This is a genomic window from Pseudomonas sp. S3(2024), from assembly GCF_036861315.1.
Taxonomy (GTDB): Bacteria; Pseudomonadota; Gammaproteobacteria; order Pseudomonadales; family Pseudomonadaceae; genus Aquipseudomonas; species Aquipseudomonas putida_A.
Window position 1 is genome coordinate 224719 of the sequence record NZ_JAZAQQ010000008.1, and the last position, 57010, is coordinate 281728.

General features: G+C 60.4%; 51 protein-coding genes, 4 tRNA genes and 1 pseudogene (2 of these 56 running past the window's edge). 26 read left to right on the forward strand and 30 right to left on the reverse strand.

The window, feature by feature from the left end; all coding sequences use genetic code 11:
• From murJ to ispH, 6 genes are all read left to right on the forward strand, one after another.
• On the forward strand, positions 1 to 839 hold the 3' portion of the coding sequence (gene murJ / locus VLA07_RS20900; protein ID WP_027612825.1) for a murein biosynthesis integral membrane protein MurJ. 700 nt of this gene lie to the left of the window's left edge; only the last 839 of its 1539 coding nucleotides appear in the window; its start codon lies off the left edge, out of view; the stop codon is at positions 837 to 839.
• A 129-nt stretch (positions 840 to 968) separates the two neighbouring features.
• Positions 969 to 1907, forward strand: a complete 939-nt coding sequence (ribF, locus tag VLA07_RS20905; protein WP_003228347.1) for a bifunctional riboflavin kinase/FAD synthetase — start codon at positions 969 to 971, stop codon at positions 1905 to 1907.
• A gap of 13 nt (positions 1908 to 1920) precedes the next feature.
• The gene (ileS, locus tag VLA07_RS20910; protein ID WP_027612823.1) at positions 1921 to 4752 is read left to right on the forward strand and encodes an isoleucine--tRNA ligase; all 2832 of its coding nucleotides are present in this window, start codon (positions 1921 to 1923) and stop codon (positions 4750 to 4752) included.
• A complete protein-coding gene (lspA, locus tag VLA07_RS20915) occupies positions 4745 to 5257 on the forward strand; it encodes a signal peptidase II (RefSeq protein WP_007963824.1) in 513 nt (170 codons plus the stop codon). Before ileS ends, lspA begins: the two co-directional genes overlap by 8 nt.
• A gap of 7 nt (positions 5258 to 5264) precedes the next feature.
• Positions 5265 to 5702: an FKBP-type peptidyl-prolyl cis-trans isomerase gene (gene fkpB, locus VLA07_RS20920; protein WP_210558657.1), complete on the forward strand. Its 438-nt coding sequence runs from the start codon at positions 5265 to 5267 to the stop codon at positions 5700 to 5702.
• A 188-nt stretch (positions 5703 to 5890) separates the two neighbouring features.
• A complete protein-coding gene (gene ispH / locus VLA07_RS20925) occupies positions 5891 to 6835 on the forward strand; it encodes a 4-hydroxy-3-methylbut-2-enyl diphosphate reductase (RefSeq protein ID WP_027612821.1) in 945 nt (314 codons plus the stop codon).
• On the opposite strand, the gene VLA07_RS20930 is transcribed toward ispH, so the two are convergent.
• Entirely contained in the window at positions 6792 to 7361 is a 570-nt protein-coding gene (locus VLA07_RS20930) for a GspH/FimT family pseudopilin (protein WP_333991119.1), read from the reverse strand. The two genes, ispH and VLA07_RS20930, sit on opposite strands and share 44 nt — an antisense overlap.
• A gap of 131 nt (positions 7362 to 7492) precedes the next feature.
• On the opposite strand from VLA07_RS20930, the gene VLA07_RS20935 reads away from it, so the two are divergent.
• Genes VLA07_RS20935 through thiO form a run of 7 tightly spaced genes read left to right on the forward strand, consistent with a single transcriptional unit; the run spans position 7493 to position 14258 of the window.
• Positions 7493 to 7966, forward strand: a complete 474-nt coding sequence (locus VLA07_RS20935) for a GspH/FimT family pseudopilin (protein ID WP_097089250.1) — start codon at positions 7493 to 7495, stop codon at positions 7964 to 7966.
• Entirely contained in the window at positions 7963 to 8412 is a 450-nt protein-coding gene (pilV, locus tag VLA07_RS20940) for a type IV pilus modification protein PilV (RefSeq protein ID WP_097089249.1), read from the forward strand. The genes VLA07_RS20935 and pilV overlap by 4 nt, the downstream gene beginning before the upstream one ends.
• Entirely contained in the window at positions 8409 to 9122 is a 714-nt protein-coding gene (locus tag VLA07_RS20945) for a PilW family protein (protein ID WP_333991121.1), read from the forward strand. Before pilV ends, VLA07_RS20945 begins: the two co-directional genes overlap by 4 nt.
• Positions 9123 to 9132: 10 nt before the next feature.
• Entirely contained in the window at positions 9133 to 9612 is a 480-nt protein-coding gene (locus VLA07_RS20950) for a pilus assembly PilX family protein (RefSeq protein ID WP_333991203.1), read from the forward strand.
• On the forward strand, positions 9599 to 12682 hold the full coding sequence (locus VLA07_RS20955; protein ID WP_333991123.1) for a pilus assembly protein: 3084 nt from the start codon (positions 9599 to 9601) through the stop codon (positions 12680 to 12682). The genes VLA07_RS20950 and VLA07_RS20955 overlap by 14 nt, the downstream gene beginning before the upstream one ends.
• 15 nt (positions 12683 to 12697) lie before the next feature.
• On the forward strand, positions 12698 to 13099 hold the full coding sequence (locus VLA07_RS20960; protein ID WP_103367293.1) for a type IV pilin protein: 402 nt from the start codon (positions 12698 to 12700) through the stop codon (positions 13097 to 13099).
• Between the two features lie 58 nt (positions 13100 to 13157).
• Positions 13158 to 14258 carry a glycine oxidase ThiO gene (thiO, locus tag VLA07_RS20965; RefSeq protein ID WP_333991127.1) on the forward strand — a complete coding sequence of 367 codons (1101 nt, stop codon included), beginning with the start codon at positions 13158 to 13160 and terminating at the stop codon, positions 14256 to 14258.
• Positions 14259 to 14390: 132 nt separating this feature from the next.
• Here thiO and VLA07_RS20970 read toward each other — a convergent pair whose 3' ends face one another.
• The 4 genes from VLA07_RS20970 to VLA07_RS20985 all read right to left on the reverse strand — a co-directional run bounded on the left by VLA07_RS20970 (position 14391) and on the right by VLA07_RS20985 (position 18696).
• Positions 14391 to 15737, reverse strand: coding sequence for a sigma-54-dependent transcriptional regulator (locus VLA07_RS20970; RefSeq protein ID WP_096795227.1), 1347 nt, complete (start codon positions 15735 to 15737; stop codon positions 14391 to 14393).
• Positions 15734 to 17323, reverse strand: a complete 1590-nt coding sequence (locus VLA07_RS20975) for a sensor histidine kinase (RefSeq protein ID WP_333991205.1) — start codon at positions 17321 to 17323, stop codon at positions 15734 to 15736. Before VLA07_RS20975 ends, VLA07_RS20970 begins: the two co-directional genes overlap by 4 nt.
• Entirely contained in the window at positions 17313 to 17546 is a 234-nt protein-coding gene (locus VLA07_RS20980; RefSeq protein WP_027612810.1) for a PP0621 family protein, read from the reverse strand. The genes VLA07_RS20975 and VLA07_RS20980 overlap by 11 nt, the downstream gene beginning before the upstream one ends.
• Positions 17547 to 17673: 127 nt before the next feature.
• A complete protein-coding gene (locus tag VLA07_RS20985; protein WP_333991132.1) occupies positions 17674 to 18696 on the reverse strand; it encodes an outer membrane protein assembly factor BamD in 1023 nt (340 codons plus the stop codon).
• A 150-nt stretch (positions 18697 to 18846) separates the two neighbouring features.
• On the opposite strand from VLA07_RS20985, the gene rluD reads away from it, so the two are divergent.
• The 9 genes and pseudogenes from rluD to VLA07_RS27270 all read left to right on the forward strand — a co-directional run bounded on the left by rluD (position 18847) and on the right by VLA07_RS27270 (position 25724).
• The gene (rluD, locus tag VLA07_RS20990; RefSeq protein WP_333991133.1) at positions 18847 to 19809 is read left to right on the forward strand and encodes a 23S rRNA pseudouridine(1911/1915/1917) synthase RluD; all 963 of its coding nucleotides are present in this window, start codon (positions 18847 to 18849) and stop codon (positions 19807 to 19809) included.
• Entirely contained in the window at positions 19806 to 20528 is a 723-nt protein-coding gene (gene pgeF, locus VLA07_RS20995; protein WP_333991135.1) for a peptidoglycan editing factor PgeF, read from the forward strand. Before rluD ends, pgeF begins: the two co-directional genes overlap by 4 nt.
• A 130-nt stretch (positions 20529 to 20658) precedes the next feature.
• Entirely contained in the window at positions 20659 to 23223 is a 2565-nt protein-coding gene (gene clpB, locus VLA07_RS21000; protein ID WP_007963856.1) for an ATP-dependent chaperone ClpB, read from the forward strand.
• 296 nt (positions 23224 to 23519) lie between these two features.
• Positions 23520 to 23595: transfer RNA gene (locus tag VLA07_RS21005), tRNA-Asn, on the forward strand.
• Positions 23596 to 23604: 9 nt separating this feature from the next.
• Positions 23605 to 23681, forward strand: a tRNA-Pro gene (locus VLA07_RS21010).
• A 5-nt stretch (positions 23682 to 23686) separates the two neighbouring features.
• Positions 23687 to 23762 (forward strand) — tRNA-Lys (locus VLA07_RS21015).
• Positions 23763 to 23859: 97 nt separating this feature from the next.
• Positions 23860 to 23936, forward strand: a tRNA-Pro gene (locus tag VLA07_RS21020).
• Positions 23937 to 24098: 162 nt separating this feature from the next.
• Positions 24099 to 24869, forward strand: a pseudogene (locus VLA07_RS27265) (MCP four helix bundle domain-containing protein); the annotation flags it as partial.
• Positions 24861 to 25724, forward strand: a complete 864-nt coding sequence (locus VLA07_RS27270) for a methyl-accepting chemotaxis protein (protein WP_373558108.1) — start codon at positions 24861 to 24863, stop codon at positions 25722 to 25724. The pseudogene VLA07_RS27265 and the gene VLA07_RS27270, both read left to right, overlap by 9 nt.
• A gap of 141 nt (positions 25725 to 25865) precedes the next feature.
• Here VLA07_RS27270 and VLA07_RS21030 read toward each other — a convergent pair whose 3' ends face one another.
• The 4 genes from VLA07_RS21030 to VLA07_RS21045 form a co-directional block, all read right to left on the reverse strand.
• Positions 25866 to 27164 (reverse strand): NAD(P)/FAD-dependent oxidoreductase, encoded by a 1299-nt coding sequence (locus VLA07_RS21030; protein WP_333991140.1) that lies wholly within the window; start codon positions 27162 to 27164, stop codon positions 25866 to 25868.
• A gap of 63 nt (positions 27165 to 27227) precedes the next feature.
• Entirely contained in the window at positions 27228 to 27401 is a 174-nt protein-coding gene (locus VLA07_RS21035; RefSeq protein ID WP_003228304.1) for a DUF3094 family protein, read from the reverse strand.
• 51 nt (positions 27402 to 27452) lie between these two features.
• Positions 27453 to 27980 (reverse strand): MOSC domain-containing protein, encoded by a 528-nt coding sequence (locus tag VLA07_RS21040; RefSeq protein ID WP_096795222.1) that lies wholly within the window; start codon positions 27978 to 27980, stop codon positions 27453 to 27455.
• A complete protein-coding gene (locus VLA07_RS21045) occupies positions 27977 to 28603 on the reverse strand; it encodes a DUF1780 domain-containing protein (RefSeq protein WP_003228301.1) in 627 nt (208 codons plus the stop codon). Before VLA07_RS21045 ends, VLA07_RS21040 begins: the two co-directional genes overlap by 4 nt.
• Before the next feature lie 117 nt (positions 28604 to 28720).
• Between VLA07_RS21045 and VLA07_RS21050 the strand changes: the two genes are divergently transcribed.
• On the forward strand, positions 28721 to 29410 hold the full coding sequence (locus VLA07_RS21050) for an energy-coupling factor ABC transporter permease (protein WP_333991143.1): 690 nt from the start codon (positions 28721 to 28723) through the stop codon (positions 29408 to 29410).
• Positions 29411 to 29475: 65 nt separating this feature from the next.
• The gene (locus VLA07_RS21055; RefSeq protein ID WP_333991144.1) at positions 29476 to 29691 is read left to right on the forward strand and encodes a hypothetical protein; all 216 of its coding nucleotides are present in this window, start codon (positions 29476 to 29478) and stop codon (positions 29689 to 29691) included.
• A gap of 6 nt (positions 29692 to 29697) precedes the next feature.
• Here the strand turns inward: VLA07_RS21055 and yacG are convergent, their stop codons facing one another.
• Genes yacG through pilB form a run of 5 tightly spaced genes read right to left on the reverse strand, consistent with a single transcriptional unit; the run spans position 29698 to position 34306 of the window.
• On the reverse strand, positions 29698 to 29895 hold the full coding sequence (gene yacG / locus VLA07_RS21060; RefSeq protein WP_003228296.1) for a DNA gyrase inhibitor YacG: 198 nt from the start codon (positions 29893 to 29895) through the stop codon (positions 29698 to 29700).
• Positions 29892 to 30515 carry a dephospho-CoA kinase gene (gene coaE, locus VLA07_RS21065; RefSeq protein ID WP_333991145.1) on the reverse strand — a complete coding sequence of 208 codons (624 nt, stop codon included), beginning with the start codon at positions 30513 to 30515 and terminating at the stop codon, positions 29892 to 29894. Before coaE ends, yacG begins: the two co-directional genes overlap by 4 nt.
• On the reverse strand, positions 30512 to 31384 hold the full coding sequence (locus VLA07_RS21070; RefSeq protein WP_333991147.1) for a prepilin peptidase: 873 nt from the start codon (positions 31382 to 31384) through the stop codon (positions 30512 to 30514). Before VLA07_RS21070 ends, coaE begins: the two co-directional genes overlap by 4 nt.
• A gap of 1 nt (position 31385) precedes the next feature.
• Positions 31386 to 32603, reverse strand: a complete 1218-nt coding sequence (locus tag VLA07_RS21075; protein ID WP_333991149.1) for a type II secretion system F family protein — start codon at positions 32601 to 32603, stop codon at positions 31386 to 31388.
• Between the two features lie 2 nt (positions 32604 to 32605).
• Positions 32606 to 34306 (reverse strand): type IV-A pilus assembly ATPase PilB, encoded by a 1701-nt coding sequence (gene pilB / locus VLA07_RS21080; protein WP_333991151.1) that lies wholly within the window; start codon positions 34304 to 34306, stop codon positions 32606 to 32608.
• A gap of 228 nt (positions 34307 to 34534) precedes the next feature.
• Between pilB and VLA07_RS21085 the strand changes: the two genes are divergently transcribed.
• Positions 34535 to 34975 carry a pilin gene (locus tag VLA07_RS21085; RefSeq protein ID WP_247269215.1) on the forward strand — a complete coding sequence of 147 codons (441 nt, stop codon included), beginning with the start codon at positions 34535 to 34537 and terminating at the stop codon, positions 34973 to 34975.
• 295 nt (positions 34976 to 35270) lie between these two features.
• A complete protein-coding gene (locus tag VLA07_RS21090; protein ID WP_007963876.1) occupies positions 35271 to 35627 on the forward strand; it encodes a BON domain-containing protein in 357 nt (118 codons plus the stop codon).
• 270 nt (positions 35628 to 35897) lie between these two features.
• Here the strand turns inward: VLA07_RS21090 and VLA07_RS21095 are convergent, their stop codons facing one another.
• The 16 genes from VLA07_RS21095 to dksA all read right to left on the reverse strand — a co-directional run.
• Positions 35898 to 36194, reverse strand: coding sequence for a DUF2845 domain-containing protein (locus VLA07_RS21095; protein WP_115988878.1), 297 nt, complete (start codon positions 36192 to 36194; stop codon positions 35898 to 35900).
• The gene (locus tag VLA07_RS21100; RefSeq protein WP_333991156.1) at positions 36194 to 39142 is read right to left on the reverse strand and encodes a DUF748 domain-containing protein; all 2949 of its coding nucleotides are present in this window, start codon (positions 39140 to 39142) and stop codon (positions 36194 to 36196) included. The genes VLA07_RS21095 and VLA07_RS21100 overlap by 1 nt, the downstream gene beginning before the upstream one ends.
• A 219-nt stretch (positions 39143 to 39361) precedes the next feature.
• Entirely contained in the window at positions 39362 to 40378 is a 1017-nt protein-coding gene (locus tag VLA07_RS21105; protein ID WP_333991158.1) for a class I SAM-dependent rRNA methyltransferase, read from the reverse strand.
• A gap of 150 nt (positions 40379 to 40528) precedes the next feature.
• Positions 40529 to 41401, reverse strand: a complete 873-nt coding sequence (locus VLA07_RS21110) for an oxygenase MpaB family protein (protein ID WP_333991160.1) — start codon at positions 41399 to 41401, stop codon at positions 40529 to 40531.
• Between the two features lie 51 nt (positions 41402 to 41452).
• On the reverse strand, positions 41453 to 43390 hold the full coding sequence (gene acs, locus VLA07_RS21115) for an acetate--CoA ligase (protein WP_333991161.1): 1938 nt from the start codon (positions 43388 to 43390) through the stop codon (positions 41453 to 41455).
• 265 nt (positions 43391 to 43655) lie between these two features.
• Positions 43656 to 45320 (reverse strand): glucose-6-phosphate isomerase, encoded by a 1665-nt coding sequence (pgi, locus tag VLA07_RS21120; RefSeq protein ID WP_247269210.1) that lies wholly within the window; start codon positions 45318 to 45320, stop codon positions 43656 to 43658.
• Between the two features lie 230 nt (positions 45321 to 45550).
• Positions 45551 to 45931, reverse strand: a complete 381-nt coding sequence (gene panD / locus VLA07_RS21125; protein WP_003228271.1) for an aspartate 1-decarboxylase — start codon at positions 45929 to 45931, stop codon at positions 45551 to 45553.
• Positions 45932 to 46141: 210 nt separating this feature from the next.
• On the reverse strand, positions 46142 to 47002 hold the full coding sequence (gene panC / locus VLA07_RS21130) for a pantoate--beta-alanine ligase (protein WP_333991165.1): 861 nt from the start codon (positions 47000 to 47002) through the stop codon (positions 46142 to 46144).
• The gene (panB, locus tag VLA07_RS21135; RefSeq protein WP_103367307.1) at positions 46999 to 47799 is read right to left on the reverse strand and encodes a 3-methyl-2-oxobutanoate hydroxymethyltransferase; all 801 of its coding nucleotides are present in this window, start codon (positions 47797 to 47799) and stop codon (positions 46999 to 47001) included. Before panB ends, panC begins: the two co-directional genes overlap by 4 nt.
• A 399-nt stretch (positions 47800 to 48198) precedes the next feature.
• A complete protein-coding gene (folK, locus tag VLA07_RS21140; RefSeq protein WP_333991167.1) occupies positions 48199 to 48684 on the reverse strand; it encodes a 2-amino-4-hydroxy-6-hydroxymethyldihydropteridine diphosphokinase in 486 nt (161 codons plus the stop codon).
• A gap of 3 nt (positions 48685 to 48687) precedes the next feature.
• The gene (locus tag VLA07_RS21145; protein WP_007963895.1) at positions 48688 to 50088 is read right to left on the reverse strand and encodes a polynucleotide adenylyltransferase PcnB; all 1401 of its coding nucleotides are present in this window, start codon (positions 50086 to 50088) and stop codon (positions 48688 to 48690) included.
• Between the two features lie 723 nt (positions 50089 to 50811).
• A complete protein-coding gene (locus VLA07_RS21150; RefSeq protein WP_103367311.1) occupies positions 50812 to 52248 on the reverse strand; it encodes a sigma-54-dependent transcriptional regulator in 1437 nt (478 codons plus the stop codon).
• Between the two features lie 22 nt (positions 52249 to 52270).
• The gene (locus VLA07_RS21155) at positions 52271 to 55225 is read right to left on the reverse strand and encodes a sensor histidine kinase (protein WP_027614096.1); all 2955 of its coding nucleotides are present in this window, start codon (positions 55223 to 55225) and stop codon (positions 52271 to 52273) included.
• Positions 55209 to 55385: a hypothetical protein gene (locus tag VLA07_RS21160; protein WP_003176118.1), complete on the reverse strand. Its 177-nt coding sequence runs from the start codon at positions 55383 to 55385 to the stop codon at positions 55209 to 55211. Before VLA07_RS21160 ends, VLA07_RS21155 begins: the two co-directional genes overlap by 17 nt.
• Positions 55386 to 55462: 77 nt before the next feature.
• Positions 55463 to 56359, reverse strand: a complete 897-nt coding sequence (gene gluQRS, locus VLA07_RS21165; protein WP_333991170.1) for a tRNA glutamyl-Q(34) synthetase GluQRS — start codon at positions 56357 to 56359, stop codon at positions 55463 to 55465.
• Positions 56360 to 56699: 340 nt separating this feature from the next.
• Positions 56700 to 57010, reverse strand: partial view of an RNA polymerase-binding protein DksA gene (gene dksA, locus VLA07_RS21170; RefSeq protein WP_027614094.1) — the 3' portion only. It continues 133 nt past the right edge of the window; the window shows 311 of its 444 coding nt (coding positions 134–444); the start codon falls outside the window, past its right edge — the gene reads right to left on this strand; it ends in the stop codon at positions 56700 to 56702.

A 57010-nucleotide genomic window follows, 5' to 3' on the forward strand; every position in this document is an offset into this window, starting at 1 on the left:
TGCCGGCGATCATCGGTGTCTCGGTCAGTCAGATTTCGCTGATCATCAACACCATTTTTGCCTCGTTTCTGGTCGCCGGCTCGGTGTCGTGGATGTATTACGCCGACCGTTTGATGGAATTGCCGTCCGGTGTGCTCGGCGTAGCGTTGGGCACCATTTTGCTGCCGACGCTGGCCAAGACTTATGCGAGCAAGGATCGCCACGAATATTCGCGGATCCTCGATTGGGGCCTGCGCCTGTGCTTCGTGCTGGTGTTGCCGTGTGCGCTGGCGCTGGGGATTCTCGCCGAGCCACTGACCGTCTCATTGTTCCAGTACGGTCAATTCAGCGCGTTTGATGCGTCCATGACCCAGCGTGCGCTGATTGCCTATTCTGTCGGTCTGCTCGGAATTATCGTGATCAAAGTGCTGGCGCCGGGCTTTTACGCGCAACAGAACATCCGCACCCCGGTAAAAATCGCAATCTTCACACTGGTGTGCACACAGCTGTTCAACCTGATGCTGATCGGCCCGCTGGCTCACGCCGGGCTGGCGCTGGCGATCAGTGCCGGTGCCTGCCTCAATGCCGGGCTGCTGTTCTATCAACTGCGCAAGCAAAAGATGTATCAGCCGCAACCGGGCTGGTACATGTTCGGCTTCAAACTGGTAGTGGCGGTAGCGGTGATGTCGGCGGTATTGCTGCTGGGCATGCATTTCATGCCGGCCTGGGATCAGGGGCACATGCTGGAGCGCTTTCTGCGTCTGGGGGCGCTGGTGGTTGCTGGCGTGGTGGCGTATTTCGGTATGTTGCTGCTGCTCGGTTTCCGTCTGCGCGACTTCAATCGCAAGGCTTTGAGCTGAGGCTTCAGCCTTTATAACCGGGCACGGGCCGGCAGTTTTGTCGGCTCGATCACTTTGCGTTACGGTGTTGCCTGTCGTCGACCGTCGGGTGTGGTTATAATCGACCACTTTATGAGCAAGAAGCGCGTTATGCAGCTGGTTCGAGGCCTCCACAACTTGCGCCCCCAGCATCGGGGCTGCGTCGCCACTATTGGCAACTTTGACGGTGTTCACCGTGGTCACCAGGCTATCCTGGCCCGGCTGCGTGAGCGTGCGCTCGAGTTGGGCGTACCCAGCTGCGTGGTGATTTTCGAGCCGCAGCCACGGGAATTCTTTGCCCCGGAGACCGCTCCGGCGCGTCTGGCCCGCTTGCGTGACAAGCTGCAGCTGCTGGCCGCCGAAGGCGTCGACCGGGTGTTGTGCCTGGCTTTCAATCAGCGCCTGAGCAAGCTCAGCGCCAGTGAATTCGTCGATACCATTTTGGTGGACGGTCTCGGCGTGCAGCATCTGGAGGTCGGTGACGATTTCCGCTTCGGCTGCGATCGCCTCGGCGATTTCGATTTTCTGCTGCAGGCCGGCCAGGTCCACGGGTTTACCGTGGAAGCCGCGCAAACCGTCGAGCTGGACGGCATTCGCGTCAGCAGCACTCAGGTGCGCAACGCGTTGGCCGCCGCCGATTTTGCCTTGGCCGAACGCTTGCTCGGCCGCCCGTACCGGATCGCCGGTCGCGTGCTGCACGGTCAGAAACTGGCCCGGCAACTGGGTACGCCCACTGCCAACATTCAACTCAAGCGCCGTCGCGTACCGTTCACCGGGGTTTACCTGGTAGATGTGGACATCGACGGCAAGACCTGGCCCGGCGTCGCCAATATTGGCGTGCGGCCTACGGTCCAAGGTGATGGCAAAGCCCACCTTGAAGTTCATCTACTGGATTTTGCCGGCGATCTGTATGACCGGCGTCTGACGGTGGTTTTCCACCAAAAGCTGCGTGAAGAGCAGCGTTTCGCCTCCCTGGAGGCACTGAAAACGGCGATCAACGCGGATGTCGCCGCCGCCCGTGCACTAGCCGCACCTAGCGCCCATCGCTAATGAAGAGCCTTAAATGACCGACTATAAAGCCACGCTAAACCTTCCGGACACCGCCTTCCCAATGAAGGCCGGCCTGCCACAGCGCGAACCGCAGATCCTGCAGCGCTGGGACAGTATTGGCCTGTACGGAAAGTTGCGCGAGATTGGCAAGGATCGTCCGAAGTTCGTCCTGCACGACGGCCCTCCGTACGCCAACGGCACGATCCACATCGGTCACGCACTGAACAAGATCCTCAAGGACATGATCATCCGCTCGAAGACCCTGTCGGGCTTCGACGCGCCGTATGTTCCGGGCTGGGACTGCCACGGCCTGCCGATCGAGCACAAGGTTGAAGTGACCCACGGCAAGAACCTGGGCGCGGACAAGACCCGCGAGCTGTGCCGTGCCTATGCCACCGAGCAGATCGAAGGGCAGAAGAGCGAGTTCATCCGTCTCGGCGTGCTGGGCGACTTCGCTAACCCGTACAAGACCATGGACTTCAAGAACGAGGCCGGTGAAATCCGCGCCCTCGCCGAAATCGTCAAGGGCGGTTTCGTGTTCAAGGGCCTCAAGCCTGTGAACTGGTGCTTCGATTGCGGTTCGGCGCTGGCCGAAGCCGAAGTCGAGTACGAGAACAAGAAGTCCTCGACCATCGACGTGGCGTTCCCGATCGCTGACGAGGCCAAACTGGCCGCCGCGTTCGGTCTGCCATCGCTGAGCAAACCCGCTTCGATCGTGATCTGGACCACCACCCCGTGGACCATCCCGGCCAACCAGGCATTGAACGTTCACCCTGAGTTCAATTACGCCCTGGTTGATATCGGCGACAAGCTGCTGGTGCTGGCTGAGGAGCTGGTTGAATCCTGCCTGTCGCGTTACGGCGTTGAAGGCTCGGTCATCGCGACCACCACCGGTAAAGAGCTGGAACTGATCAACTTCCGTCACCCGTTCTACGACCGCCTGTCGCCGGTGTACCTGGCCGACTACGTCGAACTGGGCGCCGGCACCGGTGTGGTTCACTCCGCCCCGGCCTACGGTGTGGACGACTTCGTGACCTGCAAGAAGTACGGCATGGTCAACGATGACATCCTCAATCCGGTACAAAGCAACGGCGTGTACGTGCCGTCGCTGGAGTTCTTTGGCGGCCAGTTCATCTGGAAGGCCAACCCGGCCATCGTCGAAAAACTCACCGAAGTCGGTGCGCTGCTGCACACCACCGTCATCGAACACAGCTACATGCACTGCTGGCGCCACAAGACCCCGCTGATCTACCGCGCCACCGCGCAGTGGTTCATCGGCATGGACAAAGAGCCGGTCAGCGGCGACACCCTGCGCGTGCGCTCGCTCAAAGCCATCGAAGACACCAAGTTCGTGCCGGCCTGGGGCCAGGCGCGCCTGCACTCGATGATCGCCAACCGTCCGGACTGGTGCATCTCCCGTCAGCGCAACTGGGGCGTGCCGATCCCGTTCTTCCTGAACAAGGAAAGCGGCGAACTGCACCCACGTACCGTCGAGCTGATGGAAGAAGTCGCCAAGCGCGTTGAAGTCGAAGGCATCGAAGCCTGGTTCAAGCTCGACGCCGCCGAACTGCTGGGCGACGAAGCGCCGCTGTACGACAAGATCAGCGATACCCTCGACGTGTGGTTCGACTCCGGCACCACCCACTGGCACGTGCTGCGCGGTTCGCACCCGATGGGTCACGAAACCGGCCCGCGCGCCGACCTGTACCTGGAAGGTTCCGACCAGCACCGCGGCTGGTTCCACTCGTCGCTGTTGACCGGTTGCGCCATCGACAACCACGCGCCGTACCGCGAGCTGCTGACCCACGGCTTCACCGTCGATGAGTCCGGCCGCAAGATGTCCAAATCCCTGGGCAACGTGATTGCGCCGCAGAAAGTCAACGACACCCTGGGCGCCGACATCATGCGTCTGTGGGTCGCGTCGACCGACTACTCCGGCGAAATGGCCGTGTCCGAGCAGATCCTGCAGCGCAGCGCGGACGCCTATCGTCGTATCCGTAACACCGCGCGTTTCCTGCTTTCGAACCTGACCGGTTTCAACCCGGCCACCGACCTGCTGCCGGCTGAAGACATGCTCGCACTGGATCGCTGGGCGGTGGATCGCACGCTGCTGCTGCAACGCGAATTGCAAGAGCACTACGGCGAATACCGTTTCTGGAACGTCTACTCGAAGATCCACAACTTCTGCGTGCAGGAGCTGGGTGGTTTCTATCTCGACATCATCAAGGATCGCCAGTACACCACCGGCGCCGACAGCAAGGCACGTCGCTCGTGCCAGACCGCGCTGTTCCACATCTCCGAAGCGCTGGTACGCTGGATCGCGCCGATCCTCGCGTTCACCGCCGACGAGCTGTGGCAGTACCTGCCGGGCGAGCGCAACGAATCGGTGATGCTCAACACCTGGTACGAAGGTCTGACCGAGTTGCCGGAAGGCTTCGAGCTGGGTCGCGCGTACTGGGATCGCATCATGGAAGTGAAGGTAGCGGTCAACAAAGAGATGGAAATCCAGCGTGCGGCCAAAGCCGTCGGTGGCAACCTGCAGGCCGAAGTGACGCTGTTCGCCGAAGAGGCGCTGAGTGCCGACCTGGCCAAGCTGAGCAACGAGCTGCGCTTTGTATTGATCACCTCCACTGCCAGCGTGGCACCTTTCGTTCAGGCACCTGCGGACGCGGTAGCCACCGAAGTCAGCGGCCTGAAACTGAAGATCGTAAAATCAGCCTTCCCGAAATGCGCCCGTTGCTGGCACTGCCGCGAAGACGTCGGCGTGAACCCGGAGCATCCGGAAATCTGCGGTCGTTGCGTCGACAACATCAGCGGCGCCGGCGAGGTTCGTCACTATGCCTAACGCCGTTGGCCGTTTCGGACGGTTGAGCTGGCTCTGGTTGAGTTTGCTGGTTCTGGTCATCGACCAGGCCAGCAAGTTCTACTTCGAAGGCAAGCTCGAAATGTTCCAGCAGATCGTGATCATTCCCGATTACTTCAGCTGGACGCTGGCCTACAACACCGGCGCGGCCTTCAGCTTCCTGGCTGACAGCTCCGGCTGGCAGCGCTGGCTGTTCGCCCTGATCGCGATTGTGGTCAGTGCGGTGCTGGTGGTCTGGCTCAAGCGTCTGGGCCGCAACGATACCTGGCTGGCTGTCGCACTGGCACTGGTGCTGGGCGGTGCGCTGGGCAATCTGTATGACCGCATTGCCCTGGGCCATGTGATCGACTTCATTCTGGTGCACTGGCAGAACCGCTGGTACTTCCCGGCGTTCAACTTTGCCGACAGCGCCATCACCGTCGGTGCGGTGATGCTCGCACTGGACATGTTCAAAAGTAAGAAAACCGGAGAAGCCGTTCATGACTGAACAGGTATTGGCTGAGCAACGCATCGGCCAGAACACGGAAGTCACTTTGCACTTTGCATTGCGCCTGGAGAACGGCGACACGGTCGACAGCACGTTCGACAAGGCCCCGGCGACCTTCAAGGTCGGCGACGGCAACCTGCTGCCGGGTTTCGAAGCGGCATTGTTCGGCTTCAAGGCCGGCGACAAGCGTACGCTGACCGTCGAACCGGAGAACGCCTTCGGCCAGCCGAACCCGCAAAACGTACAGATCATCCCGCGTTCGCAGTTCGTCGACATGGAGTTGTCGCCGGGTTTGCTGGTGATCTTCAATGATGCGGCCAATACTGAGCTGCCGGGTGTGGTGAAAGAGTTCGATGACGCGCAAGTGACCATCGACTTCAACCACCCGCTGGCCGGCAAGACGCTGACCTTTGACGTCGAGATCATCAGCGTCAAAGCGATCTGAGTACACCGCAGAACAATGGTGGGAGCGGGCTTGCTCGCGAATGCTGACTGACATTCAACATAGAAGTTGTCTGACACACTGCTTTCGCGAGCAAGCCCGCTCCCACATTGGATTTTTGCTGGATTTGAGCAATTGTGCTCGATCAGCAGGACGTAAATTTATTTCGCGCGCAAGACACGAGGCACAGCATGCAAATCAAACTCGCCAACCCCCGTGGCTTCTGCGCCGGAGTGGACCGGGCGATCGAAATCGTCAACCGCGCCCTGGAAGTCTTCGGGCCGCCGATCTACGTGCGTCATGAAGTGGTGCACAACAAGTTCGTGGTCGAAGACCTGCGCAGCCGTGGCGCGATCTTCGTCGAGGAGCTGGATCAGGTGCCGGACGACGTCATCGTAATCTTCAGTGCTCACGGCGTTTCTCAAGCCGTACGCAGCGAAGCCGCCGGCCGTGGCCTGAAGGTTTTCGACGCCACTTGCCCGCTGGTGACCAAGGTGCACATCGAAGTCGCCAAGTACAGCCGCGACGGCCGTGAGTGCATCCTGATCGGCCACGCCGGTCACCCGGAAGTCGAAGGCACCATGGGCCAGTACGACGCCAGCAATGGCGGCGCGATCTACCTCGTCGAAGACGAGAAAGACGTCGCTGAACTGCAAGTGCGTGACCCGGAAAAACTGGCGTTCGTGACCCAGACCACCCTGTCGATGGACGACACCAGTCGGGTGATCGATGCCCTGCGCACACGTTTCCCGGCCATCGGTGGCCCGCGCAAGGACGACATCTGCTACGCCACGCAAAACCGTCAGGACGCGGTCAAGCAACTGGCCGACGAATGCGATGTGGTGTTGGTGGTGGGCAGTCCGAACAGCTCCAACTCCAACCGTCTGCGTGAACTGGCCGAACGCATGGCCACGCCGGCCTACCTGATCGACGGCGCCGAAGACCTGCAGAAGAGCTGGTTCGAGGGTGTCGAGCGCATTGGCATCACCGCTGGTGCCTCCGCACCGGAAGTGCTGGTGCGCGGCGTGATCCAGCAATTGCAAGCCTGGGGCGCGACCGGTGCCGATGAACTGGCCGGTCGCGAAGAGAACATCACCTTCTCGATGCCGAAAGAGCTGCGCGTCCGTTCGATCTGACGCTCTTCGCCTTCAGGCACAGCGCCTGCTCAGCCTTTGCGCTGGTCAGGCGCACCCGACCGGTTGCCGCCAGCACCACCTGGCGCTGGCTGACCGGCTCGCGTGCCGAACAGATATGTAATGTCCCTGCCTGAAATGCCCGCCCGGGCATCAGCGGTTGTCCCAGACTGCTGAAGCGCACGTAACGACTGACCGCCCAATTACCGACAATCGGTGTCCGCCCGTCACTCGTATGCTCCACCAGCAGGGGATGGCTGCTGTCCAGCGACCCCTTGCCGCTGATATCCAGAATGATCCGCCAGCCCTGACTCCAGTCGCCATTGATGCCATGGATAACCACGCTCTGATTGCGGGTGATGGCCAGGGTGCGGGCGTTGCGAATGCCGTCGAGCAGCGACTGCGCTGCCTGGTCGCGCTGAGTCGACTCGGTGAAGGTGGCGAACGCCGGGCTGACCAGCGACAGAACAATTGCGCCAATCGCCAGTCCCATAAGCAATTCGATCAGGCTGAAACCCTGTTGCGGCATGACAACTCCCTCCGTGGAGCATGAAGCCCGGCGCGATCCTTTTCGCCGGGCAGGGCAAATCAACCGACGCGGGCCGGTTGAATGTTCTAGTTTGTAGAAGCAGGTATAGCCGACGGCAACGGAGGGCATCGATGGATCATCATACAAAAGGTTTCACGCTGCCCGAGTTGTTGGCTGCGGTAGCGGTGATGGTGATCCTCATCACCCTGGCGGTGCCGGGCTTCACCCGCTCGATCCAGAGCAGCAAGGCCGACACCGAAATGGGCGACCTGCAGCGCGCCATCAACTATGCCCGGCTGGAGGCGATTGATCGCGGCGTGACCACGCGCTTGCGCCCGAGCGCCGGCGGCAGCGTGTGGACCGGCGAATTGTCGGTCTACGACAGTACTGGCACACCGGCCAATGTATTGCGGGTTGTTCCAGCGATGAGCAGCGGCGCGACTCTGACGCTACCCTCAGGAGTGACCGCACTGGATTTCAATAATCTGGGTGGCCTGGCGGCGCCGTCGACAGCGGTGGTCATCAGTTACGTACTGGGAACGCAAAGCAGGACGCTGAACGTGTGTCTGAATGGACGAATTCAATTGGGTGGAAGTTGCGGATGAGGGCAGGGAGCACACAGGCACAGGAGGGCATGTCGCTGATCGAGGTGCTGGTCGCGTTGCTGATTCTGACCGTCGGGATATTGGGCGCGGCAGCTGTTCAAGTGAATGCGCTGAAGTACACCGACAGTTCGCGGATGACCAGTCAGGCGAGCTTTATCGCCTACGACATGATGGACCGCATCCGCGCCAACGCCGCCGCCGATTACACGGTGACACCGCCGACCTCGGGCAACCTCAGTGTCGCCCGCGATCAGGATCTCTACGATTTTACCACCAACATCGTCAATTTCGGCGGGCCAACCGCCACCGGCACGATCACCCGCAATCAGCGGGTGTACACCATCACCATCAACTGGAATGACTCACGGGCCGCGAATGCCACCGGTACCACGCGCAGTTTCGTCCTGACCAGCCGTGCAACGGTCGATCCGGTGGCCACGCCATGAAGCACTCCAATCGTGGTTTCGGCCTGATCGAAATGCTTATCGCCCTGGCCCTTGGGCTGATCATCGTGCTGGGGGTGGTGCAGACGTTTCTCGCCGCTAAAAACACTTACGTCAGTCAGAACACCGCTGCAGCGATGCAGGAAGATGCGCGCTTCGTATTGAGCAAGATGATTCAGGAACTGCGCATGGTCGGCATGTTCGGCTGCCTGGGCACGATTACTGACGCGAGTTCGGCAGGGGATTTCAACGCGGCGCAGGTCACCCCGATCAGTTGGGACAACAGCAACCTCAAGCTGACTCTGGTTACCGCCGATGTCGGCGGCAGTGGTGGCACGCCGACCTGGACGGTGGTCTCCGATTGCCGCAACAGTGCCACGGGCTATACCGGATTGCGTGCGGCGGCGAGCGGGCAGATCGCCTTTCCGATCCGCCGCTTGATCTACAGCTTCAGCAACAACCAGATTCTCATGGGCACCGGCAGCGGCACGCCGACCCAACAGGTGTTGGTGAACAACGTCAGCGCGTTCACTGTCATGTTCGGTCTGGCGACGTCCGCCACCGATGTCGCGGCGTCCTCCTACAGTGCCAACCCTAGCGATCCGGCGCGCATCCGCAGTGTGCGCCTGAGCCTGACCCTCACCGACCCGAACAACCGGGTGGCCAATCAAACCTTCAATGTGGTTGCCGCTTTGCGCAACCGCTTGCAGTGAGGCCGGAATGATGAGGATCACGTTCAACCAGCGGCAGAACCAGCGTGGCATGGTGTTGCTGGTCAGTCTGGTGTTTCTGTTGCTGCTGACCTTGATCGGGCTGTCCTCGATGCAGAGCGCCAACCTGCAGGAAAAAATGGCCGGCAGTGTCAGCCTGCGCAATCAGTCGTTCCAGACCGCCGAGGCAGCGTTGCGCATCGGCGAGAGTGCGGTGCAACTCGACAGTTATTCGCTGGCGGTGTGTGCCAGCGCCACGCAATGTGCGCCGCCAGCGGAGTCTTCTGTGGTCAGTGCGGCGGGGCTCAATTCGACTTCCGGCGTAACGTGGGTCGCAGCCGGTAACGGCTTTTATGGTGTGCAGAACATTGGCACCACCCTGACGGCGGTCAACGTGCCGAGCAACACTTCGGCGACGCTGTATCGAGTTACGGCAGTCGGCATCGCCGGTACTTCGCGCAGTGTGGTGGAGAGCGTCTATGCGAAGTATTAAGCGCTGCTGGACGTTATTGACCGGCATGCTGCTGAGCTTGTATCTGGCGGCACCGGCCTACGCGTTCACGCCGTCCGACTCGCCACTGTTGAGCGCTGCAGCGGTGCCGCCCAACGTGATGTTGCTGATCGATGATTCCGGCAGTATGAACAGCATTATTTATGCGCCAGGATTCGACCCCGGCGTTGATCGCACACCCGCCCGGCAGTGCAACGCGTTGCTCGGACTGTGCCTGAGTTCTACTGCCATCACTGGTGATTCGGTGTTTCTCTCGAGCCTGCCGACCTCGGGTTGTTCCGGTGGGGCCTATGCCTTTTACAACAACAGTATCGCGCCGCTATGCCTGAAACTGCCGGATCCGGTGGGTGGCGGCAACACCCGCTACACCGGGGACTACATCGCCTACGTTGTCGGGCTGGCGATCAACAACGGCACCCGCGACTTCACCAACGGGGCAATTCCCAACGACTATCGGATCAACGTCGCGCGTAATGTGTCCACCGCGCTGGTCACCAGCAACCGTACCTTGCGCATGGGCCTGTCGACCTTCAATCCGGCCACCAGTAACAATTCGGGCAATGGCGGATATATCGCGCGATCGATCAGCGACCTGTCCCCGGTCTCCGGCAGCGTGACCCAGGCGCAGGCCGACGCCAACTACAACGCGCTGATTTCTTCGATCAACGGTTTGAGCGCCGTGGCCAACACGCCGCTGGCGGAAACTTATTATGAAATCACTCGCTACATGCGCGGCATGGCGCCGTACTACAACAGCACGCCGACGACCTACACCAGCCCGATTCAGTACCGCTGCCAAAAGAACTACGGCGTGGTGATCACCGACGGTTTGCCGACCTACGACCGCACGTTTCCCACCAATGATCCGTTGGGTGGCAGTCGCCTGCCGAACTGGGACGGTATCAACAATGACGGCAACAACCTCAATGGCGATAACGAGGGTGACACGCTGTATCTGGATGACATTGCCAAATTCGCCTTCGACATCGACATGCGTTCCACGGGGACTGACGCCGCTGGCAAAAGCTGGAATGCCGTGGATTTTCCCAAACAGAACATGAACACCTACACCGTGGGTTTTACCGCCGACAACGACATGCTGTCGGACGCCGCCGCTTACGGGCAGGGCAGGTATTACCAAGCCACCGACAGCGCCGGTCTCAACACCGCGCTGTCCTCGGCGTTGAGCGACATCACTTCCAAGGCCGGTTCCGGCGGCAGCGGGGTCACCAGCGGTACCACGCTGGCCAGTGGCACCAATTATTTCCAGACCAGCTACGATCCCAAGGACTGGCGCGGGACGATCAAGTCTTTCGGCTTCACCTCGGCCGGCGCGGTGAATACTTCGACAGCCCTGTGGACCACCGATACCACGATCGTGCCGGGCGCGACCGCTCCAACCTATCAATCGTGGAACACCTTCAGTAACGCCGCCGTCACCCTGGCCTATGGCAACTTTTCCGCAGCCCAACAGACGACGCTCAGCCAGAGCCTGCCCACCGGTATCAGCGGCAGCGATCTGGTGGAGTGGAGCAAGGGCACCAACAAGACCGGGCTGAAAGTGCGCAGCGTATTGCTCGGCGACATCATCAACTCGCCGCTGGTGCTGGCCTCGCCCAGCGACAAAACCGCCTCCGACCTCTCGGGTGACACCACCTACACCACGTACCTGACCACCAAAGCGGCGAACATGAATTCGAGTCTGGTGGTGAATGCCAACGACGGTTTCGTCAACGTGATCAACTCGGCCAACGGCACCCGGCGTTATGCCTACATGCCGTCCAGCGTGTTGCCGTCGCTGCGGCTGATTGCCGACCCGGCGTACATCAATGGCGTCAGCCACAAGTTTCTGGTGGACGGTCAGGTCGGTGTGTATGACGCGCAAATCAACAGCGCCTGGAAAACCCTGGCCATCGGCGGTACCGGTGCTGGCGGCAAGACTTTCTATGCGCTGCAACTGTTCGACGCGTCCGCAGGCAATGTGCTCAATGCCCTGTGGGAAGTCAGTGCACCCGCCACGGCGAACACTGCCAACGCATTCAATGATCTGGGTTACGCCTATGCCCGGCCGGAAGTGGCACGCTTGGCCGATGGTCGCTGGGCGGCGTTCATTGCCAATGGTTATGGCAGCAGCTCCGGGGTGGCGGCGTTGTATGTGCTGGATGTGCGTGACGGTTCGTTGATCAAGAAGATCGTCATCGACAGCACCGAAACCACCAATGGCCTGTCGTCGGTGAAGCTCAAGGTCAACTCTTCGAACGTGGTGCAGGCCGCTTACGGCGGTGACCTGAAAGGTCGCTTGTGGAAGTTCGATCTGAGCGCGACATCGACCGACAGTTGGGGCGTGGCGTTTTCCGGTAAGCCGCTGTTCACCACGGCGGGCGGGGCGACTCAACCGATCACCGCGCAGCCGCTGCTGGCGGATAATTCGCTGGGGGGCAAACAGATCTTTGTCGGCACCGGCAAGTTCAACGAGACCGCCGACAAGACCAACAAGGATTTGCAGGCGTTCTACTCGGTATGGGACGCCGACGGCGGTTCCGGCCAGTTGACCGTCAGCAGTCTGCAGGCACAGGCAGTGACCGGAGTGTTCTCTGGCAGCACCGGGCAGTTCATCACCACCAGCCAGAATGACACGACCTATCCTGCGGAGAAGGGCTGGTACCTGCCCTTGGTGTACAACAACGTACTGACCGGCGAGCGGGTGATCAATCAGGCCAGTCTGGTGCTCGGACGCATCGTGTTTACCACCGCCAGTGTCGACACCACCGACCCGTGTGCCAGTTTCGGCACCGGCAAACTGGTCGAACTCGATGCGTTCAGCGGTAAGATGCTCAACTACGCAGTGCTCGACACCAACGCCGATGGCGTGGTCGACAGCAACGACACGATTTCCAGCGGCGTGGTGTTCACCGGCGGGATTCCGACCCTGAACGCCATCGTCAATGGCGCGACGCGCAAGATCGTCAACGATTCCAGTGGCACTGTCACCACACTGGTGGAAAAATCCGGCGGCGGCAGCCGGCGTATCATGTGGCGACAAATACAGTAAGTGAGAGTTTGAGGCATGCGCAGATTCAACCGAGGTTTCACCCTGATCGAAATCATGATCGTGATTGCGATCATCGGGATCATCATCACCATCGCCGCACCGAGCTACACCGAATACCTGAAAAAGGGCCGGCGCGCCGAAGTGGTGTCGCTGCTCTCGGAGCAGGCGCAGAGCCTCGAACGCTTCTATACCAAAAACAACGTCTACACCGGAATCACCGGTTTGAGCACGGGCAATGATTTCTACACCATCACCCCGACGATCGCTGATCAGACCTTCCTGCTGACCGCCACCCGCAAGGCTGGCACTGCCATGGCCACCGACAAGTGCGGGGACTTCACCCTGTCCAACACCGGCGTCAGAAGCATGAACAACGCTACCACCGGGCTGACCACCAAGGATTGCTGGGGCCGCTGAGGTACCTTCTTAAGGGCGCCTTTTTGCGCCCACTGTCTTTTTTACGGTTGGATCAAACATGACCAGGCAACAGCAAGTGGTGATTGTCGGTGGCGGGGTGATTGGCCTGCTGACCGCCTACAACCTCGCCTCCGAAGTGCGCAGCGTGGTGCTGCTGGATCGCTCGAACGTCGGCCAGGAATCGTCCTGGGCCGGCGGCGGTATCGTTTCACCGCTGTACCCGTGGCGCTACAGCCCGGCAGTCACCGCGCTGGCGCATTGGTCGCAGGATTTTTATCCACAGCTGGGCGAGCGGCTGTTTGCCGATACCGGGGTTGATCCCGAAGTGCACACCACCGGCCTGTATTGGCTGGATCTGGAGGATGAAGCCGAGGCTCTGGCCTGGGCCGAGCGGGAAAACCGTCCGCTGCGGGCTGTTGATATCTCGGCGGCGCACGACGCAGTGCCGGTGTTGGGCGGCGGGTTCTCCCGGGCAATCTACATGGCCGATGTGGCCAATGTGCGTAACCCGCGTCTGGTCAAATCATTGAAAGCCGCTTTGCTGGCGCTGCCGAACGTGACGATTCACGAGCAATGCGAAGTCAGCGGGTTTGTTCGCGAAGGCGAGCGGGTGGTTGGCGTCGAGACGTCCAAAGGCGTGATCAGTGGCGCTCAGGTGGTGCTGACGGCCGGGGCATGGAGCGGTGATCTGCTCAAGACGCTGGACCTGACGCTGCCGGTGGAGCCGGTCAAGGGCCAGATGATTCTCTACAAGTGCGCAGCGGATTTCCTGCCGAGCATGGTGCTGGCCAAGGGGCGTTATGCGATTCCGCGTCGCGACGGGCACATTCTGATCGGCAGTACGCTGGAGCACGAAGGCTACGACAAGACGCCGACCGATGTCGCGTTGCAGAGCCTCAAGGCTTCGGCGGTCGAGCTGCTGCCGGCGCTGGCGGAGGCCGAAGTGGTGGGGCACTGGGCCGGTTTGCGCCCGGGCTCGCCTGAGGGAATCCCGTATATCGGCCGGGTGCCGGGGTTTGAGGGGTTGTGGCTGAACTGCGGGCATTACCGCAATGGCCTGGTGTTGGCGCCGGCGTCGTGTCAGTTGTTTGCCGATATGATGTTGGGGCGTGCGCCGATTATCGATCCGGCGCCGTATGCGCCTGCAGGTCGCATTTAGTCAGATATTTCTCTGTAGCCTGGCAGATCGCTTTCGCGAGCAAGCCCGCTCCCACATAGGATCTGCGTTGAACACAAATTGTGTGAACAACCGAGATCTACTGTGGGAGCGGTCTTGCTCGCGAAGGGGCCCTCAATCCAGACCGAGTTTCTTCAGCCTGTAGCGCATCGAGCGAAACGACAGGCTCAAGCGCTGCGCCGCCGCTGTACGATTCCAGCGCGTTTCCTCCAGCGCCTGCAGGATCAGCTTGCGCTCGATGTTCTCCAGATAATCCTCAAGGTTGTCGATTTGCGTCAGGTCGGCAATACCGTCCTCGACTGCGCAATTGCCTTCGCTCAAGCGCAAATCCGCAGCCTCGATCACCTGGTTTTCGCACAGCGTGTGCGCGCGTTCGAGGACATTCTCCAGTTCTCGCACATTTCCGGGAAAACGATAACGCTTCAGTGCTTCAAGCGCTTGCGGGTGCAATTGGGCTGCCGGCTGGCCACTGTTGCTGGCCAGACGCTGGAGCATGTGCGTGGCCAGCACTTCGATGTCGTCGCGCCGTTCGCGCAGGGATGGCACGCGCAGTTCGATCACATTCAAGCGGTAATACAGGTCCTGGCGAAAGCGCCCGGCGGCGACTTCCGCTTCCAGGTCTTTGTGTGTGGCGCACAGAATGCGCACATCGACCACGGTTTCCTGCTGGCCGCCGACGCTGCGCACGGCTTTTTCCTGAATCGCCCGCAGCAGCTTGACCTGCATCGACAGCGGCAGATCCGCCACTTCATCGAGAAACAGGGTGCCGCCGTGCGCGGCCTGAAACAGCCCCGGTTTGTCGTCCACCGCGCCGGTAAAGCTGCCTTTGCGATGGCCAAAAAATTCGCTCTCCATCAGCTCTGAAGGGATCGCCCCGCAGTTGACCGGTACAAACGGCTGTTGCGCGCGCGGCCCTTGTTCGTGGATCAACCGCGCGACCAGCTCTTTGCCGCTGCCCGATTCGCCGCTGATGTAGACCGGCGCCTGACTGCGGGCGAGCTTGTCGATTTGTTTGCGCAGAGCGCGCATTGGGGGCGAGTCGCCCAGCAGTCGGCGGTCGATCGATGTGATATTGCCGCCGGCGGCAGGCATGCGCAGTGCGGTGCTGACCAGTTCGCGCAGGCGCGTGAGATCAACCGGTTTGGTGAGGAAGTCGAAGGCTCCGGCCTTCAGCGCATTGATCGCGGTTTCCAGGCTGCCATAGGCGGTGATCATCGCCACCGGCAGTTGTGGATGACGTTGCTGGATGTGCTGCACCAGGTCCAGCCCCGTGCCGTCGGGCAGGCGCATGTCGGTCAGGCACAGGTCGAACGCATTGCGCTGCAACAGTGCCTGGGCTTCGCCGAGGTTGCGAGCACTGAAAGTGTCGAGTTTCATCCGTCCCAGGGTGATTTCCAGGAGTTCGCGGATATCCGGTTCGTCGTCGACGATGAGGATTTTTTGCCGTGGGCTCGTGTTCAACTTTGTTTCCGTCCGTGAGCAAAGGTGATGCGAAAGCAGCCGCCGCCTTGGCGTGGTTTGAAGTCTAGGCGCGCCTGGTTGCTTTCGCACAGCTCACGGGACAGATAAAGCCCAAGGCCGGTGCCTTGGCTGCTGGTGGTGAAGAACGGTTCGAACAGATGCGCCTGCTGATCGGTCGGGACACCGGGGCCGTTGTCCTGTACTTCGAGCACCGCCAGCTGGCTGTCGGGGTCGACGAACAGCGCCAGCCAGACTTCGGCCTGCTGGTGCAGCAGGGCGCTGTGCCGCCAGCCGTTGCGTAACAGATTGTCGAGAATCTGCGTGAGCTGGTCGGGATCCATCAACGTGATGAAGTCCCCGGAATTGATCCGCAAATGAATCGACTGGCGCTCGCTCGCCTGCTCGCGGCTCTCGGCAACAAAGTGTTCCAGCCACGGTTTGAGATCCAGCCGTTGCGGAGCGCTTTGCTGGCGGCGCGACAGTTGCAGGACGTTTTCGATGACTCGGTTCATGCGCTGGGAGTGGTCTTGAATGATCTGCGTCAGACGCCGATCGGCGCTATCGAGTTCCTCGGACTCCGCCAATAGCTGCGCGGCATGACTGATGGCGCCCAGTGGATTGCGGATTTCATGGGAGATGCCGGCAGTCAGCCGCCCCAGTGCGGCGAGTTTGAGCTGCTGGGCTTGCTGAGCGATTTGCGCCAGATCTTCGAGGAACACCAGGGTTTGCTGGTTGGGACTCTGGTCGAGGGCGATGAAGCTGGGTTGCAGTTCCAGGCCGTTGCCGGGGATCTTCAGACTCTGCGGGCGCAGGGTCGGGTTGCTCAGCCACAGCTGCAGACGCTCGACCAATGCCGGCGAGTAGTCGCTGATCAAATGCCCTTCAAGATGCGACTGGGCCAACAGATTTTTCGCGCTGTGATTGGCCAGCTGTACCCGGCGCTGTTCGTCGAGCACCAGGATGCCGGTGCGCATGCGTTGCAGAATCAGGGCGTTGAGGGCTTCAAGACTGGTGACTTCGCTGGCACGCTGTTCGGCGAGATTTTCGCTGACTTCCAGACGCCGGATCAGGCCCTGGACCAGCAACGATGCGGCAAAACACAAAGCGCCGAGGGTCCCGGCTTGCAGATAGTCATTGGCGCTCAGGGGGTGACTGAAGCCCAGCAGAAAGCTGGAGCCGACAATGCCGAGTGCGCCGATGGCGGCAATCAGCAGGCCGATGCGCCGGCGCAGCAGGGTGTTGGCGATCGCCACCGAGACAATCAACAGGTTGCCGATGGCGCTGGCCACGCCGCCCGCCGCGTAGAACAGGCCGCACAGCAACAGCACATCGACCAAGGCCAGGGTGAACAACTGCGCCGGGCGGCGGGTGTTCTCCAGGAACACCACCAGCAGAATGTTCAGCACCAGATACAACCAACTGCCGCTGCGCAGCAGATCGTCGTCGGCTGACGTCAACAGGCGGTTGTCCATGTTGCTGGAGATCAGCAGCACCAGCGTGATGCCGACGCTCAAACGGTAGAGATGATACAGGCGCAGCAGGCGCTGCGCCTGTTTACGGTCGGCGTTGGCGACCTCAGCGATCACTGGCACCCGGGCCTTGCTCAAGGTGAGCCTGGCTGCAATACCATTGTTGCTGAAGGTTCAACGCGCGGTCGCGGGGCAGGTGCACGCCGCAGTGAGCGCAGCGCACCATCGGCGCGGCGTCTTGCTCGCGGGGCGATTGGGCAGACGAGGCGGGCGCCTTGAATTTGCGCCACAGCCATACCGCAGCGAAAATCAGGACAATCCAGAACAGTAAACGAAGCATGATGGGCGGCTTTTCGGCTAATGATTCGGCAGTTTAGCCAAGGCGCCGGCAAGCGCACAGACTATTAATGCGCAGCCATGAAAAAGGGAGATCCGCAGATCTCCCTTTTTTGTAACGCCCGGTGTGATCAGTCGAACACGCCGAAGGTCATGTAGCTGAACCACGAACGGTCATCGTTGTTGCCTTCAGCCTCTTGATGTTCTTCCTCGATCACGTCACCGTTTTCGTCTTTAGGCTTGAGCTCGTTCGGAATCGCGTCTTTCGCGTCCTGGAACTGCTTCTGCACGTCCTGGTTGGCGCGGGTTTCTCCCGGCGGCAGCGGTGGACGCGATTCGATCAGGCCCAGCGTCGCCTTGCTCAGGAACGAACGGTTGTCGGCTTCGGCGACCGATGGCACGAACTGACCGTCCTGCAGGCTTGGGTGGTTCGGGTAGTTGAGCTTCAGGGTTTCCAGACTGGTGGCGGCCAGATCGTCCAGGTGCAGACGCTGGTAAGCCTCGGTCATCACCGCCAGGCCGTCGCCGACCGATGGGGTTTCCTGGAAGTTTTCCACTACATAACGGCCACGGTTGGCGGCGGCGACGTAGGCCTGACGAGTCAGGTAGTAGTCGGCTACGTGGATTTCGTAGGCCGCCAGCAGGTTGCGCAGGTAGATCATGCGCTGCTTGGCGTCCGGCGCGTAGCGGCTGTTCGGGTAGCGGCTGGTCAGCTGTGCGAACTCGTTGTACGAGTCGCGGGCAGCGCCGGGGTCACGCTTGGTCATGTCCAGCGGCAGGAAGCGCGCCAGCAGGCCGACGTCCTGGTCGAAAGAGGTCAGACCTTTCAAGTAGTACGCGTAATCCACGTTCGGATGCTGCGGATGCAAACGAATGAAACGCTCGGCGGCGGACTTTGCAGCTTCCGGCTCGGCGTTCTTGTAGTTGGCGTAGATCAACTCCAGCTGTGCCTGATCGGCGTAGCGACCGAACGGATAACGCGACTCCAGGGCCTTCAGCTTGGCTGTGGCGCTGGTGTAGCTGTTGTTGTCCAGGTCAGTCTGAGCCTGCTGATACAGCTCGGCTTCGCTGAGGTTTTCGTCTACGACTTCCTTCGATGAGCAAGCAGCGGTCAATGCGAGGATGGCGATCAGCAGCAGGTGTTTCACTTGCATGGCGGCTTGCGTCCCTATGACGGCCGCTGTCTTGGGCGGGGCCGTCCTGTTATGATGAGCGCCCCGTTGAAAAGCCTCGGGGCAAAAGACGCCGTATTTAACCACAAGCGCGCAGCCGAAACCAAAGGCTGTGCCGACGCCAGTCAGAGCATGTCCGATAAAATTGAACTTCGCGCAGAGGTGCCGTCCGATTTGGGCGGCCAACGCCTCGATCAAGTCGCCGCCCAACTCTTCGCTGAGCACTCACGCTCGCGCCTTTCCGCCTGGATCAAAGAAGGTCGCCTGACTGTGGACGGGGCGGTCATCCGCCCGCGCGACATCGTGCATGGCGGTGCCATTCTTGAGCTGACTGCCGAGCAGGAAGCCCAGGGCGAGTGGATCGCCCAGGACATCGAGCTCGACATCGTTTATGAAGACGACGACATCCTGGTGATCAACAAGCCTGCGGGCCTGGTGGTGCACCCGGCTGCCGGCCACGCTGATGGCACCTTGCTCAATGCCTTGCTGCACCACGTGCCGGACGTCATCAATGTCCCGCGCGCCGGTATCGTGCACCGCCTGGACAAGGACACCACCGGTCTGATGGTGGTGGCCAAGACCATTCAGGCGCAGACCAAGCTCGTTGCCCAGCTGCAAAGCCGCAGCGTCAGCCGGATCTACGAGTGCATCGTGATCGGTGTCGTGACCGCCGGGGGCAAGATCAACGCCCCGATCGGCCGTCATGGTCAGCAGCGCCAGCGCATGGCAGTGATGGAAGGCGGCAAGCCGGCCGTCAGTCACTACCGCGTGCTGGAGCGTTTCCGGTCCCACACGCATGTGCGGGTCAAACTGGAAACCGGCCGGACCCACCAGATTCGCGTGCACATGTCGCACATCAACTTCCCGTTGGTCGGCGACCCGGCGTACGGCGGTCGCTTCCGCATTCCGCCTGCCGCGAACCCGACCATGGTCGAGTCGCTCAAGCACTTCCCGCGTCAGGCCCTGCACGCGCGCTTCCTTGAGCTGGATCATCCGACCACCGGTGAGCGCATGAGCTGGGAATCGCCGCTGCCGGAAGACTTCGTCTGGCTGCTGACCCTGCTCAAGCAGGATCGCGAGGCATTCGTCGGATGAACTGGCTGACGCCGGACTGGCCTGCGCCGGCCAGCGTCAGCGCCTGTGTCACCACCCGCGAGGGGGGGGGCAGCGAGGCGCCGTTCGACAGCCTCAATCTGGGCGATCATGTCGATGATCGCCCGGAAGCAGTCGCCGAGAATCGTCGGCGTCTGACCGAACACTTCTCGATAAAGCCTGCCTGGTTGCAGCAAGTACACGGGACTGCCGTGGCTCATGCTGATCCGGGCGTGGTTGCCACCGCCGATGCCAGTTGGACGGCGACTCCCGGGATTGCCTGCACGGCGATGACCGCAGATTGCCTGCCGGCGTTGTTCTGCAACCGTGCCGGTACTCGCGTCGCGGCGGCTCACGCCGGCTGGCGCGGTTTGGCGGCGGGCGTACTGGAAGCCACTCTCGATCATCTCGACACCGCTGCGGCGGACGTACTGGTCTGGCTCGGCCCGGCCATTGGCCCGAAGGCCTTTGAAGTCGGCCCGGAAGTCCGCGAAGTCTTCGTCAAGCAACTGCCGGCAGCGGCAGCAGCCTTCGTGCCCAGTCACAATGCTGGCAAGTTCATGGCTGATATCTATCTACTGGCGCGCCTGCGTCTGGCTGAACGCGGTGTCACTGCGGTTTATGGTGGCGGTTTCTGCACCGTGACCGACCCGCGCTTCTTTTCTTACCGCCGTGCGTCGCGCACTGGCCGTTTCGCCTCCCTTGTCTGGCTCACCCGCTAGACTTGCCTGACCTGAATCAACTCGCTGACGCTTGAATCTCCCAGAATCGACCGCATCTACAGTGGTATCTGGCAGGTTTCTTTATTCAGGATGGTTTTTAGGTCCGGCCTGCTCAAAAGGAAGGTGACCCATGCGTATAGACCGTTTAACCAGCAAATTACAGTTGGCGTTGTCCGACGCCCAATCCCTGGCCGTTGGCCACGATCATCCGGCCATCGAGCCGGCGCATTTGATGCAAGCCATGCTTGAACAGCAGGGTGGTTCGATCAAACCCCTGTTGATGCAAGTCGGCTTCGACGTCAACAGCTTGCGCAAAGAGCTGACCAAAGAGCTCGACCAATTACCGAAAATCCAGAACCCGACCGGCGACGTCAACATGTCGCAGGATCTGGCGCGCCTGCTCAATCAGGCTGATCGCCTGGCTCAGCAGAAGGGCGACCAGTTCATTTCCAGCGAGCTGGTGCTGCTCGCCGCGATGGACGAGAACAGCAAGCTTGGCAAACTGCTGCTCGGCCAGGGCGTGAGCAAGAAAGCCCTGGAAAACGCGATCAACAACCTGCGCGGTGGTGAGGCGGTAAATGACGCCAACCACGAAGAGTCGCGTCAGGCGCTGGACAAATACACCGTCGACCTGACCAAGCGTGCCGAAGACGGCAAGCTCGATCCGGTGATCGGCCGTGACGACGAAATCCGCCGCACCATTCAGGTACTGCAGCGTCGCACCAAGAACAACCCGGTGCTGATTGGCGAACCTGGCGTGGGTAAAACCGCGATTGCCGAAGGTCTGGCCCAGCGCATCATCAACGGCGAAGTGCCGGACGGCCTCAAGGGCAAACGTCTGCTGTCGCTGGACATGGGCGCGCTGATCGCCGGTGCCAAGTATCGCGGTGAGTTCGAGGAACGCCTGAAAGCGTTGCTCAATGAGCTGTCGAAGCAGGAAGGGCAGATCATTCTGTTCATCGACGAACTGCACACCATGGTCGGCGCCGGTAAGGGCGAAGGCTCGATGGATGCCGGCAACATGCTCAAACCGGCACTGGCGCGTGGGGAGCTGCACTGCGTCGGCGCAACCACGCTCAACGAGTACCGCCAATATATAGAGAAGGATGCGGCCCTCGAACGGCGTTTCCAGAAAGTGCTGGTGGACGAGCCGAGCGAAGAAGACACCATCGCCATTCTGCGTGGCCTCAAGGAGCGTTATGAGGTTCACCATAAAGTGGCGATCACCGATGGCGCGATCATCGCCGCGGCCAAGCTCAGCCATCGCTACATCACTGACCGGCAGTTGCCGGACAAGGCCATCGACCTGATTGACGAGGCCGCCAGCCGTATTCGCATGGAGATCGACTCCAAGCCGGAAGTGCTGGATCGTCTGGAGCGTCGCCTGATTCAGCTCAAGGTTGAATCTCAGGCCCTGAAGAAAGAAAGCGATGAAGCGGCGATGAAACGCCTGGAAAAACTCCAGGAAGAAATCGTCCGCCTCGAGCGTGAATATTCGGATCTGGAAGAAATCTGGAACTCGGAAAAAGCCGAGGTGCAGGGTTCGGCGCAGATTCAGCAAAAGATCGAGCAGTCGCGTCAGGAGCTGGAAGCGGCGCGCCGTAAAGGCGACCTCAACCGCATGGCCGAATTGCAGTACGGGGTGATCCCGGATCTGGAACGCAGCCTGCAAATGGTCGATCAGCACGGCAAGAGCGAAAACCAGTTGCTGCGCAGCAAGGTGACCGAAGAGGAAATCGCCGAAGTCGTTTCGAAGTGGACCGGTATTCCGGTGTCGAAAATGCTCGAAGGCGAGCGCGACAAGCTGATGAAGATGGAAAGCCTGTTGCACCAGCGTGTGATTGGTCAGGACGAAGCGGTGGTTGCGGTCGCCAACGCTGTACGGCGCTCGCGTGCCGGGTTGGCGGATCCTAATCGTCCAAGCGGCTCGTTCATGTTCCTCGGCCCGACCGGTGTCGGTAAAACCGAGCTGTGCAAGGCGCTGGCCGAATTCCTCTTTGATACCGAAGAGGCGATGGTGCGGATCGACATGTCCGAGTTCATGGAGAAACATTCCGTGGCGCGGCTGATCGGTGCGCCACCAGGCTATGTTGGCTACGAGGAGGGCGGTTACCTGACCGAAGCGGTGCGCCGCAAGCCTTACTCGGTGATCCTGCTGGACGAGGTCGAGAAAGCGCATCCGGATGTGTTCAACATCCTGCTACAGGTGCTTGAGGATGGACGGCTGACCGACAGCCACGGACGCACGGTGGATTTCCGCAATACCGTGATCGTCATGACCTCGAACCTCGGTTCGTCGCAGATCCAGGAACTGGTCGGTGATCGTGAGGCCCAGCGTGCAGCGGTGATGGACGCGCTGACGTCGCACTTCCGTCCCGAGTTCATCAACCGGGTCGACGAAGTGGTGATCTTCGAGCCTTTGGCGCGGGACCAGATCGCGGGGATTACCGAGATCCAGTTGGGCCGTCTGCGCAGTCGTCTGGCCGAGCGCGAGCTGAAGCTGGAACTGAGTCCGGAAGCGATGGACAAGCTGATTGCCGTGGGTTACGACCCGGTTTATGGCGCACGTCCACTCAAACGTGCGATCCAGCGCTGGATCGAAAACCCGTTGGCGCAGTTGATCCTGTCGGGGCATTTCCTGCCGGGCGATACAGCAACCGGCAAGGTCGTGAACGACGAAATCGTTTTCGACTGAGTGGCAACGCCAATGAAATAAGGAAGGCCTCGCTTTGCGAGGCCTTTTTTTCGTTAGGCTGTTGAAGTCTAAGGAAAAGGCTTGTAAAGTGCGCCCCGCAGTCAGTCACCCGCAGCATCTCAGCTCACTGAGCTGAAATCTGAAATAAGTTGCAAATCATTAACTTGAAAGCGATTTAGGGGGTTGACAGAGGTGTTCTAGGTTGTAGAATAGCGCGCCTCAGACACACGAACGCAGCGATGCGAACGGAAGTCTAAGAGCTGTAAGTTTCACCGTTGTAAATTGAAATATGTAGTTCCGTGATAGCTCAGTCGGTAGAGCAAATGACTGTTAATCATTGGGTCCCAGGTTCGAGTCCTGGTCACGGAGCCAATTTCAAACCGGGGTATAGCGCAGTCCGGTAGCGCGCCTGCTTTGGGAGCAGGATGTCAGGAGTTCGAATCCCCTTACCCCGACCATTTTTGGGTCGTTAGCTCAGTTGGTAGAGCAGTTGGCTTTTAACCAATTGGTCGTAGGTTCGAATCCCACACGACCCACCATTTTTGAAACCAGGTAACACTGGGATCGAATCTTAAGATCAGAGGCCAAAAGCGCTGATCGAAGAAGGCGATCTTTGAAAGGTCGCCTTTTTTTTACCGGGGTATAGCGCAGTCCGGTAGCGCGCCTGCTTTGGGAGCAGGATGTCAGGAGTTCGAATCCCCTTACCCCGACCATATTAAAAATCCTTGTATCGAAAGATACGGGGATTTTTTTTGTCCTCGCGAAAGACAATTCCCTTCAAGTCATCGTACAACTTGCCGATAGCCCGCTAACGAGAGGGGACTGCCGCTGTTCGCCCCTTCAATCTGGCCAATACAAGAATAAGGGCGTTCGTCATGTTGCTTCGTCAGTTGAATATTGCTCCACGTGCCGCACTGGGTTTCGCCCTGATCGCGGTCTTGGTGGCGTTGCTCGGCGTATTCGCCTTGGGGCAGATGTCGAGCATCCGTGACAGTGAGGTCGCGGTCGAGAGCCAGTGGTTGCCGAGCATTCGCGGCGGTGACGAGATTCGCGAGCTGATGTTGCGGATCCGCACGATTTCCCTGCGCATGGCGCTTGATCAGGATCCGAAGAACGTCGCGACTTACCGCAGCCAGATGGATACCCGCGACAAGGAGCTGAGCGAGAAGATCGCCGCCTACGACAAACTGGTCACCACGGCGGAAGGCCAGCTGCTCTATGACCAGTTCAAAAAAACCTTCGCCGCGTATCGCACCGGCATCGCGCAATCCTTCACCCTGGCCGATCAAGGCCAGCGTGACGAGCTGACCAAACTGTTGCTGGTTGATATGAAGACCGTGGTCGACGGCTCCGGCAAGCAGCTCAATGACCTGGCGGATCTGTTCGCCAAACAGGTTGCTGCGGAGAGCCAGAAATCCGCTGACCACTACCAGACCTCACGCACCATCGTCAGTCTGTTCATCGCGCTGGCGGCGCTGGCCACGGTGGCGCTGGCCATGTTGCTCACCCGCAGCATCATTCGTCCGTTGAGCACGGCCGTCAGCGCTGCCGAAAGTGTGGCCCAAGGCGACCTGACCCGACCGATCGAAACCCACGGTAACGATGAAGTCAGCCGTTTGCTCAAGGCGCTGGCAACCATGCAGCAGAACCTGCGGGAAACGCTGCAAGGCATCAGCGGTTCGGCCACGCAATTGGCCACCGCTGCCGATGAGCTCAACGCGGTGACGCTCGACAGCACACAAGGCCTGCAGCAGCAGAACAACGAAATCGAACAGGCCGCCACGGCGGTCAATGAAATGACTACGGCGGTTGAAGAAGTCGCGCGCAACGCGGTGTCGACGTCCGATGCCACCCGCCAATCCAGTGAGTCGGCGCAACTGGGGCAGGCGCGGGTCAGTGACACCGCGTCGGCCATCAATGCGCTGGCCAGCGACGTGCAGCACACCGGCGAGTTGGTGCAATCGCTGGCCAACCAGTCACAGGACATCGGCAAAGTGCTGGATGTCATCCGTGCGATTGCCGAGCAGACCAACCTGCTTGCGCTCAACGCGGCCATTGAGGCAGCACGCGCAGGGGAGAGCGGACGCGGTTTTGCGGTGGTTGCCGATGAGGTGCGGGCGCTGGCCTATCGCACTCAGCAATCGACGCAGGAGATCGAGCAGATGGTGCAGGGCATGCGCACCGGTTCAAGCCTGGCGCTGGATTCGATGCAGGCCAGCGCTGCGCGGGCCACATCCACGCTGGCGTTGGCCGAGCGCGCGGGGGAGGCGCTGGAAACCATCACCGCGTCAGTGCATGAGATTCATGAGCGCAATCTGGTGATTGCCAGTGCGGCGGAGGAGCAGGCGCAAGTCGCGCGGGAAGTGGATCGTAATCTGGTGAATATTCGCGACCTGTCAGTCCGTTCCGCAGCGGGAGCCGATCAGACCAGCGCGTCGAGTCACCAACTGTCGCAACTGGCCAACGCGCTGCAAGGCATGGTGCGGCGCTTCCAGCTCTGATGTGCAGAGGTCGATTGCTGGATTTTTGAGCTGCGCAAAAAAATGTGGGAGCGGGCTTGCTCGCGAAAGCGGTGTATCAGTCGACATGAATGTTGAATGACACGACCTCTTTGCGAACAAGCCCGCTCCCACAGTTTTAGATCAATGCAGCTTCAAGCGTGGCTCGGTGCCGCGGCCGATCTTGCTGCCCAGCATCAGCATCGCCGTGCGGAACGGTCCGTACAGTGCCATCTGGTGCATGCGGTACAGCGACACGTAGAACATCCGCGCCAGCCAGCCCTCCAGCATCACACTGCCGGTCAGGTTACCCATCAAGTTACCCACGGCCGAAAAACGCGACAGCGAAATCAGCGAGCCGTAGTCGGTGTACTTGTACTCCGGCAGGGTTTTGCCTTCGATACGCAGCTTCAGTGACTTGGCCAGCAACGACGCCTGTTGGTGCGCGGCTTGCGCACGCGGCGGCACGTTGCGATCCGAACCCGGTTGCGGGCAGGCGGCGCAGTCACCGAAGGCGAAAATGTTTTCGTCGCGGGTGGTCTGCAACGTCGGCAGCACTTGCAGTTGATTGATACGGTTGGTTTCCAGACCGTCGATGTCCTTGAGGAAACCCGGCGCGCGAATCCCGGCAGCCCAGACTTTCAGGCTGGCCTTGATCACGTTGCCATCGGCGGCGATCAGGCTGTCGGCGGTCACTTCGCTGACCGAAGCGTTGGTCATCACGTTGACCCCGAGTTTCTCCAGAGTCTTGTGCACCGGGCTGCTGATGCGCTCCGGCAGGGCTGGCAACACCCGTGGGCCGGCTTCGATCAGGGTGATGTGCATGTTCTCCGGTTTGATCCGGTCGAGGCCGTAAGCGGCCAGTTCATGTGCGGCGTTGTGCAATTCTGCCGCCAGCTCGACACCCGTGGCGCCGGCCCCGACGATGGCCACGCTGATCTGCTCGACCACATCGGTCTGCCCGGCATGCGCTCGCAGATAGTGGTTGAGCAGTTGCTGGTGGAAGCGTTCGGCCTGTTTGCGGGTGTCGAGGAACAGGCAGTGCTGCGCTGCGCCCTGGGTGCCGAAATCGTTGGTGGTGCTGCCGACGCTGATCACCAGCGTGTCGTAGGCCACTTCACGCGCAGGAACCAGTTCCACGCCGTTTTCGTCGTAGGTGGCCGCCAGCTGGATTTTCTTCTGCGCGCGATCAAGCCCGCTCATGCGTCCCAGCTGGAACTCGAAGTGGTTCCATTTCGCCTGGGCAACATAGTTGAGTTCATCCTCGGAAGAGTTCAGCGATCCGGCGGCCACTTCGTGCAGCAGGGGCTTCCAGATGTGCGTCAGGTTCGCGTCGACCAGCATCACACTGGCCGTGCCGCGCTTGCCCAGAGTCTTACCCAGACGGGTAGCCAACTCCAGACCGCCGGCGCCGCCGCCGACAATGACAATACGATGGGACATAGGGATCACTCGCAAGGTTTTTAAAGGAAATCGGTGCAATCACCTTCGCGAGCGCAATGCTGCTCATAGCGTCAGGTAACTGATAAGTCGGCTCAGCAGGCCCAGACCAATGGTCACTGCCAGCACCAGCACCAGGAGCATCCACGGCCGAAAAGGCCGGCGCTCGACACGGTGTTGGGACAGTTGCAGGTACTCTTCGACATGCTTTTGGTCTTCGGGGTTCAGGCGGCTGGTCATAAAGGCCTCGTCAGGTAGACGTTGCTGAATGTGCAGAAGCTACAGCGGTTTTCAACCGGGGTTGAACGCAGCATAGCCGCTGTCCGGAACCGGTTCGACAGACACACCGTCGTCGAGGCGAATGATCCCGCTTTGTAACACCCGCGCGGTTATTCCGCCATGCCCGCGCACCGCTTGAAAGGTGCCGGGGCCGAGGTTGTTTTGCAGGCGCGCACAGGGCTGACACCAACCCGTGGTCTCGAATATTGCCTGACCGATACGAAAGCGCCGACCCTTCAGACTAAACAGATTGATACCGCTGATGACCAGATTGCGCCGCAGGTCTTCAGGCCGCACGGGTTGATCTTCAGGTCGGCCCATCAGCGCGCTGATGACCGCCAGGTGTTCGAACTGAATCAACGTTACTTGCCGCGCGTTGCGCACGCCGGGGCGGGCGTGGTCACCGGTCAATCCGGCTTCGAGCCGTGCCTCGACCGCGTCTAGCTCGATCATCGGGCCGCGAGACTCGGGGCGCACGCCGATCCAGCGTACGCGGCCAGTCTGCGGGACGTCGGCAATCAACTGCTGCAGCGGCGTCACAGGCTGATCCCGACATCGAAGACGATGCTGCGACCGAGGTTGCTGCGCAGAAAGTCCGGCGCATCGGGATGGGCGAACAGCACCCGGGCGAAGGTCGGGCCGACCAGCGACAGCGAGCGCCAACCCTGACGCAGATACTCGGTCGGTGGTGGAAAATGGCTGTTGAGGTCCAGCACTTCGCGCTTGAGGCTGGCGAAGGCGATGATGTCCAGTTCGCCCAGATCCATGCCGCGTTCCTTGTAGTTGTGCGCTTTTTTGCGCAAGGTCGGCGCCAGTCGCAGTAAGAATTCATTGGCCGGGATCCGCCGTGGCTTGGCTTCACGACGCACCAACTGGCTGAGGGAAAACGCACTGCGGCGGCGTTGCAGTTCATCGCGCCATTCGTCGTTGAGCCGGCGGCCTTCATCGAGAACGAAGAACACTTCGAAATTGGCATCGCGAAACAGCACGTCCGGCGGCTCGCCGGCGGGGGCGAACTCATCGGCACGGTAAGGGATGTTCAAGCCTTGCAGCAGGCGCTGGCAGACCCAACGCTCACGCTCCCATTTGCGGGCATTGGACAGGAACGCGTTGGCTTGCTCGGCCGCAATGGTCAGCAGGCGTAAGTAATCTGAGTCATCCATAGGCCAAGCTTAGCGTTCAAATGCGACAAGCAGAAAGCTTTGCATCGGCTGATGCCCGGAAGAGGGCGGTGTAGACTCCGATGAAGGAATCAAACCCATGGAGAAGGTAAGGGATTCATGATCGGTGCAGAACTGTTGTCGTCGACGAGCCTGACACTCGGCTGGCTGATTTACCTGCCGGTGTTGTTGTGGGCGATCTGTCGTGCGCCGTGGGTCGAGTTGTTCACTGACAGTCGCCGCCAGCATCTGCTGTTCGGCACGGTGTTCGCCTTGTTTCTGCTGTGGATGGTGCGCAGGGATTTCGACACCGGGGTTTCTTATCACTTCATCGGCATGACCGCCGTGACGTTGCTGCTCGACTGGCCGCTGGCGATCATCGGCGGGCTGGTGGCGCAGCTCGGGCTGGTGTTGCTCGGACGTCAGGATCTGGCGGCGGTCGGGGTCAACGGTACGTTGCTGATCCTGTTGCCGGTGTTGATCACCGAGTGTGTGGCGATCCTCGTCGAGCGCGCCCAGCCGCGTAATCCGTTTGTGTATATCTTCTGTTCCGGGTTCTTTGCCGCAGCGTTGTCCGCATTGCTGTGTCTGACGCTGAGTCTGGGCCTGCTCTGGTACGACGGCCTGTTTGCCATGCCGGAATGGCTGGAAGATTTCGTCGGCTACCTGTGGCTGCTGATTTTTCCCGAGGCCTTTATCAACGGCATGGTGATCAGCGCGCTGGTGGTGTTCAGCCCGGAGTGGCTGGAAACCTTCAACCGCACCCGCTACCTTTCGGCGCCGTGGAAGGACGACGATCCCAAGTCTTGATCCACATCAAACCCGCCCCCCGCGCGGCATTTCATGCTCGGCCAAATTCCTTCAGGAGCAGCGGCATGAGTGTTTACGAGTGGGCGAGGCAGGAGACGCGGCAGAGTCTGGACATGGCGCTGGAGGTGGGCTTCGATCCGGGCCTGAGTTTGCGCGCCTTGCTCAGCGCGGTGGTGCAGCAGAGCAAGACGCTGCGCAACCCCGAAGACCTGGCCGACGAGTTGCGCTTTCTCGCGGAAAACCTCGACGACGATCAGGACTACGGCTTCATGCGGCCCTGATCGCGATCAGTGACGCGGGTCGAAATCGCCGGAGAACATTTCGTCTTCGGCATCCGGGGCGACCGGAATCTTGTGCTCTTCCGACGCCCAGGCGCCGAGGTCGATCAGCTTGCAGCGATCAGAGCAGAACGGGCGGAATTTGTTCTCGGGGGTAAATTCCACGGGGGCGCCGCAGGTTGGGCATTCGACGGTTGTAGGGCTCATGACTGGCCTCCGGATAAAGTCAGGTAAAAGTGATGCAGGCGCTCGACTTCGCTGTGCAACGAGGCGAGGTCGCGGTCGTTGACGACCACATCATCGGCACGGCTCACGCGGTCTTCACGGCTGGACTGGGCCTTGAGGATCGCCTGGACCTGCTGTTCGCTGGTCTGGTCACGCTGCAAGGTGCGCTCGATCTGCAGTTGTTGCGGGGCATCGATCACCAGAATTCTTTGAGTCATCGCGTACTGCCCGGATTCGATCAGCAACGGTGAAACCAGAATCGCGTAAGGCGATGTTGCCAGCCCCAGATGGTGCGCGATTTCCTCGGCGATCAACGGATGCAGCAGGGCTTCGAGCCAGCGGCGTTCTTCAGGCACTTCAAAGATCAATTTGCGCAGGGCCGCACGGTCCAGCGTGCCATCGGCTTGCAGGACACCGGAACCGAAGTGTTCAGTAATCTTCGCCAGTGCCGGACGCCCCGGCTCGACCACCCAGCGCGCTGCGTGATCGGCGTCGACCACATGGATCCCGAGATCGATGAAGTGCTGGGCCGCGGCGCTTTTGCCGCTGCCGATGCCGCCGGTCAGGCCGAGAATCCAGGGTTTTTCCACAGGGGTATTCATTTCAAACCGACAAACTGCCAATAGATGTCGGTTATTTGACCACCCCAGAGCAAGGCAATCCAGCCGGCAATTGCCAGATACGGGCCGAAGGGCATCGGCGTCGAGGTTTTCTGCTCACGCAGACGCAGTAGAACCACCCCGACAATCGCCCCCACCAGCGATGACAGCAGGATCGTCAGCGGCAGAATCTGCCAGCCGCCCCAGGCCCCGAGCAGCGCCAGCAGCTTGAAATCGCCGTGGCCGATGCCGTCCTTGCCGGTCAGCAGCTTGAACAGCCAGAACACTGACCACAGCGCCATGTAACCGGCCACCGCGCCCCACAACGCCGCGTGCAGCGAGACGAACAGCCCGAAACTGTTGACGATCAGCCCCAGCCACAACAACGGCAACACCAGCACATCGGGCAGCAGTTGATGTTCGGTGTCGATCAGGCTCATCGCCAGCAGGCCCCAGGTAAGGACGATCAACAGGCCCGCCGGCCAGCCGAAACCCAAATGCCAGGCAACGAATGCCGAAAGCAGGCCGCAGGCCAGTTCGGTCAGGGGATAACGTTTGCTGATGGGCGCGGCACACGCCGAACAGCGTCCGCGCAGCACCAGGTAACTGAGCAGCGGAATGTTTTCCCAAGCCCGAATCCGGTGGCCGCAGTGTGGGCACTGGGAGTGCGGCAGCATCAGGTTGTAGGTCGGCAGTGGTGTTTCGCTCGGCAGGCCGAGGACGTCCTGCGCCTGCTGGCGCCAATCGCGCTCGAGCATTTTCGGCAGGCGCCAGACCAGTACATTGAGAAAACTGCCGACCACCAGACCCAGCAGCAGGGCGGTGCACACAAAGGCCAGCGGATACAGACTGAAGAGTTCGTCGATAGGCATGTCAGATCGCTGAGCCAAGCTGGAAGATCGGCAGGTACATGGCCACGACCAGCCCGCCGACGATGACCCCGAGTACCACCATGACGAACGGCTCCATCAGGCTGGTGAGGTTGTCGACCATGTTATCCACTTCCTCTTCATAAAAACCGGCGACCTTGTCGAGCATGTCATCCAGCGCGCCCGATTCCTCACCGATGGCGGTCATCTGCACCGCCATGTTCGGGAATACTCCGGTGCTGCGCATCGAGAAATTCAGCTGCATGCCGGTGGCGACGTCCTGACGGATGCGCAGCACCGCGTGTTTGAACACCACGTTACCGGTGGCACCCGCCACCGAATCCAGTGCCTCCACCAGCGGTACGCCAGCGGCAAAGGTAGTCGACAGAGTGCGGGCGAATCGCGCCACTGCCGATTTGTACATCAGCGTGCCCACCAGCGGCAGCTTCAGCAGCCAGGTGTCCTTGCGGTCGCGCAAGGCCTGGGACTTCTTCAGCGCATGGCGGATGCCGAACACCGCCGCGATCAGCGCACCAAGCACCGCCCACCACCATTGCTGCAGGAACTCCGAGATACTGATTACCATCAGGGTGAAGGCCGGCAATTCGGCGCCGAAGCCGGAAAATACCGATTGAAACTGCGGCACCACTTTTACCAGCAGAATCCCGGTAACGACCATTGCCACCAGCACCACGGCGCTGGGGTAGGTCAGGGCTTTCTTGATCTTGGCCTTGAGTGCTTCGCTTTTTTCCTTATAGGTCGCGACCCGTTCGAGCAACGTATCGAGGGCGCCGGATTGCTCGCCGGCATCCACCAGGTTGCAATACAGCTCATCGAAATACTGCGGCTTCTTGCGCAGTGCGGCGGCGAAGCTGTTGCCGGCCGCTACCTCTTGCTTCACCTCGTCTACCACTTTGCGCATCGCCGGGTTGTCGAAGCCTTCGCCAATGATGTCGAACGACTGCAGCAGCGGTACGCCGGCCTTCATCATGGTTGCCATCTGCCGGGTGAACAGGGCGATGTCCTGCGCTTTGATGCGTTTGCCGAGGTTGAGCAAAGAGGTGGATTTCTTCCGTACCTTGCCCGGGTTGATCCCCTGCTTGCGCAACTGGGCCTTGATCAGCGCGGGGTTCTGCCCGCTCAACTCGCCCGTGACTTTGCTGCCTTTGCGATCCGTGCCTTCCCAGGCGTAGATGCTGATTTTCGCTGCCTTGACCGCCATGTTCAGTCCTTGGTGACCCGGTTGATTTCTTCCAGGCTGGTGATGCCTTGCATGGCCTTGTGCAGGCCGGAGGTGCGCAGATCGTCGAAGCCGTCGCGACGCATCTGGCTGTCGATTTCCAGCGAATTGCCTTCGGCCATGATCAGCCGTTGCAGGTCAGGAGTGTTTTTCACCACTTCGTAAATCCCCACGCGTCCCTTGTAGCCGCCGTTGCAGAGGTCGCAACCGACCGGCTCATAGATCGTGAAACTGCCGATCTGTTCCGGCGGGAAACCTTCCTTGATCAGTGTTTCGCGGGGGATCTCGATCGGTTTCTTGCAGTGGCTGCACAGCTTGCGCGCCAGGCGCTGGGCGATGATCAGGCTGACCGAGGTGGCGATGTTGAACCCGGGAATACCCATGTTGTGCAGACGCGTCAGGGTTTCGGCGGCGCTGTTGGTGTGCAGCGTGGACAGCACCAGGTGGCCGGTCTGCGCGGCCTTGATCGCGATTTCGGCGGTTTCCAGGTCGCGGATTTCCCCGACCATGATCACGTCCGGATCCTGCCGCAGAAACGAACGCAGGGCCTGAGCAAAATCCAGCCCCTGTTTCGGATTGACGTTGACCTGGTTGATGCCTTCCATGTTGATTTCCACCGGGTCTTCGGCGGTGGAAATGTTGATGTCGACGGTGTTGAGGATATTGAGGCCGGTGTACAGCGATACGGTTTTCCCCGACCCGGTAGGTCCGGTTACCAGAATCATCCCTTGGGGCTGCTTGAGCGCGGCCATGTACAGTTCTTTCTGCGCCGGTTCGTAACCCAATGCATCGATGCCGATCTGCGCGCTGGACGGATCGAGGATCCGGATCACCACTTTTTCGCCCCACAGGGTCGGCAGGGTGTTGACCCGGAAGTCGATGGACTTGGTCTTCGACAGGCGCATCTTGATCCGCCCGTCCTGGGGTTTGCGGCGCTCCGAGATATCCAGGCTGGCCATGACTTTCAGTCGTGCGGCGATTCGCCCGGCCAACTGGATCGGCGGTTTTGCCACCTCGCGCAGGATGCCATCGGTGCGCACCCGCACCCGGAAGGTCTTTTCGTAAGGTTCGAAGTGCAGGTCAGAGGAGCCACTCTTGATCGCGTCGAGCAGCATCTTGTGCACGAAACGCACGACCGGCGCGTCATCGGCGTCGAGTCCGCCGATGGCGTCCTGGCGGCTGTCGTCGACGGACTCGACATCCACGCCGTCGAGATCGACGTCGGCCATTTCTTCGAGGCCGCTGGCGTGGGTGTCGAAGAATTTCTCGATGGCCTCGGTGAGCTTGTCGTCCTCCACCAGAATGGCTTCGGTGCTCAGCCCGGTGCTGAACTGAATGTCATTGATCGCCTGATGATTGCTCGGGTCGGAAATGCCCACGAACAGCTTGTTGCCACGGCGCCACAAGGGCAGGGCGTGATGCTGGCGCACCAGTTTTTCACTGACCAGGCCTTTGGGCTGGGTTTCCTTGTCCAGGCAATTGAGGTCCATGAAGGCCATGCCGAAATGCTCGGAAGCGATCTCGGCCACCTGTGAGCTCTTCACCAGTTTGTTCTGCACCAGGTAGCTGATCAGCGACAGCCGATTGCGCTGCGCCTGTTGCCAGGCCTGCTGGGCGCTTTTTTCCGTAAGCAGTTCGGCCTGCACCAATTGCTTGGCCAGACCGCTCAGAGCGATGTCATTCATGGGGATTCCGGATGCTGACAGTTCATGACTTATAGCCTAGTCAAGTGACAGCGCCAAACACGCCCGGTACAGGTGACAAAAAGTGTCAGATAGTGCGGTTACAGGTTGTAGGAAAGCGCGACACGGCACCTTTATGCCGAACGTGCGGGGTCTGCAAGCGGTTGGCACGGCCTATGCTGAGCCCTTTGCAGATCATGAGATTCCGACTCATGCATGGAGAGCCTGTCTATGAACAACCAAAAGGGTTTCACACTGATCGAGCTGCTGATCGTGGTGGCGATCATCGGGATTCTGGCGACGATTGCCCTGCCGCAATACTCAAAATACCAGGCGCGTTCGAAAGTGACGGCAGGTCTGGCCGAAATCAGTGCGCTGAAGGTGCCGTTCGAGGACACCATTAATCAAGGTACTGACCCTACGCTGACACTGGTGGCGGGGGGCGCTTCAGCCACTACCTCCAACTGCACGCTGGCGGCGTCGGGAACTGCCTCGACCGGTGCCGGCTCGATTACTTGCACATTGGTGAACGCGCCGGGACCGGTACTGGGCAAAACCATCACGCTTACTCGCTCGGGCGCTGCTACGGGTAATACCTCTGGTGTGTGGACCTGTGCCACGACAGTCAATCCCGACTACTCGCCAAAAGGCTGCACTGCCAGCGGCACTTGATGCGATGGTCTGAAGGAAAATGCCCCGCTTTGCGGGGCATTTTTTTGTGTTTTGGCACTGGAAAAAGCTTTAAGAATTTCAGCGTGTTAGGAACTTTCCGAAAAGCCGCAACTTGCATGTCGATAATGCACTTGTCATGCAAATTGCATGATTCCGAAAATTTGCTTAATTCGTAAATTGTTGATTTAAAAGGATTTATTGTCTTTCGAAAAGTTGGCACAGCGTTCGCAATATACCCAGTAACCCTGCTGACAAGACAACCAGCAGACTTTCCAGAAAAACAGGAGTTACTCGTATGAAGAAGTTCGCTATCACTGCCGCTGCTGCTACCGCGCTGACCCTGACCATGGCTTCCGGTGCTTTCGCACAATCCACCCAGGCTACTCAGGCTCCAATGACTCTGGCTGCTGGTGAAATGACCAAGGCTAAAGAAGCTACTTCCGATACCTGGATCACTACCAAAGTCAAAAGCGACCTGGTAACCGAAAAAGGCATTCCTGGTACCGACATCAAAGTCGAAACCAACAAAGGTGTGGTTTCCCTGTCTTCTGACGTCGCTGTCACCGAAGCTCAGAAAACCACCGCTGTGAACATCACCAAGAAAATCAAAGGCGTCAAAGCGGTCTCCGCTGACGGCCTGAAAGCCGAGTAAGGCATGACTTCTCGCCTGGACCGGGAGAAGGCGCGACAGACGGGCCGAGCAATACGTCTGCCGCAACTTTAGAGTTCATGCGAACGGTCACACGGATGTGACCATTACAGGCCCCGGCACTTGTGTCGAGGCCTGTTCTATTTTCAGGTGATAAAAAACGAAATGTGGGAGCGGGCTTGCTCGCGAATGCGGTGTGTCAGCAGGCATATTCATTAACTGACCCACCGCATTCGCGAGCAAGCCCGCTCCCACAGGGATATAGGTTTTGGTTCAATTACCGCGCTTGCTGTTGATCTGCCGCAGGCGATTGCCTTCAAAGCGCAGGTATTGATACATGCCGTTGCTCGGGCCGTAGGTCCATTCCTCGACCTGAAATTCTTCGCGGCGGTTGGCGCTGCGCTTGTAGCCGAGGACATCGCGGCTCACCGGTTCGCCACACTTCTGCAGTACTTCGCTGGCGCGGTCACCGAGGCTGACCAACTGACTGCCACAGCGCAGCGTGTCGGAGGCCAGCGCAGGGCTGCCAGCGAGCAGCAGCGTCAACGCAGCCAGCCATTTGCGCTTCATCATTCGGCGTCCAGATGCATTTGCGTCACGACCCGACCATCGCTTTCGGCCTCGCCAAGGTTAGCGTCGATGAAGTACACGCGATCATCTGCCAACTGGCCCTTGTCGACCAGATAGTCCTTGATGCTGCTGGCGCGTTCCTGACCCAGCTGCCGCAGCAGTACATCGCTGGAACTCCAGAACTTGATCACGCCATCACGCATTTTCGCCGTGCGTTCTTCCTTGCCCAGATCCTTCCATTCGGACGGTGGCTGGGTTTTCAGACGGGTGCGGTAGATGCCTTCGAGCAGCGGGCCTTTCTCGCTGTCCGGCACTTGCAGCAGTGAAGCCTGGGCCGGCACCTTGTCGCCACGGCGCTGGAGCATCTTGTAGTAGTTGTACTGGTATTCGCGTTCCAGACGCTGCTCGGCAATCAACGGGCCGTCGCTGCTCTGTGCGGCAGTGCCTTCGATTTCCAGGCGCAGGGCTGGACGTTCCTTAAGGGCTTGGGACAGTTTATCCAGCGCTGCTTCGGCATCCTTGCTCAAATCGCTTGAGCCCGCAGCAAAGGACACGGTACCGAGGTCTTCGGAGCCGCCACCGTTGATCAGCCCGCCAATCATCTTGAACGGTGCGGCGGCGGCCTTGACGATCAGGTTGCGCAGGGTCTGCCAGACAATCGGCATCACGCTGAACTGCGGGTTGTTGAGGTCGCCGGTCACTGGCAGTTCGATGGAGATCTTGCCGTCTACGTCCTTGAGCAGGGCAATCGCCAGTTTCAGCGGCAGGCTCACGGCATCCGGGCTGTCGACTTTTTCACCGAGTTGCAGTTGCTCGACCACCACTTTGTTTTCAGCCTTCAACTGGCCCTTGGTGATCAGGTAATGCAGGTCGAGGTTGAGCCGGCCCTTGCGGATGCGGTAACCGGCGAACTTGCCGGAATACGGGGTCAGGGTAGTCAGCTCGACGCGTTTGAAACTGGTGGCGATGTCGAGGCTGGCCATCGGGTCGAATGGATTGACCGCGCCTTTGATGGTCACCGGGGCATAGCGGTCGACCTTGCCCTTTATGTCGACGCTGGCCGGTTTCGCCTGACGACTGTCGATGGTGCCGATCTGGCCGTTGAGCTGTTGGACCGCCGTAGCGAAATTCGGCGTCAGGCTGAAGTCGGCGAAGTTGGCCGAGCCGTCGTTGATCGCAATCGCGCCGATGTGAATGCCCAGTGGTTTGTCTTTACTGGCCGGTTTCGCCGCTGCGGTTTTCGCACCATTGTCGGCGGGCTGCGGGATCAGCAGATCGTCGATGTTGGTGGTGCGGTCGTCGTTGATCATGAACCGCGCGTACGGCTGGAACAGGTTGACCTTGTCGATCGACAGGCTGTCACGGTGTTGATAGTTGATGCCTTCAACCACCACTTGCTGCCACTTGAGGAAGTCGCGGGTTTTCAGGGTGTCGAGAGTGTGCAGTTGATCGATCTGCGCGCGCCCGGTCACGCCGAGTGCGAGCGGTTCGGTGCTCTTGAGGTTGACCTTGAGGTCGCTGCCGAGCATGCCGCTGCGCAGCTCAAGGCGAATGAACGGATTGATGTAGGACTGTGCAACGCGCAGGTCGATGTCCTGGGTTTTCACATTGAGCTGGGCGGTGACCGGCGCGAGGTTGACCACCCCGTCAGCGTTGATCTTGCCTTGTTTGCCCAAGCCGCTGTCGAGCCTGACCTTGAAGGGCGAACCGTTGAGGCTGTCGAAATCCTGCAGATCAATGTTCAGCGGCGTTACATCCAGCGCCACCGGCGGGTTGGCCGAACGGTCGGCGAGATGCACGGTGTAGTTGCGTAACTGGACGTCTTTGAGCAGCACTTGCCAGGGCTTGCTCGGCGCGGCCGGCTCTTTCGGCGAGTCGGCGGCGGCCGGAGTGGTCTTGGGTTCGGCGGCGGCCTTGGCGGCAGGTTTCGATGGCTGGCTGGCGAACAGCTTCTGCCAGTCGAGCTGGCCGTCGGCTTCGAGCGCGGCCCAGGTTTCCAGTTTGTTGCTGCGGATCTTGCCGACCACTACTTGCTGTTTGGCCAGGTCCAGTGAGGTCTCGCTGACGTCGAGACGTTCAAGTTTCGCCAATGGGCGTCCGTCCGGCGCCTTGATCGCGAATGGCGCAATGCTCACCGCGACGTTGTTCAACAGCAGTTCGGTTTCTTTCGACAGATTCAGTTTGTACTCGGTGCTGAGATTCAGCACGCCGTCTTCGAGTACTAGCGGCAGCGCGTCACGCACGTAAGGCCAGAATGATTTCATCTTGCCGTCGGTGACTTTCAAGGTGCCTTCGGAGGTGAACGGGATCAGGCTGAAGTTGCCTTTCCAGTCGATCTGCCCACCGGCGGGCCCGGCGGCCACCAGCGTCATGTCGGCATTGTCTTCGGGCAGAGTGCTGAGGTTTTTCAGCTCGAAATCGAGCTTGTCGTAGAGAAACTCGATGGGTTCGCTCGGCCGGGCGTCCTGGAAATGTACGTTGCCACCGGCCAGCTGGATGCGATCGATGCGCAGCGGGAACGGCTTGGCATTCGGATCGGCCGGGGTCGGTTCGCTGGCGGGAATCTTGAACAGGCCCAGCAGATTGAGCTGGCCGTCCTTGGCGAAGAGGATTTCGGTCTTGGGCTTGTCCAGCTCGATATCGGCCAGGTGCAGCGCTTTGGTCCACAGGCTGTCGAGTTGCAGGTTGGCATACAGCCGCTCGAAGCCGACCTGCTCCTTGCCCGGCTCACCGACGACCAAGCCCCACAGGGTGACTTCAAGGCTGAACGGATTGAGTTCGATGCGCTGGATATGCGCCGGCACCGTGGCGTAGTTCGCCAGTTGCTGGTTGGCGATACGCAGGGCGATGCCCGGCAAAATCAGAAACCCCAGCAGGCTGTAGAGGGCCAGAGCAGTCAACAAGGCGCCAATCGCGCGAATCAATCCTTTGGGCATGTGCGGCGTCATCTCTGAATCGGAGTGCCTTGGAGTATGGCACGCGATTCTGGTTCCGAAGTACCTCGTGGGGGGCAGGATTGTTCAGATTGTTCTGCAGCAACACAAAACCCTGTGGGAGCGAGCCTGCTCGCGAAGGCGTTCTATCAGTCACCCTGTCTGGTGGCTGATACACCGCTTTCGCGAGCAGGCTCGCTCCCACAGTGGGTAGCTGTCAGCCGCAGAGGAGGGTTACAACTGCAGGATCAGGGTTTTCAGCGGTGGCTGTTGATCCAGCGACGGGAAGTCCGCGCCCGGGGTCATCACGCTCCATTCGCGCACCGGTCGCCCGGCCTTCTCGGCGCAGCGCAGGACCTGTTCACGCCAGTCGTCCATGCTGACTTTTGCCAGGTTGTTGCAGCAGATCAGCACGCCGTTGTCAGCGGTGGTCAGCAGCGCCGGCTTGAGCAGGCTCTGATAGTCGCGCAACAGGTCGACGGTGCCGAACGCGCTCTTGGCCCAGGCCGGCGGGTCGAGCAGCACCAGATCGTATTGACGCTGGTCGAGGCGCTGATAGCTCGGCAGTTTCTGTCCGCGTCGCTGGCTGATCGGCAGGCCGGCGAACTGACGGATCGCCGGGAAATAATCGGACTGGATAAATTGCATCTCGGGCAATTGCGGGTTGAGCAGACCGTTTTCCCGGCCGACCGCCAGATTGCCCTCGGCGAAATCCAGATTGCACACCTCGCGCGCACCACCGGCAGCGGCGCTCAGGCCGACGCCACAGGTGTAGGCAAACAGGTTGAGCACACTTTTACCCTTGGCGTGATCCTTGACCCAGCCGCGAGTGTTGCGCAGGTCGAGAAACAGCAGCGGATCCTGCCCGGCATGTCGCCCGCGCACGCGATAGTTCAGGCCCCATTCGTGACCGACCAGATCCGCCAGCGCGGCCTCGTCGGCTTTGTAGACGCTGTCTTCGCGGTCGATGCGCGAGTTGCCCCGGGAGCGGTCGTTGTAGACCAGCAGGGTTTCGAAGCCCAGGGTCTGATTGACCATGGCGTGCAGTTGCAGCAGGTCGTCACGCTCCAGGGTCTGGTGAAAACTTTGCACCAGCAATTGCGGACCGTAGCGGTCGACGGTCAGGCCACCGGCGCCTTCCTGGCTGCCGTGGAACAGCCGATAGCAATCGGTGCCCTGGCTGTGCAGCTCAGCGAGCAGGTCCTGGCGTTTATCGAGGGCGGCGCGCAGCGCCTGATTCAAGGAAGACATGCGTGCGCCTTGCTGGTGAGAATGGGGGCGCGGGAGTTTAGCAGTTTGGCGGGCAACCGAGTTAAGCCCTTCGCGAGCAAGCCCGCTCCCACAAGGGGGCTGATTTACACCATGGATTCCCTGTGGGAGCGGGCTTGCTCGCGAAGCTTTTCAGGTCAGCACTCCCATCCGCCGCTTGGCCCGCTGCACCGAACCGTTGCGCATCGCCCAGCGCAGCATCGGCGCGCTGCGCTTGACGCTGGCGCGGATCAACTGGCGTTGCAGCGGATTCTGCCGTATGCCGAACATGGCGCTGGCCCACTCCGGCAACAGGTCGATGCCGGCCTTCATCATCAGGTCGCCAAACGGCCGCGCGAGAACGCTCGGAGCCGGGGCGTCGAGCAGCAGGCGCAGAACTTCGCGGCTGCGTTCATCACAGAGCAATTGCGGGCGCATGCGTTGCAGATAGTCGGCCACGGCCTGCCGCGATTTCGGCACGTCCCGCGCACCCAGGCGCTCGGCGACCACGGCGATTTCCGCGTAGTAACGATCCTGATCCGCCGCTGACAAATGCGGGTTGCGGTAACGCAGATGCGCGGCAAGAAAGTGACTGACCTCGGCCACATGCACCCAGGTCAGCAGGTCCGGATCGCTGGCGGCATACGGCCGGCCATCCGGTGCGGTACCGACCACTTGCAGGTGAATGGTGCGCACTTTGTCGATCAGCCATTCGGCGTCGCGGCGCGAGCCGAAGGTGGTGCCGGAGACAAACTGACTGGTGCGGCGCAAACGTCCGAGCATGTCCTGACGAAAATTCGAATGGTCCCAGACCCCGGCCAGCGCCAGCGGATGCAGGGCTTGCAGCAACAACGCGCTGATGCCGCCGATCAGCATGCTGCTGAAATCGCCATGCACTTGCCAACTGACCGAGTGCGGGCCGAACAGCCCGGGATCGCCCTTGGGATTTTCCAGGTCGAGCTGACCGAGGGACAGCCCGGTCAGGCTCATGAGTTGGTTTTCGATGCGGCTGCGGATGAATTCCATGACAACTCATTGGTGGTGGACGGGCGCGGCCGGTTGACCGCGCCACGAATGTTACTGATTCAGGCGCTTGTCGATCAGGCCCTGGACTACGCTCGGGTCGGCCAGGGTCGAGGTGTCGCCGAGGCTGTCGAGTTCGTTGCAGGCGATCTTGCGCAAGATGCGGCGCATGATCTTGCCTGAACGGGTTTTCGGCAAGGCCGGCGCCCACTGGATCAGGTCCGGTTTGGCGAAGCTGCCGATTTCCTTGCTGACGTGGGCCAGCAGTTCTTTCTTCAGCTCATCGCTCGGCTCGACGCCGTTCATGGGGGTGACGAAGGCATAGATGCCCTGGCCTTTGACGTCGTGCGGGTAACCGACCACGGCCGCTTCGGCGATGCTGTCGTGCAGCACCAACGCGCTTTCCACTTCGGCGGTGCCGATACGGTGGCCGGAAACGTTGATCACGTCATCGATGCGTCCGGTAATCCAGTAATCGCCGTCCTCGTCGCGGCGTGCGCCGTCACCGGTGAAATAATAGCCGGGGTAGGGTTTGAAATAGGTGTCGACCATCCGTTGCGGGTCGCCGTAGACGCTGCGGATCTGCGCCGGCCAACTCGACTTGATCGCCAGCACGCCGCTGCCGGCGCCTTTGATCTCTTTGCCGTGCTCATCGAGCAGTACCGTTTGCACGCCGAACATCGGCTGCGTGGCGCAACCCGGCTTGACTCGTTGCGCGCTGACCAGCGGGCTGAGCATGATCCCGCCGGTTTCGGTCTGCCACCAGGTATCGACAATCGGGCAGCGCTGTTCGCCGACCACATTGAAATACCATTCCCACGCTTCCGGGTTGATTGGCTCACCGACACTGCCGAGTAATCTGAGGCTTTGGCGCGACGTTTCCTGCAGCGGCCCGGCACCTTCGCGCATCAGCGCACGCAGGGCGGTCGGTGCGGTGTAGAAGATGTTCACTTTGTGTTTGTCGATCACCTGCCAAAAGCGCGAGGTGCTCGGATAACTCGGCACGCCTTCGAAGATCAGCGTGGTCGCGCCGTTGGCCAGCGGGCCGTAGACGATGTAACTGTGGCCGGTCACCCAGCCGACGTCGGCGGTGCACCAGAACACTTCGCCATCGCGGTAATCGAGCACGTATTTGAAGGTCATCGCCGCCTGCAGCAGGTAGCCGCCAGTGGTGTGCAACACGCCTTTGGGTTTGCCGGTGCTGCCGGAGGTGTAGAGGATGAACAGCGGATCTTCGGCGTCCATCGGTTCCGGCGGGCAGTCATCGCTGACGTCACGCACGGCCTGGTGATACCAGAGGTCACGGCCTTCGACCCAATCGACCTTGCCCTGGGTGCGCTCGACCACAACCACGGTGCTGACGTCCGGGCAGCTTTGCAGGGCCTTGTCGACGTTGTGCTTGAGCGGCACGAATTTGCCGCCGCGCACGCCTTCATCGGCAGTGATCACCGTGCGGCAGTCGGCGTCGAGGATTCGGTCACGCAATGAATCCGGGGAGAAGCCGCCGAACACCACCGAATGAATCGCGCCGATCCGCGCGCAGGCGAGCATGGCGTAGGCCGCCTCGGGGATCATCGGCATGTAGATGCATACCCGATCGCCTTTTTTCACCCCACGGCTTTTCAGCACATTGGCCAGGCGGCAAACGTGATGGTGGAGTTTTTTGTAGGTGATCTGTGCTGATTCGGCCGGGTCGTCGCCTTCCCAGAGGAACGCGGTCTGCTCGCCGCGCTGGGCGAGGTGGCGGTCGATGCAGTTGTAACTGACGTTCAGTTGGCCGCCGGCAAACCAGGCCGCTTCACCGGTTTTCAGGTCGTAGCGCTGAACGGTCTGCCACGGTGTGCTCCAGTCGAGGAAGCGGGTGGCCTGTTCGGCCCAGAAGGCGCTGGGGTGTTCAATGGATTCGCGGTACAGGCGCTTATAGTCGTCCTGACTCAACTGCGCAGCCCGGCGGACGGCATCGGCTTTGGGGAACGTGCTGATATCGAACATGACGGTTCCTTATTCTTGTTGTGCGAAGAATAAAGATGCGCCGAGAGGGCCAAGGGTTCAAGCCGCATCAGGAATCTGATGGCTGGTATTGAATTCAGGTGTACCCAAAACAACTGTAGGAGTGAGCCTGCTCGCGATAGCGGGGTGTCAGTCAACATCAATGCTTAAAGACATACCGCTATCGCGAGCAGGCTCACTCCTACAAGGGAATTTGCTTGCCCACAGGATTCTGGTTGATCCAAATCCTGTGGGTTTTGCTTTCAAATCACCCGCGGTGACGACCGCGGAAGTAGTTGATCAGGCCCTGGGTAGAAGCATCGTCAGCAACGGTTTCATCGCTGCCGACCAGACGGTTGTAAACGCCTTTGCCCAGTTCCTTGCCCAGTTCCACGCCCCACTGGTCGAAGGCGTTGATGCCCCAGACCACGCTTTGCACGAACACTTTGTGCTCATACATGGCGACCAGCGCGCCCAGACGACGCGGGCTGATGCGCTCGACCACAATGGTGTTGCTCGGACGGTTGCCCGGGATCACCTTGTGCGGTGCGAGTTTGTGCACCTGTTCTTCGCTCATGCCTTTGTCGCGCAGTTCGGCTTCGGCTTCCGGCAGGGTCTTGCCGAGCATCAGCGCCTGGCTTTGCGACAGGCAGTTGGCGTACAGCCACTGATGGTGATCGGAGACCGGGTTGAAGCTGACGATCGGCACGATGAAATCGGCCGGGATCAGTTGGGTGCCCTGGTGCAGCAACTGGTGATACGCATGTTGACCGTTGCAGCCGACGCCACCCCAGATCACCGGGCCGGTATCGGTCGACACCGAGGTGCCGTCCTGACGCACGCTCTTGCCGTTGGATTCCATGTCCAGCTGTTGCAAGTGCTTGGTGATGTTACGCAGGTAGTGGTCGTACGGCAGGATCGCGTGGCTTTGCGCGCCCCAGAAGTTGCCGTACCACACGCCGAGCAGGGCCAGCAGCACCGGCATGTTCTGTTCGAACGGTGCGCTCTGGAAATGCTGGTCCATGGTGTAGGCACCGGACAGCAGTTCCTTGAAGTTGGACATGCCGATGGCCAGGGCAATCGGCAGACCGATGGCCGACCACAGCGAGTAACGACCGCCGACCCAGTCCCACATCGGGAAGATGTTTTCTTCACGGATGCCGAACGCAACGGCCGCAGCGTTGTTGCTCGATACCGCGATGAAGTGGCGATACAGCTCGGCTTCCGAACCACCCTGAGCCAGATACCAGGCGCGGGCGGCCTGCGCGTTCTTCAGGGTTTCGAGGGTGTTGAAGGATTTCGACGAAACAATGAACAGTGTGGTTTCGGCGCGCAACTTTTGCGTCAGTTCGTGGAACTCACTGCCGTCGATGTTCGCCAGGTAGTGGCAACGCACGCCTTTCTGCGCGTAGGACAACAGCGCTTCGGAGACCAGCTCCGGGCCGAGGAAAGAGCCACCGATGCCGATGTTGACCACGTCAGTGATCGGCTTCTCGGTGTAACCGCGCCACAGGCCATCGTGGATACGGCCGACCAGATCCGTGATCTGGTTCAGCACCTTGTGCACTTCCGGCATCACGTTGACGCCGTTGACCGATAGCTTGTCGCCCACCGGGCGGCGCAGAGCGGTGTGCAGCGCCGGGCGGCCTTCGGAGGCGTTGACGATTTCGCCGTCGAACAGCGCTTTGATCGCGCTTTTCAGATCGACTTCATTGGCCAGACCCACCAGCAGGTTGCGGGTTTCGGCGTTGATCAGGTTCTTCGAATAATCGAGAAACAGTCCGCAGCTGCTGAGGGTGAACTGATTGAAGCGCTGCGGATCGGCGTTGAAGGCTTCGCGCATGCTGAAATCCTGCATGGCTTGGCGGTGATCTTTCAACGCTTGCCAGGCAGGCAGAGCGGTAACGTCATGAGGAGTGCGGTAGTACGCCATCGCTGCGGTTTTCCTTTTTACTTGAACGGCCTTTTGAACACAGAACAGACCGATACGCCATGTTTGGGCGAGGGTCAAATGCGTCGACACGATTTTTCAACGCAGGGCGAATACAGTAAACCTCGCGCTGCGATCTGTCTTGACTTCTTCTGACCTGTTCCCTGTACTTTTTTAACATCAATACCGGGAACGGGCCGACCAACGGAAGGGGAGTGACGCGTCGAAGCGGCTCAGGCCACCTGAACCGGAATGGCGTTGCTGGTGTGGCTGAGCTCATTGCCCGGCGCCATGTACAGCATGCGCGGCTTGAAATTGAGCAGTTCCGCTTCGCTGTAATGGGCGTAGGCGCAAATGATCACGCGGTCGCCGACCTTGGCTTTATGCGCGGCTGCGCCATTGACCGAAATCATCCGCGAACCTTCTTCGCCACGAATCGCGTAGGTGGTGAAGCGCTCGCCATTGTCGACGTTATAGATCTGGATCTGCTCGTACTCACGGATGCCGGACAAGTCCAGCCACTCGCCATCAATGGCGCAGGAACCTTCGTAATCGAGTACCGCGTGAGTGACTTCGGCGCGGTGCAGCTTGGCCTTGAGCATGATGGCGTGCATGAGGGATTTCCCGGGTTGGAAGCAAACGGCGGGCAGTGTGCCCGAAGGCTTTGGGGGCGGCAATATGGCTTGAAATGCAAGTTTCAGAACACTGAAAAACACTGTAGGAGTGAGCCTGCTCGCGATAGCGGACTGTCATTCAACAAAGGTGTCGAAAGTCAGGCCCTCATCGCGAGCAGGCTCACTCCTACAGGGGTATTGCGCTGTTTTTTAAGTCGGGGTATCGAGGTTCAGGTGCAGGTTGTCGATCAACCGTGTGGTGCCGAGGAACGCGGCCACCAGAATCACCAGATCGCGGTCTTCAGCCGTTGCCGGACGCAAGGTCAGGGCATGACGGATTTCCAGGTAATCCGGACGCAGGCCGGCGGCTTCCAGCTGTTGCACCTGGGCTGCGATCAGCGCCGGAAAATCACGCTCGCCTTGTTTGATCGACTCGGCAATCGCGCTCAGGGTGCGGTAGACCACTGGCGCCACCGCGCGTTGATCTTCGCTGAGGAAGCCGTTGCGCGACGACAGCGCCAGGCCATCGGCCGCACGCACGGTGGGTTCGCCGATGATCTGGATCGGCATGTTCAGGTCATGCACCAGCGCGCGGATCACCGCCAGTTGCTGGAAGTCTTTCTGGCCGAAGATCGCCAGATCCGGCTGGACCATGTTGAACAGCTTGCTGACCACCGTCGCCACACCTTCGAAGTGCCCCGGACGGCTGGCGCCACACAGGCCTTCAGACAGTTGCGGCACGCTGACCCGGGTCTGCCCGGCCATGCCGTCGGGGTACATTTCTTCGACGGTCGGGGCGAACAGCAAGTGGCAGCCGGCTTGCAGCAGCTTTTCCTGATCCGCCGCCAGGGTGCGCGGGTACTTGTCGAGGTCTTCGCCGGCGCCGAACTGCAGCGGGTTGACGAAAATGCTCGCGACCACGAAATCCACGCGCTGAGTGGCTTTGGTGATCAGCGCAATGTGGCCGCTATGCAGGTTGCCCATGGTCGGCACGAAGCCGATGCGCTTGCCTTCACTGCGGGCGCGCGCCACGGCGGCGCGAAGTTCGCGTACGGTTTTAACGGTGTTCATGCAGAGAATCCGTGTTCGATCCCAGGGAAAGTAACGCCTTTGACTTCGTTGACGTAGGCCTTCAGTGCGGACTGGATGCTGTCCTGACCCTGCATGAAGTTCTTGACGAATTTCGGCACGCGGCCGGTGATCGACAGGCCGAGCATGTCGTGCAGCACCAGTACCTGGCCGTCGGTATCGCTACCGGCGCCGATGCCGATGACCGGAATCTTCACGGCCTGGCTGATTTCGGCGGCCAGTTCGCTCGGCACGCATTCCAGCAGCAGCATGGCTGCGCCGGCCTGTTCCAGCGAGATCGCGTCGGCACGCATCTGCCGCGCCTGGTTCTCGTTGCGGCCCTGCACTTTATAGCCGCCAAGAATGTTCACGGCCTGTGGGGTCAGGCCCATGTGCGCGCAGACCGGCACACCGCGCTCGGCCAGCAGGCGGATCGACTCCGCCAGCCACAGCGCGCCTTCGACCTTGATCATGTGCGCGCCGGCCTGCATCAGCATGGCGCTGTTGGTCAGGGTTTGCTCAATAGTGGCGTTGGCCATGAACGGCAGGTCGGCCAGGATCAGGGCGTCGGTGTTGCCGCGTTTGACGCACGCGGTGTGGTAGGCCATTTCTGCGATGGTCACCGGCAAGGTGCTGTCGTGCCCTTGCAGAACCATGCCGAGGGAGTCGCCCACCAGCAGCACTTCGACACCGGCCTCGTTGCAGGCGTGGGCGAAGGTCGCGTCATAGCAGGTCAGCATGGTGATCTTTTCACCTTTCTGCTTGAGGCTCTGGAGCGTGGTCAGGGTGATGGCTGGCATGTAAAAAATCCTCGTTCAGGCGCTCTGGAAACTACTGCGAGTAACGCGCGTGATTCTTCGTCTACTCAGGCGCACGCTCTTTTGTCGTGCTTATAAGGCCTGGATTGCGCCCGTATGTGCCGGGTTGGCGGCAGCGGGACGCCTATAGTCGTGAGGAGCCAAGCGGAAGTCAATTGCGTGTGTTACCGCATTGTTACGAGGGGAGTGTTACCGGCGTTACTGATGCGATTCAGCGGCGCGGCGGGATTGATTGGCGAGGTTTTTTGTCCGACAAAAAATCAGAATTGGAATACTCGATGTGGGAGCGGGCTTGCTCGCGAAAGCGGTGGGTCAGTTGACTGATTGAGTGACTGACACGACGCTTTCGCGAGCAAGCCCGCTCCCACAGGAGGTGTGGTTTCAAGCGTGCGCGAGGCGTTCGAGGCCTACGAACGGGCAGGCGGCGAGCAGATCGGACAGCGCGCGGCCATCGGCCAGGCGCAGGTCTGCGGGAGCCAGTTCGGCCAGCGGATACAGAACGAACGCCCGTTCCTGAATCTGATAATGCGGGACTTTCAGGCGTGGCTCGTCGATAAGCCGATCGCCGAACAGCAGGATATCCAGATCCAGCGTACGCGGCCCCCAACGTTCCAGACGCTCGCGACCCTGATCGTTTTCGATCGCTTGCAGCGCATCGAGCAGATTGAGCGGCGCGAGATTACTGTCGAGGGCGGCGACCGCGTTGGTGTAACGCGGTTGCCCTGGCAGCAGTGAATCGCTCTGATAGAACGCCGAAACACCAGCAAGGGAAGTCTGCGGCAATTGCCCCAGCGCGTTGAGCGCGCTGCGCAATTGTTCGGCCGGGTCAGCGAGGTTGCTGCCCAGGCCGATATAGATGCGTTCCATGCCTTATTCGCCCGATGCGCTCGGTGCCCCGGCGCGCTTGCGCTTGGAACCGCTGCTGCGGCGACGTTTGCGCGGCGCGCCGCTGGCGTCATCACCCTTGCCGCTGAGTTCGCGAATCATCTCGCGACGTTCGCTGTCGTTGGCGTCCTGATAGTCCGTCCACCATTCGCCCAGACCGTCGGTCTGCTCACCAGCGCTTTCACGCAGCAGCAGGAAGTCGTAACCGGCGCGGAAGCGTGGATTGTCCAGCAGCAGGTCGGCGCGTTTGCCGCTGCGGCGTGGCAAGCGTTCCTGCATGTCCCAGATTTCGCGGATCGGCATGGTGAAGCGCTTTGGAATGGCGATGCGCTGGCACTGCTCGGCGATCAGCTCGTGCGCACCTTCCTGCATCGCCGGAATCGGCGGCATACCACGTTCCTGCAGACGCAAGACACGGGCCGGCAGGGCAGGCCAGAGCAGGGCGGCAAACAGGAATGCCGGGGTTACCGGTTTGTTCTGCTTGATGCGCAGGTCGGTGTTGGTCAGCGCTTCGCTGATCAGCGTGTGGGTGTATTCCGGGTTGTGCTCCAGTGCGTCGGCACTGGCCGGGAACAGCGGGGCGAACAGTTGCAGATCGACCAGCATCTCGAACGTGATCGCGCCATGGCCGGAGAGGAACAGCTTGAGCACTTCCTCGAACAGGCGGGCCGACGGGATCTCGCGCAGCATCGGCGCCAGTTCGCGGATCGGCTGCACGGTGTGTTTTTCGATGCCGAAATTCAGCTTGGCGGCGAAACGCACGGCACGCAGCATGCGCACCGGGTCTTCCTGGTAACGCTGCTTCGGATCGCCGATCAGGCGGATCAGGTGATTGCGGATGTCGTGTACGCCGTTGGCGTAATCGAGAATGCGCTCGCTGACCGGATCGTAATACAGGGCGTTGATGGTGAAGTCGCGACGTTGCGCGTCTTCTTCCAGGGTGCCGTAGACGTTGTCGCGCAGAATCCGCCCGCTCTCATTACGCGAAGACTGGTTGCTGTCTTCGTCGTCTTCATTGACCGGGTGATTGGCGCGGAAAGTCGCGACTTCAATGATTTCGCGACCGAAATGGATATGCACCAGTTTGAAGCGGCGACCGATGATCCGCGCATTGCGGAATTCGGCACGGACTTGCTCGGGGGTGGCGCTGGTGGCGACGTCGAAATCCTTGGGCGTGATGCCCAGGAGCATGTCACGCACGCAACCACCGACCAGATAGGCCTGGTAGCCGGCGCCCTGCAAGCGTTCGACGATATTGACCGCATAGCGGCTGAATTGCCCCTTCTGCAGCGAATGTTGGCCGCTGTTGAGCACTTCAGGGGTGCTGCGGATGTGTTGCGTACGACGCACGGGAGTTCGGAATGACTGGAACAGCTTCTTCAGCATGGGATGCACTGTTTGAAGGAATGTTCGGCCATACCAAAGAATGACCGCATGATGGGCGCAGATTCTAGCATTTAGTCGGGGGATGGTGTAGGACGCAGCGGATTTGCGCTGTAAGTCGCAGGCTAAAGGCTTTGGGGGTGGGTTTTTGCGGGGGGGAAGAAACTACAAGGGGAGCCGAAGCTCCCCCAGAAGTAGTTGCGTGCTCTTTTTATTATTGATTCGGGCTTCTTGTTTTTGTTGAGTGCCCTCGCCATGAAGCTTTTCCTTCATGACCCTCCCAGTCGGGAGCCAAGAGCAAACGGATTGCTTTGGTCGCTGTGTTGCAGTGATCTTGCGATCCAACCAGTACAGGCTCTGTCTTAGGACAGTTTTTGTTGTTCTCGGCCTGGTCGTGGGGCTAGCCCCAAATACAACGCCTCTCCAAAAGAATCAGTTAGCTGCGCCTCTCGCCGTCTTGTTTTTATTGTGCGTGAGTCGATTCGTCTTATTTTTATTGTCTTGTGCATTGCTTGTTATTGTTCTTGTACCAAACATATAGCAGGTGCCGTGCCAACTTTTGCGAAGCCCAATAAAACAAGGGGTTAGGTCGATATAACGGTTTTCTCGGGGCGAAAAAAAGCCGGGGTTTCGTTACCGATAACCCCGGCTTCTGTTACGTGAAAGAACTGAGGTAACAGTTTTTTCACATCTTCAAGCGTTACGCGCACACTCGACAGGTAACGTTCAGCTCTCGCTGGCGACCCCGGTCTTGCGCCGTGGGATGCCCAGGCGCTGACGGCGTTCCCACAGGCACTTGCGGCTGACGCCCAGTTTGCGCGCCAGTTCGGTCTCGGTCATGTGGTCCTGATGCTCAAGAACGAAGTGCTGGAAGTAATCTTCCAGCGACAGGTCTTCGGTCGGCTCATGGCTGCTGTTGCTGGTGTTACCTGCGGTTTGCGCAGGCAAGCCGATGAACTCGTCGTCTTCCAGATCGCTCAACTCGATGTCGATGCCCAGCAGGTCGGCAGAGATTTCCGGGCTTTCGCTCAGGATCACTGCGCGCTCGACTGCGTTTTCCAGCTCGCGCACGTTACCCGGCCAGGAATAGTGCCGGATGGCCTGTTCGGCATCGGCGGCAAATTTCAGGTCGGTACGGTTGATGCGCGCACTCTGGCGAGCGAGGAACGCGGTGGCGATTTCGTTGACGTCGGCGCCACGTTCACGCAGGGCCGGCAATTTCAGGGCAATCACGTGCAGGCGGTAATACAGGTCTTCGCGGAACTGGCCGATTTTCGCCAGGCTCTTGAGGTCGCGGTGGGTCGCGGCGATCAAACGCACATCGACCTTTTGCGACTGCACCGACCCCACGCGGCGAATCTCGCCTTCCTGCAACACGCGCAGCAGACGGGCCTGGGCTTCGAGCGGCAGTTCGCCGATCTCGTCGAGGAACAGCGTGCCGCCGTCCGCCGCTTCCACCAGACCGGCGCGACCGGCGCTGGCGCCAGTGAACGCGCCTTTTTCGTGGCCGAACAGTTCGGACTCGATCAGGCTTTCCGGAATGGCAGCGCAGTTCACCGAAATCATCGGTGCCTTGGCACGCTTGGACAGGTTATGCAGGGCGCGGGCCACCAGCTCTTTACCGGTGCCGGACTCGCCCTGGATCAGGACATTGGAATCAGTCGGCGCGACTTTGCGTATCTTGCTGTACAGATCCTGCATCGGCGGGCACGAGCCAATGATGCCGATCTCGCCGTTGCTGTTGTCGACAGACGACTTGCCGCTGCCATTGGCTGCTTTGCCGGCAGGCACTTCGCCGGCGGCAGGCGTCGACTGGTGATCACGCAGGATCCGCGCGACCGCCTGAAGCATTTCATCATGATCGAAAGGCTTGGCGATGTAGTCCACCGCGCCCATCTTCATCGAGTCGACCGCAGAGCGCAGGCTGGCGTAGCTGGTCATGATCAGCACCGGTTTGCCCTGGCCAAGCTTGATCAACTCGGTGCCGGGGGCGCCAGGCAGGCGCAGGTCGCTGACGATCAGATCGAATGTGGGAATACTGAAGCGTTCTTGTGCTTCCTGCACAGAACCGGCTTCGCTGACCTGATACTGGTTACGTTCCAGCAGGCGGCGCAAGGCGGAGCGGATAATGGTTTCGTCTTCGACGATCAAAATGTGCGGCATTGATTCGATACTCTCGACGGTCTCAGTTCACAGCGGACGTCGCTTCGACATGACGCGGTAAGGTCACCCGGATACGGGTGCCGCGCTGGCTTTGTACATCAGCCGGGCTGTCGATGGTGATTTGTCCATAATGCTCTTCAACGATGGAATAGACCAGTGCAAGGCCCAGACCGGTACCTTCACCCGGATCCTTGGTGGTGAAGAAAGGTTCGAACAATCGGTCCATGATGTTCTGCGGAATACCACTGCCTTCGTCTTCGACGATCAGATCGACCGTGTGTTCGCCGGCTTCACTCTTGACCCGTACGGCACTGTGCGGCGGCGAGGCGTCGCGGGCATTGGAGAGCAGATTGATCAGCACCTGGGCGAGGCGCTGCGGATCGCCTTCGACCCAGTGATCGGGGTCGCAAAGGTTGTAGAACTGCACTTCGAAGTTGCGCCGGTTCAGCGCCAGCAGGCCAATTGCATCCTGCGCGACTTCGGCCAGACAGACGGGTTCGTCGCTGTGCTGGTGGCTGCCGGCGTGGGCGAAGCTCATTAGCGACTGCACAATGCGCGACACGCGCTTGGTCTGTTCGAGAATCTGCCCGCTGATCTCCGTCAGTTCGCCATCTTCTTCACGCTCTTCGCGCAGGTTCTGCGCCAGACAGGCGATGCCGGTGATCGGGTTGCCGATTTCATGAGCCACACCTGCCGCCAGTCGACCAATGCTCGCCAGACGTTCCGAGTGCACCAGTTTGTCTTCGAGCATTTGGGTTTCGGTCAGGTCTTCCACTAGCAGCACCAGGCCGCTGTTGCCCGGGGCCAACGGTTCATCGATCGCCGCTTTGTGCAGATTCAGCCAGCGGGTCTGGCCGTCGAGGGCCAGGTGCTGTTTGTGCAAATGCTCGTCGGGCAGGTTGATGAAGCCTTGCAGCAACTGCTTCCACGGATTGGCGATGGTGCTCAGGCGCGAGCCGACCACGCGTTGCGCGGCGATGCCGGTGAGTTCTTCCATGGCTTTGTTCCACATCAGGATCTCTTGATCCTTGGCCAGCGAGCAGACGCCCATTGGCAGCTCCTGCAGGGTCTGGCGGTGGTAGCGGCGCAAGGCGTCGAGTTCGGCGGCCAGCCCGGTGAGGCGCGAGTGGTAGTCCTCGAGACGGCTTTCGATGAAGTGGATGTCTTCGGTTACGTAGTTCTCGCCGCCAGCCTTGTACGGCAGGAAGGTTTCGACCATGTCCTGCGCCACGCTCGGGCCCATCAGGCCGGAGAGGTTGGCTTCGATCCGATCACGCAAACGGCGCAAGGCGTAAGGACGGCGTTCGTCGAAAGGCAGATAGAGGTCGCGCAGGGCCTGCTCGACTTCTTTCTGCGCCGCCTTGGCGCCTAGCGGTTTGGCCAGTTGCGTGGCGAACTCCTGGGGCGAGGCGGCGTGCAGTTCACGACGTTGCGGACGGCGCACGTTATCCACCGCGCAGGCTTCGGCGGCGCTGGCTTCTTCAGGGCTGGCGTTGGTGAACAGAGAGATCAGGGTGAACATCAGCACGTTGGCCGCTAGCGAGGCAATGGCCGCCATGTGCCAACTGGTGTCGTCCAGCACGTAGATCATGTTCAGCAGTGGAATGTAGAAACCCTGCAGGTTGCCGACCAGCGGCAACAGCATGGTCACCACCCACACCAGAATCCCCGCCAGCAAGCCGGCGATAAAGCCGCGCCGGTTGGCGGTCGGCCAGTACAGCACCGAGAGCACGCCGGGCAGGAACTGCAGGGTGGCGACGAAGGCGACGATGCCAAGGTTGGCCAGGTCCTGACCGGCGCCGAGCATCAGGTAAAAGCAGAAACCGGCCATGATGATCGCGACGATCAGTGCCCGGCGGGTCCACTTCAGCCAGCGGTAGATATTGCCTTCGGCTGGTGGCTGATAGAGCGGCAGCACCAAGTGGTTCAGCGCCATGCCCGACAGCGCCAGGGTGGTGACGATGATCAGGCCACTGGCGGCCGACAGTCCGCCGACGTACGCCAGCAAGGCCAGCGGTTTGCTGTTGGCGGCAATGCCGATGCCGAGGGTGAAGTATTCCGGATCAGTGGTGGCGCCGAGCTTCAGGCCGGCCCAGAGAATCAACGGCACCGCCAGACTCATCAGCAACAGGAACAGCGGCAGGCCCCAACTGGCACTGACCAGCGAGCGCGGATTGAGGTTTTCGGTGAAGGTCATGTGATACATGTGCGGCATCACGATCGCCGAGGCGAAGAACACCAGCAACAGCGTGCGCCACGGCCCTTCCTGCAGCGGCGTGTGCAGCGCGGCGAGGGCGGTCTGGTTTTGCAGCAGCCACAGTTCAAGCTGTTGCGGGCCGTCGAACACGCCGTACAGCGCATAGAGGCCGACGCCGCCGAGGGCGATCAGTTTGATCACCGATTCGAAGGCAATCGCGAACACCAGCCCTTCGTGTTTCTCGCGGGTGGCGATATGCCGGGAGCCGAAAAAGATCGTGAACAGAATGATCAGCGCACAGAACGCCAGCGCAACACGGCTCTGGATAGGCTCGCCGGTGAGGATGCCGATGGAGTCGGCCACGGCCTGAATCTGCAACGCCAGCAGCGGCAGTACGCCGATCAGCATGAAGATGGTGGTCAGCGCGCCGGCCCAGGTGCTGCGGAAGCGGAAGGCGAACAGATCCGCCAGCGACGACAGTTGATAGGTGCGGGTGATTTTCAGGATCGGATACAGCAGCACCGGCGCCAACAGAAACGCGCCGGATACCCCGAGATAACTGGAGAGAAAGCCGTAGCCGTACTGATAGGCCAGGCCCACGGTGCCGTAAAACGCCCACGCACTGGCGTAGACCCCCAGCGACAGGGTGTAGGTCAACGGGTGGCGAATGATCGCTCGCGGGATCATGCCCCGTTCGCTGATCCAGGCGACGCCGAACAGCACCGTCAGGTACGCGGCGCTGACCAGGATCATCTGGGTCAGGCTAAAGCTCATCGGCATCTTTTTGGCTCTGCAGGATGAAGGTCACGACAATCAGGATCAACCAGAGCAGATACGGCCGATACCAGGCGCCCGTGGCGTCGATCCACCAATCCATGATGGCTGGCGAAAACAGATAGATTCCCACGACCAGAAGCAGGACCAAGCGATAGATGTACATCCCGGCCTCTCTTTTTTATGCGCGTGCCCGAAAACGTGCGGCGATGGTAACGGATGGGCGCGCCACTGCAAGTGTCGTCATTGCAGTTGCGCTTCGGGCAGGGTCAGTGTGCGCGGGATCTTTGTCGCATCCCAGTGGGCTGCGCCCCATTTGAGCAATTCCTCGGGTGTGGCATGGGCCAGTTCGGCACCGGGGTTTTGTCCCAGCGCTCGCAGGGCCCGCAGCAGCAAAGGAGTGGCCTGATCCGCCTCAAGCGGCGGCGAACGGTAGGATTTGCCGAGTTTGTTGCCGTCCGGCTGCGTGATCAATGGCAAGTGCAGATAGCGCGGCTGACGCAGGCCAAACAGTTCTTGCAGGTAGAGCTGGCGTGGCGTGGAGTCGAGCAGGTCGGCACCGCGCACGATGTCGGTGATGCCTTGCCAGGCGTCATCCAGCACCACGGCCAGTTGATAGGCGTAGAGGCCGTCGCGGCGGCGAATCACGAAATCGCCGACGTCGCGCCCCAGATGCTGGCGGAACTCGCCCTGCACGCGGTCGATGAAGTGGTATTCCAGTTCCGGCACGCGCAGGCGGATCGCCGCGTCTTGCTGCTCATGCCCGGCATTGCGGCACAAGCCTGGATAAATCCCGTGGTACGGCTCCAGTTGCTTGCGCGAACAGGTGCAGGCGTAGGCCAGGCCGTGATTGAACAGACTGTTGAGGACTTCGGCGTAGGCGTCGTGCCGGTCACTCTGACGCACCATTTCGCCGTCCCATTCGAAACCGTAGCTTTCCAGCGCTTTGAGAATGGCCGCCTGCGCGCCGGGCTCTTCCCGGGGTGGATCGAGATCTTCCATGCGCACCAGCCAGCGCCCGCCGACCGCGCGTGCGTCGAGATAAGAGGCGAGGGCGGCAACCAGCGAGCCGAAGTGCAGATGGCCACTGGGGGTCGGGGCGAAGCGGCCGATGTAGGCGGAAGCGGTTTTGGCAGTCATGTGGACAATATAACTTTTCAGGATTCGCGCAGATTACCCCTGTGGGAGCGGGCTTGCTCGCGAAAGCGTCGGCTCAGACATATTTGATGTTGAATGACACACCGCCTTCGGGAGCAAGCCCCCTCCCACCAAAAGCGCAAACAGGGCAAAAGGCAGAAACATTACCCCTGTGGGAGCGGGCTTGCTCGCGAAAGCGTCGGCTCAGACATATTTGATGTTGAATGACACACCGCCTTCGGGAGCAAGCCCCCTCCCACAAAAGCGAGGCATAAAGGGCAAAGGCAAAAGGCAGAAACAAAAACGGAGCGTTCGCACGCTCCGTTTTTCATTCAGGTCGAGATTACTTGCCGACCTGCTTTTCCTTGATTTCCGCCAAGGTCTTGCAGTCGATGCACAGATCGGCGGTAGGACGGGCCTCGAGGCGCTTGACGCCGATCTCGATGCCGCAGGACTCGCACCAGCCGTACTCTTCGTCCTGGATCAGTTCGAGGGTCTTGTCGATCTTCTTGATCAGTTTGCGCTCGCGATCGCGGGCGCGCAGCTCGAGGGCGAATTCTTCTTCCTGGCTGGCACGGTCGGCCGGGTCAGGGAAGTTGGCCGCTTCGTCTTTCATGTGATCAACAGTACGGTCGACTTCCTGCATCAAGTCCT

Excerpts from the sequence above, each read along its gene's own strand:
- ribF (WP_003228347.1), top strand. The coding sequence starts at position 969 with ATGCAGCTGGTTCGAGGCCTCCACAACTTGCGCCCCCAGCATCGGGGC.
- ileS (WP_027612823.1), top strand. The coding sequence starts at position 1,921 with ATGACCGACTATAAAGCCACGCTAAACCTTCCGGACACCGCCTTCCCA.
- lspA (WP_007963824.1), top strand. The coding sequence starts at position 4,745 with ATGCCTAACGCCGTTGGCCGTTTCGGACGGTTGAGCTGGCTCTGGTTG.
- ispH (WP_027612821.1), top strand. The coding sequence starts at position 5,891 with ATGCAAATCAAACTCGCCAACCCCCGTGGCTTCTGCGCCGGAGTGGAC.
- VLA07_RS20930 (WP_333991119.1), bottom strand. The coding sequence starts at position 7,361 with ATGCCGCAACAGGGTTTCAGCCTGATCGAATTGCTTATGGGACTGGCG.
- VLA07_RS20935 (WP_097089250.1), top strand. The coding sequence starts at position 7,493 with ATGGATCATCATACAAAAGGTTTCACGCTGCCCGAGTTGTTGGCTGCG.
- pilV (WP_097089249.1), top strand. The coding sequence starts at position 7,963 with ATGAGGGCAGGGAGCACACAGGCACAGGAGGGCATGTCGCTGATCGAG.
- VLA07_RS20945 (WP_333991121.1), top strand. The coding sequence starts at position 8,409 with ATGAAGCACTCCAATCGTGGTTTCGGCCTGATCGAAATGCTTATCGCC.
- VLA07_RS20950 (WP_333991203.1), top strand. The coding sequence starts at position 9,133 with ATGAGGATCACGTTCAACCAGCGGCAGAACCAGCGTGGCATGGTGTTG.
- VLA07_RS20955 (WP_333991123.1), top strand. The coding sequence starts at position 9,599 with ATGCGAAGTATTAAGCGCTGCTGGACGTTATTGACCGGCATGCTGCTG.
- VLA07_RS20960 (WP_103367293.1), top strand. The coding sequence starts at position 12,698 with ATGCGCAGATTCAACCGAGGTTTCACCCTGATCGAAATCATGATCGTG.
- thiO (WP_333991127.1), top strand. The coding sequence starts at position 13,158 with ATGACCAGGCAACAGCAAGTGGTGATTGTCGGTGGCGGGGTGATTGGC.
- VLA07_RS20980 (WP_027612810.1), bottom strand. The coding sequence starts at position 17,546 with ATGCTTCGTTTACTGTTCTGGATTGTCCTGATTTTCGCTGCGGTATGG.
- VLA07_RS20985 (WP_333991132.1), bottom strand. The coding sequence starts at position 18,696 with ATGCAAGTGAAACACCTGCTGCTGATCGCCATCCTCGCATTGACCGCT.
- rluD (WP_333991133.1), top strand. The coding sequence starts at position 18,847 with ATGTCCGATAAAATTGAACTTCGCGCAGAGGTGCCGTCCGATTTGGGC.
- pgeF (WP_333991135.1), top strand. The coding sequence starts at position 19,806 with ATGAACTGGCTGACGCCGGACTGGCCTGCGCCGGCCAGCGTCAGCGCC.
- clpB (WP_007963856.1), top strand. The coding sequence starts at position 20,659 with ATGCGTATAGACCGTTTAACCAGCAAATTACAGTTGGCGTTGTCCGAC.
- VLA07_RS27270 (WP_373558108.1), top strand. The coding sequence starts at position 24,861 with ATGCAGCAGAACCTGCGGGAAACGCTGCAAGGCATCAGCGGTTCGGCC.
- VLA07_RS21030 (WP_333991140.1), bottom strand. The coding sequence starts at position 27,164 with ATGTCCCATCGTATTGTCATTGTCGGCGGCGGCGCCGGCGGTCTGGAG.
- VLA07_RS21035 (WP_003228304.1), bottom strand. The coding sequence starts at position 27,401 with ATGACCAGCCGCCTGAACCCCGAAGACCAAAAGCATGTCGAAGAGTAC.
- VLA07_RS21045 (WP_003228301.1), bottom strand. The coding sequence starts at position 28,603 with ATGGATGACTCAGATTACTTACGCCTGCTGACCATTGCGGCCGAGCAA.
- VLA07_RS21050 (WP_333991143.1), top strand. The coding sequence starts at position 28,721 with ATGATCGGTGCAGAACTGTTGTCGTCGACGAGCCTGACACTCGGCTGG.
- VLA07_RS21055 (WP_333991144.1), top strand. The coding sequence starts at position 29,476 with ATGAGTGTTTACGAGTGGGCGAGGCAGGAGACGCGGCAGAGTCTGGAC.
- yacG (WP_003228296.1), bottom strand. The coding sequence starts at position 29,895 with ATGAGCCCTACAACCGTCGAATGCCCAACCTGCGGCGCCCCCGTGGAA.
- coaE (WP_333991145.1), bottom strand. The coding sequence starts at position 30,515 with ATGAATACCCCTGTGGAAAAACCCTGGATTCTCGGCCTGACCGGCGGC.
- VLA07_RS21070 (WP_333991147.1), bottom strand. The coding sequence starts at position 31,384 with ATGCCTATCGACGAACTCTTCAGTCTGTATCCGCTGGCCTTTGTGTGC.
- VLA07_RS21075 (WP_333991149.1), bottom strand. The coding sequence starts at position 32,603 with ATGGCGGTCAAGGCAGCGAAAATCAGCATCTACGCCTGGGAAGGCACG.
- pilB (WP_333991151.1), bottom strand. The coding sequence starts at position 34,306 with ATGAATGACATCGCTCTGAGCGGTCTGGCCAAGCAATTGGTGCAGGCC.
- VLA07_RS21085 (WP_247269215.1), top strand. The coding sequence starts at position 34,535 with ATGAACAACCAAAAGGGTTTCACACTGATCGAGCTGCTGATCGTGGTG.
- VLA07_RS21090 (WP_007963876.1), top strand. The coding sequence starts at position 35,271 with ATGAAGAAGTTCGCTATCACTGCCGCTGCTGCTACCGCGCTGACCCTG.
- VLA07_RS21095 (WP_115988878.1), bottom strand. The coding sequence starts at position 36,194 with ATGAAGCGCAAATGGCTGGCTGCGTTGACGCTGCTGCTCGCTGGCAGC.
- VLA07_RS21100 (WP_333991156.1), bottom strand. The coding sequence starts at position 39,142 with ATGACGCCGCACATGCCCAAAGGATTGATTCGCGCGATTGGCGCCTTG.
- VLA07_RS21105 (WP_333991158.1), bottom strand. The coding sequence starts at position 40,378 with ATGTCTTCCTTGAATCAGGCGCTGCGCGCCGCCCTCGATAAACGCCAG.
- VLA07_RS21110 (WP_333991160.1), bottom strand. The coding sequence starts at position 41,401 with ATGGAATTCATCCGCAGCCGCATCGAAAACCAACTCATGAGCCTGACC.
- acs (WP_333991161.1), bottom strand. The coding sequence starts at position 43,390 with ATGTTCGATATCAGCACGTTCCCCAAAGCCGATGCCGTCCGCCGGGCT.
- pgi (WP_247269210.1), bottom strand. The coding sequence starts at position 45,320 with ATGGCGTACTACCGCACTCCTCATGACGTTACCGCTCTGCCTGCCTGG.
- panD (WP_003228271.1), bottom strand. The coding sequence starts at position 45,931 with ATGCACGCCATCATGCTCAAGGCCAAGCTGCACCGCGCCGAAGTCACT.
- panC (WP_333991165.1), bottom strand. The coding sequence starts at position 47,002 with ATGAACACCGTTAAAACCGTACGCGAACTTCGCGCCGCCGTGGCGCGC.
- panB (WP_103367307.1), bottom strand. The coding sequence starts at position 47,799 with ATGCCAGCCATCACCCTGACCACGCTCCAGAGCCTCAAGCAGAAAGGT.
- folK (WP_333991167.1), bottom strand. The coding sequence starts at position 48,684 with ATGGAACGCATCTATATCGGCCTGGGCAGCAACCTCGCTGACCCGGCC.
- VLA07_RS21145 (WP_007963895.1), bottom strand. The coding sequence starts at position 50,088 with ATGCTGAAGAAGCTGTTCCAGTCATTCCGAACTCCCGTGCGTCGTACG.
- VLA07_RS21150 (WP_103367311.1), bottom strand. The coding sequence starts at position 52,248 with ATGCCGCACATTTTGATCGTCGAAGACGAAACCATTATCCGCTCCGCC.
- VLA07_RS21155 (WP_027614096.1), bottom strand. The coding sequence starts at position 55,225 with ATGCCGATGAGCTTTAGCCTGACCCAGATGATCCTGGTCAGCGCCGCG.
- VLA07_RS21160 (WP_003176118.1), bottom strand. The coding sequence starts at position 55,385 with ATGTACATCTATCGCTTGGTCCTGCTTCTGGTCGTGGGAATCTATCTG.
- gluQRS (WP_333991170.1), bottom strand. The coding sequence starts at position 56,359 with ATGACTGCCAAAACCGCTTCCGCCTACATCGGCCGCTTCGCCCCGACC.